Here is a 55,046-nt window from a genome sequence, read left to right as displayed (position 1 = left end):
CAGTTGGCGGAAGGAGACCAGCCGCACCTCGGGCTTGCCCGCGATCGACTTGAGCACGTCCTCGACGGCGTTCATGTAGATGCCGCCGTTCCACTCCTCGAAGTGGTTGCCGATGATGTACGGCGCCCGGTTGCTGTTGTAGGTGCGGTCGAAGCCCATCAGGTAGGAGTCCCGGGCCTGGGCCTGGAAGCCCGGGTAGAGCGCCGGGTCGGCCTTGGTGTTGGGGCCGCACTGGTTGAACATGATGTTGTAGTCCATCGACAGCACCTGGAAGGTGTGCCCGGGGAAGGGGATGGACTGCAGCGGGAGGTCCCAGAGCGCGCCGCCCTGGATCTTCTGCGGCCAGACCTGGGTGCCGTTGCCGCTGCTGTCGTAGCGCCAGCCGCGCTTGACGGCGGTGGGCAGCAGGTTGCGCTGGCCCTCCAGGCAGGGGGTGCGGCTGCCGATCAGCTCCTTGCGGTAGTCGAAGGGCAGGGCCGGCAGGTCGGTGAAGCCGGTGTTGGTGCGCCAGCTCGTCACGAACTCCATCGCCTGCTGGATCTCGCTCTCCCACTCCTCCGGGGACCACGCGCTGACGCCGGTGGGGCCGCAGAAGTGGCCGTTGAAGTGGGTGCCGATCTCGTGGCCCTCCAGCCAGGCGGCGTGCACGTTCTCCAGGGTGTCGTGGATGTGCTGGTCGCTCAGGTAGCCGATCTCGGAGGCGCCGACCTTGTGCTGCGGCGGGCGGTACAGGTCCTTCTTGGACTCCGGCAGCAGGTAGAGCCCGCTGAGGAAGAAGGTCATCGAGGCGTTGTGCTCCTGGGCCAGCCGGCGGAAGCGCGCGAACAGCCCGTTGTCGAGCTCGCCGGCGCCGTCCCAGGAGAAGACCACGAACTGCGGGGGCCGCTGGCCGGGCTGGAGCCGGTCCGGGACGGGCTGGTGGGGCTGGGGGCCGGTGTCCGAGGTGGAACCGTCGCCGAGCAGGACGGCCTGCGGCTTCTGCGGGACCGCGGCGGGGGTGGCGCTCTGCCCCTCGGGCGCCGGGGTGGCCGGGGCCGCGCCGCCGGCCGCGTGCTCCCCGCCCCCGCCGGCCCGGTCGCTGCCGCAGCCCGCCGCCAGGGTGGCGGCGCCGGCCGCTCCGGCGGCCAGCAGGGTTCGGCGGGAGAGCGCGTCCATGGTCACTCCGTTCGTGAGGTGTTCGACGGGCGGGCGGAGTCCGGCAGGCGCTCGCGGGGGGCGTGCGGGGTGCGTGCGGGGCGCGCGGAGGTCCGGTCGGCCCGGAGGGGGTGGAGCCCGTGACCGGGTCAGGATGGCATGTGGGCCGGAACGGTCGTAGAGGCGCAGCGAACGGTCGTGATCGATCGCCCGATTGACGCAACCGAAACGGCGGGCCGAAACGTCGAAGGTGTTCGTACGGGTGGGAGCGCCGCCCCCGGACGCGGAAGCGGAACGTCACGTACCGTGGCCGCCCACCCACTCCGTGCAGGTCCGGAGCCGTCATCCCTGCCGATCGGCGGGTACGGATACGACCGTCGTGGGGACGTGCCTTAGGGTCCGATCCGATTGAATGAGTTCCCAGCAAACTCTCAGGAATGGGATCCGGGCCGGCAGAAGGGAGCACCCGTGGGCGTCCAGCAGAGCAGGAGCCCCTGGCCGGGCACCCTGGCGGCCGGCGCCGCCCTGGTGTTCGGGGCCTGGCTGCTGCACGAGGGCGGCGCGCCCGTGCTGCCGCCGCTGCCGAGCGGACAGGCGCTGTCGGGCTTCGCCCCGGTCTCCGTCGTCCCCCCGCTCGGCCCGTCCGCCCCGACCCGGATCCGCATCCCGGCCGTCCGTCTGGACGCCCCCGTCACCGAGCTGGGACTGGACCCCGACGGCCACCTCCAGGCCCCGCCCGCGGCCGACCGCAACCTCGCGGGCTGGTACCGCGGCGGCGCCGCCCCCGGCCAGCGCGGCACCGCCATCCTGGCGGGCCACGTCGACAACAAGGCCGGACCGGCCGTCTTCTACCACCTGGGAGCACTCCACCGGGGCGACCGGATCGAGATCGCCCGCGCCGACGGCGCCACCGCCGTCTACCAGCTGTACGCCATCGAAGTGCACGACCGAAAGGACTTCCCGGACGACCGGGTCTACCGCCAGGCCGCCGACGCTCAGCTGCGGGTGATCACCTGCGGCGGCGCGTACAGCGAGGAACACGGCTACGAGGGAAACGTCGTCGCCTACGGATTCCTGGCCGACACCACACCGCCGGGCAAAGCCGCATGACCACGCTCACCCTCGCCACCCGCTGGAACCCGATCGACTGGCCGCTCACCCACGGCCCCGTCCCGCAAGCCGTCCTGCTGGCCGGCTGGGCGGCGCTGGCCCTGCTGGCGTTCTCCCGGCACCGGCGGTGGCGCGCCCCGCGCATGCTCGGCGCCCTGGCGCTCGGCGCCGTGCTGACCGTCCTGGTGAAGATCGTCGTCGACGACTGGTGGCACCCGTTCCCCGAGGGCACCCCGGACTTCGTGCTGCGCTGGATAGCCGTCGGCCTGTTCGGCACGGCCCTGCTCTGCTTCCGTGCGTCGCTGTTGACCGTGCGCGGCCGGTGCTTCGCGGTCGGCGGCGTGGTCCTGGTGGTGCTGATGGCCGCGTCGCAGATCAACCGGGGCTTCGACCAGTACCCGACCGCCCGGGCCATGCTGGCCCCGCACACCGACGAACTGGCCACCGGCAAGGTGGCCGCCACCGTGCAGGGCGGGTCCGACCGCCCGCTCGCCGAGGTCTGGCACGCGCCGCCCGGCCTGCCGGCCAAGGGCACCCTCTCCACCGTGACCGTCCCCGGTACCGCGTCGGGCTTCTCCGCACGCCCCGGGTACGTCTACCTACCGCCCGCCTACCGGGCCACCCCCCGGCCGTTGCTGCCCGTGGTCGTCCTGCTGGCCGGCCAGCCCGGCGGGCCCGAGGACTGGGTGAACTCCGGAGCCGTCCGGCAGACCCTGGACGACTTCGCGGCCCGGCACCAGGGCCTCGCGCCGATCGTGCTGGTCGCCGACCAGACCGGCGGCAACTTCGCCAATCCGCTCTGCATGGACTCCCAGATCGCCAAGTCGCAGACCTACCTGGCCGTCGACGTCCCGAACTGGATCCACCACAACCTGCAGACCGCCACCGGCCGCGGCGCCCTCGCCATCGGCGGGCTCTCGCTCGGCGGGACGTGCGCGCTGCAACTGGCCGTCAACGCGCCCGAGGTGTACGGGACCTTCCTGGACATCTCCGGACAGGAGGAGCCGACCTTGGGCACCCACCAGGAGACCGTGGACAAGGCCTTCGACGGCGACGAAGCGGCCTTCGCCGCCGTCGACCCGGTGCACGTGATGGCCCGCAAGAAGTTCCCCGACACCGCCGGCATGATCGTGGTCGGCGCCGACGACCCGTGGTTCCGGCCAGGCCAGGAGAAGATCCACGCGGCCGCGCAGGAGGCCGGGATGAAGGTCGGCTTCCAGACCATCCCCGGCTGGCACAGCTGGGTGGTGTTCCGAAAGGCCCTGGAGCAGAACCTGCCCTGGCTCGCCCAACAGACGGGACTGATCCGGTGACCCGATTGCTCGCGCGGCCGACCGCAGCGCCGTCGGCCACGGCGGCCGAACCGGACGCCCACCTGGCCCCGGTCACCCCGACGCCGGAGGTCGGGCCGCAGCGGATCCGCCGGGCCGTCCGGATGCTCGGCGACCGGCTGCGCTCGGCGCCGCTGACCCTGGCGCTGCTGGCCGGGTTCTGGGCCCTCGGCGCGGCGACCGGCAGCCTGTCCGGCGGTCCGTCCGGGCGGCTGCTCGCCCGGGTCGGCGTCGGCCTGCCCACCCTCGGCGAGGGCCGCTGGTGGACGCCGGTCAGCTCGCTGTCCTTCTCCACGGGCATCGGCTCGTACGTCTTCACCAGCCTGCTGCTGCTCCTGGTCGGCCCGGCCGCCGAGCGCCGGTTCGGCCGGCTGCGCACCCTCGCGCTGCTGGTCGGCGGGCAGGTGGCCGGCACCCTGCTGGGCACCGGGCTGGTCGCGTTCGGCTCCTCGGCCGGGGAGCAGTGGACCGCCTCGGTGGCCGACCAGACCTCGGTCGGGCCCGCCGTCGGCCTGTTCACCTTGGCCGGGGTGCTCGGCTACCGGCTCACCGTGCTCTGGCGCCGCCGGCTGCACCTGCTGGTGCTGCTCGTCCCGCTGGTCATGACCCTGTACGTGGGGCACCTGCAGAGCGTCCAGCGCTGCGCCGGCGCGCTGTTCGGCCTCGGCCTGGGCGCCCTGCTCAGCCGCGGCCGCCCGTACCTGCGCACCCACCGCTCCTCGCACGGCGAGACCCGGGTGCTGGTCGCGCTCTGCCTGGTCGCCGCCGCCTGCGGGCCGCTGATCGCCTCGCTGTACGACAACGCCAGCGGTCCGTTCAACACCTTCTCCGAGCTGTACCTCTCGCACCGGCTCAGCCCCGAGGAGGTGGCCGACTTCTGCGCCGCCTCGGCGCACGACTGCGCTCGGGCGCACGCCGTCGAGCGGATATTCGACACCCCCGCCCGGCTGATGGCCGCGCTCTTCCCGGCCCTGCTGCTGGTGCTCGCCGAGGGGCTGCGCCGGGGCCTGCGGTTCGCCTGGCGGATCAGCGTCGTCACCGAGGTGCTCTGGGCCGCGCTGCTGGCCTGGCTGTACTTCGAGTCCGGGCCGGTCAGCGGGGACGCGGTGCAGTACTTCGTCGAGGCGATGCTGCTGCCGCTGCTGACCACCGTCCTGCTGCTGGCCACCCGGCAGCGGTTCCGGCTGCGGCTGGCCGGCCGGGCGGTGCGCCGGCTGGCCGCCGTGGTCGGCGGGGCCGCGCTGGTGGCGGCGGCCGCGTACGTGGGCCTCGGGCGGCTGGCGGCCGGGCAGTTCGAGCCGGGTGCGGGCGTGCGCGGGCTGGTGAACGGGCTGCCCGCCCAGTTCCTGCCGCCCGCGTACAACGACCTGCTGCCGGACTACCCGATAGCCGTCGGCCCGATGGCGCTGTTCCTGGAGACGTACTGCGGGCTGGCGTTCTGGGTCGTCGCGCTGCTCGCGCTGCTGTCGGCGTTCCGCCGTCCGGTGCTGCGCACCGACACGGCGGCGGCCGCCCGGGCCCGGGCGCTGCTCGCCGAGCACGGCGGCGGGACGCTGTCCTTCATCACCACCTGGGAGGGCAACCACTACTGGTTCGACGAGCAGGGCCGCGCGGCCGTCGCCTACCGGGTGGTCGGCACCGTGGCGCTGACCACCGGCGACCCGTTCGGCGCCCCGGAGGCGCGGGCCCGGGCGGTGGCCGGATTCGCCCGCTACTGCGACGCCCGCGGCTGGACGCCGTGCTTCTACAGCGTCTGCGCCGAGACCAGGGCGGCGGCCGCGCAGCTGGGCTGGCGCTCGGTGCAGGTCGCCGAGGACACCGTGGTGCCGCTGCCCGAACTGGCCTTCACCGGCCGCAAGTGGCAGGACATCCGCACCGCCCTGAACAAGGCCGGGAAGCAGGGCATCACCGCGGAGTGGTGGACCTACCAGGAGGCGCCGCTCGCGCTGCGCGACCAGATCCGGGCCATCTCCGAGGAGTGGGTCTCCGAGAAGGGCCTGCCCGAGATGGGCTTCACGCTCGGCGGGCTGGAGGAGCTGGACGACCCGGACGTGCGGGTGCTGATCGCGGTGGACCAGGACCGGGTGGTGCACGGGCTCACCAGCTGGATGCCGGTGTACGAGGACGGCGTGCCGGTCGGCTGGACGCTCGACTTCATGCGGCGGCGCTCGGACGGCTTCCGCGGCGTGAACGAGTTCCTGATCGCCTCGGCCGCGCTCGGCTTCAAGGGCGAGGGCGCCCGCTTCCTCTCGCTGTCGGGGGCACCGCTGGCCCGCGCCCGGCAGGACGAGGAGCCCGCCGGCCTGCAGCGGATGCTGGACTGGATGGGCCGGGTGCTGGAACCGGTGTACGGCTTCCGCTCGCTGCTGGCGTTCAAGGCGAAGTTCCAGCCGGAGTACCGGCCGATGTACATGGCGTACCCCGACCCGGCCGCGCTGCCCGGCATCACCAGGGCGATCGGCAAGGCCTATCTGCCGCACCTCACGGCGGCGCAGGGGGTCCGGCTGATGCGCAAGCTGTCCGGCTGAACCGGCTGAACCGGCTGAACCGGCTGGACCGGTGCTCGGGCGAGCGGCGCCCCCGGCCCCGACCCCGGGCCCCGACCCCGGGCCCCGGGCCCGGGGGCCGCGCCCCCGTCAGCCGAGCAGCTGGGCGAGGGCGCGGTCGGCGTCCAGGTGCAGGTGCTCCTCGCCCTCCGGGACGAGCAGGCGGCTGCGCCACAGGAACCGGCGCAGGTCCCCGGTGTCGAACCGGAGCAGCGCGGTGCCCTCCGGGGCCCGCAGCTCGACCATGGTGCGCCGGGCGGGGGCGGGGCGGACGTGGACGTCGCCGACCCCGGCCGGCAGCTCCAGGCCGGCCGAGAGCAGCTGGCGGGCGAACACCCAGACGATGTCCTCGTCGGCCCGCTCGTCCGCGGGCCCGTCCAGCGAGAACTCGGCCGGGAAGGCCATCCGGACCGCGTACGGGTCCTCCGGCAGGTACGACAGGACCACGCACAGCCGGGCGGAACGCTGCGGGGAGAGGATCAGGCGGGCCTGGACGGTCTCTTCGACGGCGGAGTACAAGGGGTGGGTCCCTTCGTTCGGTGCGGGCCGCCCGACGGCAGGTGGGGTTGGGGCGGCCTCACCCTGGTGAGAGTCCCGGGGCCGGTGGGGATTACCCGGTTCCGCGGCGGAATCGACGTGACCTGCGTCACAGCGATTTCCGGCCGCCCGGGCCCGGCGCGGAGCCCGGCCTGGAGGCCCGAACGGCGCCGGGCCGGTACGCTGGGCGGGTTGTCCGATCGCCGCCCGACCGCGGGGCGGGGCCGCCAAACCGCCCCTGACCTGCGATGATCCCCCCTCGGAGACCGTGAGTACTGCCGCCGCCTCCTCGATGCCGCTGTTTTCCGACGCACCGGAGCAGCAGGAGCCCGCCCGGGTCGTCGGCCACGCCGCGCCCGCCGCCTCGCACCACCTCTCCCCGGCCTTCCCCGGTCGTGCCCCCTGGGGCACCGCGGGCAAGCTGCGGGCCTGGCAGCAGGGTGCGCTGGACAAGTACATCGAGACCCAGCCGCGGGACTTCCTCGCGGTCGCCACCCCGGGCGCCGGCAAGACCACCTTCGCCCTCACCCTGGCCTCGTACCTGCTGCACAACCACCTGGTGCAGCAGGTGACCGTCGTCGCCCCGACCGAGCACCTCAAGAAGCAGTGGGCCGAGGCCGCCGCACGGATAGGCATCCGGCTGGACCCGGCGTACTCCTCCGGCCCGCTCTCCCGGGACTACCACGGCATCGTGGTCACCTACGCGGGCGTCGGGGTCAACCCGATGCTGCACCGGAACCGGACCGAGGCCCGCAAGACCCTCGTGATCATGGACGAGATCCACCACGCCGGTGACTCCAAGTCCTGGGGCGAGGCCTGCTTCGAGGCCTTCGAGCCGGCCACCCGCCGGCTGGCGCTGACCGGGACGCCGTTCCGCTCGGACACCAACCCGATCCCCTTCGTGGCCTACGACGCGGGCAGCGACGGCATCCGCAAGTCCATCGCCGACTACACCTACGGCTACGGGCACGCGCTCGCCGACCACGTCGTCCGCCCGGTGATCTTCCTCAGCTACAGCGGCAACATGCGCTGGCGCACCAAGTCCGGCGACGAGCTGGAGGCCCGGCTCGGCGAGCCGATGACCAAGGACCTGATCGCCCAGGCCTGGCGCACCGCGCTCTCCCCGCAGGGCGAGTGGATCCCCTCCGTCCTCCAGGCCGCCGACCGCCGGCTCACCGAGGTCCGCAAGGCGATCCCGGACGCCGGCGGACTGGTGATCGCCACCGACCAGAACGTGGCCCGCGCCTACGCCAAGATGCTGCGCGAGATCAGCGGCGAGAAGGTCACCCTGGTGCTCTCCGACGAGACCGAGGCCTCGAAGCGGATCTCCGACTACGCGGAGGGGACCTCGCGCTGGATGGTCGCCGTCCGCATGGTGTCCGAGGGCGTCGACGTGCCCCGGCTGTGCGTCGGGGTGTACGCCACCTCGATCTCCACCCCGCTGTTCTTCGCCCAGGCCGTCGGCCGCTTCGTGCGCGCCCGCAAGCGCGGCGAGACCGCCTCGGTGTTCCTGCCGACCATCCCGATGCTGCTGGGCTTCGCCAACGAGATGGAGCTCCAGCGCGACCACGTGCTGGACCGGCCGAAGAAGGAGGGCGACGGCCTCTTCGACGAGGAGGACCGGCTGCTCGCCGAGGCCGAGCGCGCCAACGACGGGCCGGACGGCGCGGGCGGCGAGGAGTTCTCCTACGAGGCGCTGGGCTCCGAGGCGGTCTTCGACCGGGTGCTGTACAACGCCATGGAGTTCGGCATGCAGGCCCACCCGGGGAGCGAGGAGGAGGAGGACTACCTCGGCATCCCGGGCCTGCTGGAGCCGGACCAGGTGCAGATGCTGCTGCAGAAGCGCCAGCACCGGCAGATCCAGCGCAGCAAGACCAAGCCCGCCGAGGAGGCCGACCTGCTGGAGCTCCCGGCCGAGCAGCGGCCGGTGGTCACCCACCAGGAGCTGCGCGAGCTGCGCAAGGAGCTGAACGCGCTGGTCGCCGCCTGGCACCACCGCACCAACCAGCCGCACGGCACCGTCCACAACGAGCTGCGCCGCCAGTGCGGCGGGCCGCTGACCGCGCAGGCCACCGCCAACCAGTTGACGGCGCGGATCGCCAAGATCCGGGAGTGGGCGAAGTAACGGTCCGGCAGGCGGATCCGGGCCGCCGCGGCCCGGACCGCCTCCCCCCGGGGTGTCCGGACATCGGACCGGGGTCGAACTGACGCCCTGGTCGGGCCGGTGGAACGGCAGGTTTTGTCCGGAATTCCCGGCGGCGGCGATGACGATCACGACCGAATTTTGGACAACCACTTCCGCCGCGGGAATTCCTTCACTACCTTTCCCCCACGCTCTTCCGCCGGGCAACCCCCGCGGGACGGGCTCCGCAGGACCGTGCGGTCGTCAAGGACGACGCCGCACGGCCCGAGCGCGGCCACCCCCACCTGCGCGCGACACCGACCTTTTGGCCCGGCGCCGCACGCCCCGCGAGCGCCGCGGAAAGGACTGCCCGTCGTGACAGCAGAGACCTCCCAGACACTGGACCGCGGCGTCCGCGTCCTCAAGCTCCTCGCCGACTCCGAACGCGGGCTCACCGTCACCGAGCTGGCCGCCCGGCTCGCCGTCAACCGCACCGTGGTCTACCGGCTCCTCGCCACCCTGGAGCAGCACGGCCTGGTCCGCCGCGACATCGGCGGCCGGGCCCGGGTCGGCCTCGGCGTGCTGCGCCTGGCCCACCGGGTGCACCCGCTGCTGCGCGAGGCCGCACTCCCCGCCCTGCGCAGCCTCGCCGAGGACCTCGGCGCCACCGCCCACCTGACCCTGGTGGACGGCAACGAGGCGCTGGCCGTCGCCGTCGTCGAGCCCAGCTGGACCGACTTCCACGTCGCCTACCGCACCGGCCTGCGCCACCCGCTCGGCGAGAGCGCGGCCGGCCGGGCGATCCTGGAGGCCCGCGGCTTCCCCAGCCAGCGCCGGCCCGAACAGGGATTCGTCATCACCCGTGCGGAGGAGCAGTCCGGGGCCAGCGGGGCCGCCGCCGCGCTGCTCGGGCTGAGCGGCATCGAGGGCAGCGTCGGCGTGGTGATGCTCAACGGACTGGTGCCCGAACGGGTCGGCCCCCGGGTGGTGGAGGCGGCCACCGAGGTGGCCGACGCCCTGAGGTAGCGCCCGCCCCCCGGCGCGGGGCGAGCGGGCGAACCACGCAGGAGTGTCGGGTGTGTTTGGATTCCCCTTGTGTCCGACACCAAGCTGCCCAAGGCCCTCCCGTCCCCGCGGACCCGCTCGCTCGCGCTCTGCGGGGTCCTGGTCGCCGCGCTGTTCGGCGTGGCGGCCTTCGTCCCGCTGCCGTACACGATCACCTGGCCGGGCCTGACCGCGGACACCCTCGGCAGCTATCAGGACCGGCCGGTGCTCACCATCACCGGGGCGCCGCTGCGCAGCACCGAGGGCGAGCTGCGGATGGTCACCATCTCGGCCACCAACCCGGGGCAGAAGACCACGTTCTGGCGGGGCCTGCGGGCGTGGTTCGACCCGAAGGAGGCCGTCCGGCCGACCGAGACGGTGTACCCGCAGAGCAACCCGGCCAAGGCGGAGCAGGTGACGGCCCAGCAGATGGCCGAGTCCCAGGACAGCGCCACCGCGGCCGCGCTCGGCTACCTCCACCTCTCGCCGGCCCAGGTGAAGGTCAAGGTCGACCTGGGTGACGTGGGCGGCCCCAGCGCCGGACAGATGCTGGCGCTGGGCATCGTCGACAAGCTGGCCGGCGACGGCAAGGGCGGCGACCTCACCGGCGGGCTCAGGATCGCGGGCACCGGCACCATCGACGACGACGGCACCGTCGGCCCCGTCGGCGGCGTCCCGTTGAAGACCCAGGCGGCGGCCCGGGACGGCGCCACGGTGTTCCTGCTGCCCAAGGACGAGTGCACGGACGCCAAGGTGAACACCCCCAAGACGCTGCGGCTGGTGCCGGTGGGCACGCTCGCCGAGTCGGTGCAGGCGCTCGAGGCGTTGAAGAGCGGCGGCAGCGTTCCCAGCTGCTGAGCCGCCCCGCCCTACTCGGCGGCCGCCTGGTCCACCAGCGGCAGGATCCGGTACGGCACCGGGTTCTCCAGCACGATCGCGGTGGAGGAGCGGACGATCCCGTCGAAGCCCAGCACCCGGTCGATCACCCGCTGGAGGTCCGCGTTGGAGCGGGCCACGATCCGCACCAGCATGTCCCCGATCCCGGTGATCGTGTGCAGCTCCAGCACCTCCGGCACCCGCGCCAGGTGCGCCCGTACGTCCGCGCCCTGGCCCTGGGAGATCTCCAGGGTGGCGAAGGCCGTCACGGGGTAGCCGATCGCGGCCGGGTCCACCTCCGGGCCGAACCCGCTGATCACCCCCTTGGCCTGCAGCCGGTCCAGCCGGGCCTGCACGGTGCCCCGGGCGACCTGGAGCCGGCGCGAGCACTCCAGCACGCCGATCCGGGGCTCCTCGGCGAGCAGCCGGATCAGCCGGCCGTCCAGGGCGTCGATGGTGTCGTTGCCGCCACCGCCACTGGTGCCGGTGCCGGTGCCGGCCGGGGCCGTGGGGGCGCCCTGGGGGGCGGACGGGTCGGGGGAGCCCGGGGCGCTCGGGGAGTGGGCGGGGGGCATCGCGGCTCGGTCCTCCGGTGGGCATTCTGTACAGCGGTGCCGCCGATTCTCCCGCTCCGGGGCGCAGCTTGACCAGGAGGAAACGGAACAGTTGCGCGTCGGTCGGCCCGGCGCCACCCTCCAGCCACGATCCCGTGCTCCGGGCCCCACCCCGGGCGCCGGGTGGTCCGTACGCCTACCGGGAGGGCCGTCATGACCGACACCGCCGCCGAATCCGTCCTGCTCGCCGCGGGCCCGGCCGGGGGACCGGAGGACCCGGGGCCGCTGCCGCCCGGCCGCGCCGACGCGGTGGTGTTCGTGGTCGGCGACGCCGAGCGGGCGGCCCGCCGCTACCTGGCGGCGCTCGGGCTGCGCTGTACCGCGTACGCCGGGCCGGGGACCGGCGACCCGGAGGCGGTCTCCTACGTGCTGGCCGGGCCCGGGACGCGGATCGTGCTCACCTCGCCGGTGCAGGTGATCGGCCCGCGCGGCCGGGAGCTGGCGGCGCACCTGGAGCGCTACGGGGACGGCGTGCTGGACCTCGCGGTCGGCGTGCCGGACGTCCCCTACGCGTACGACTACGCCGTGGACCGGGGTGCGCTGTCGCTGGCCGAACCGTACGAGGTGCGGGACCGGTACGGCTCGGTGGTGCTGGCCACCATCGCGGTGCCGGGCGGCTCCCGGCACACCCTGGTCGACCGGTCGGGGTACGCGGGGCCGTACCTGCCGGGGTACGAGGCCTTCGCGGGGTGGTGACCGGTACGGCGGGTGCGGTGGCGGGGGAGCGGGCGGCGGCGGGTCAGCGGACCGCCGTCTCCACGACCGGCGGGTGGCCGTTCCAGTAGACGAAGACCGAGTTGGCCTGGTTGTCCTTGGTGAAGTCCACCCGCATCCACTGGTCGCCGTTCCAGACCTGCATCTGCCAGCCCGGGTCCGGGGTGGCGGAGACCAGTGAGGCCCGGTCGGCGCGGATGTCCAGGGCGACCCGGCCGCCGGGGACGGGGTAGCTCTTCACCGTCGACGTCGGGGTGGTGGCGGCGGGCACGGGCTTCCTGGTCGGCGGGGCGGCCGCGGTGGTGACCGGGGCGTGCGCGGCGGTGGCGGCCGCGCTCGTGGTCGGGGTCGGGGAGGCCGGCGGGGAGGGTGCGTCGCCGGTCGGCGTCCGGCCGGGGGTGGCGCCCGCTCCGTACGGGGTGCTCCCGATCTTGGGGGAGGGCAGCGGCAGCGCGGTGGGCCGCTCGAACGCGGCTCCGCTGAGCACGGCGTGCACGCCGAGCCAGGACAGCGCCACCGCCGCCCCGGTGGCCGCCGCCCAGGCGCAGAGCTGTACCAGTCCGTTCCGCATCGTCCGCACATCCTGCCGCATTTCCGGGCAGGTCGTGACGGGTACCCCCGGTGTTCGGCAGGGGAGTTGCACCAGGTCCGGAGGCGGTGCGCAGCCACCCCCGAGGTACAGACCACTGCCCGCCGATGGCGTACCGTGCAGGGCCATGGCAACAGTGCTCGTGGTCGAGGACGACCCCTTCGTACGTTCCGCGCTCATCCGCCACCTGACCGACACCGGTCACGCGGTCCGCAGTGTGGGCACGGCCCTGGAGGCGCTGCGGGAGGTCGCCCAGGTCGGCTGCGACCTGGTGATCCTGGACCTGGGCCTGCCGGACCTGGACGGCAGCGAGGCGCTCAAGATGATCCGGGGACTGACCAACGTCCCGGTGATCATCTCGACCGCGCGGGACGACGAGGCCGAGATCGTCCGACTGCTCAACGACGGTGCCGACGACTACCTGGTGAAACCTTTCTCCGGGGAACACCTGAGCGCCCGGATGGCCGCCGTGCTGCGCCGGCTCGGCGGCGGCACCGCGCCCGTCGCCCAGGTGCTGCGGGTCGGCGGACTGGCCATCGACCTCCAGCGGCGCGAGGCCGTCCTGGACGGGCGGCTGCTCGACCTGACCCGGCGCGAGTTCGACCTGCTGGCCTTCCTGGCCGCCCGGCCCGGAGTGGTCGTACCGCGCAAGGAGATCCTCGCCGAGGTCTGGCAGCAGACCTACGGCGGCGACCAGACCATCGACGTCCACCTCTCCTGGCTGCGCCGCAAGCTCGGCGAGACCGCCTCCAACCCCCGCTACCTGCACACCGTCCGGGGCGTCGGGGTCCGGCTGGAGGCCGCCACCGCGGGCCCCGCGACCGGGGGCCCCGCGGAGCACCGGACATGAAGCGGTTCACCCACTCGCTGCGCTGGGCCCTGATCAAGGCCGCCGTGGCCGGGACCACCATGGTCGCGCTGGCCTTCCTCATCCCGCTCGGCCTGATGGTCCAGCAGACCGCCCGGGACCGGGCGTTCACCGCCGCCGAGCGGCAGGCCGCGGCGCTCGGGCCGGCCCTGGCGATCACCACCGACCAGGACGCCGTCAACCGTGCGCTGGCCAGCACCGACGCGGGGGGCCAGGGCCGGATGGCGGTGCACCTGCCGGTGCCCGCGGGGGAGTCCTGGGCCTCGGGCGGGGCCGGGGCGGCCGCGGGGGCCGGTGCGACCCGGGCGCCCGCGGGGTCCGGCGGGCCCGACGGGCCGACCCTCGGGGAGGGGCGCGCCGCCGCGGTGGACGTGGCCACGGCCGGCGACCAGGGCCGGGCCTTCACCGTCGCGGTGCCCGGCGGCTACGCGCTGCTCCAGCCGGTTGCGGTGGACACCGGGCGGACCGCCGTGGTCGAGGTGTTCGTCGCCGAGAGCGACCTCACCCGGGGCGTCGCCACCGCCTGGCTGGTGCTCTCCGCCGTCGCACTCGGCCTGGTCGCCCTCTCGGTGCTGGTCGCCGACCGGATGGGCGGCCGGATCGTGGCCTCCGCCCGCCGGCTGGCCGCCGCCGCCCGCTCGCTGGGCGCCGGGGACCTCGCGGTGCGCGTCCCGGTGACGGGCAAGCAGGTCGACGGCAGCCCCGAGGAACTCCGCGAGGCCGCCAACGCGTTCAACGCCATGGCCGACAGGGTGGTCCAACTCCTCGCGGCAGAGCGCGAGTTGGCCGCCGACCTGTCGCACCGACTGCGTACCCCGCTGACCGTGCTGCGGCTCAACGCCGCCTCCCTCGGCGACGGCGACGCGGCCGACGCCACCCGGCACGCGGTGGCCCAACTGGAGCGCGAGGTCGACCAGATCATCCGCTCCGCCCGCCGCGCCCCCGAGGACGCGCCCGCCGTCGCGGTCGGCTGCGACGCCGCCGAGGTGATCCGCGAACGGGTCGGCTTCTGGTCCGCGCTGGCCGAGGACGAGGGCCGCCGCTGGCAACTGGCCGGCGCCGAACGCGCCGCGCCCGTTCCCGTCCAGCGCGGCGACCTGGCCGCCGCCGTCGACGCCCTGCTCGGCAACGTCTTCCGGCACACCGCCGTCGGCACCGCCTTCTCGGTGGACGTCCTGGCCACCGAGAACGCGGTGATCGTGCTGGTCGGCGACGCCGGGCCCGGCTACAGCGACCCGGCCGCCGCCCTCAAACGCGGCGAGGGCCACGGCGGCGAGGGCTCCACCGGCCTCGGACTGGACATTGTGCGCAAGCTCGCCGAGTCCACCGGCGGCGACCTGGCACTCGGCCGCTCCGCCGTGCTCGGCGGCGCGGAGACCAGGCTGCGGCTGCGCACCCGCCCGACGGAGGCCCCGCCCGCCCGGGCCGGACGGCGGCGGACCCGGGGTGCGCTGTTCCCGAAGTGACGACGGGTCGGGAGGGGGCCTCTTCCTCCGAGGCCTACTCCTCCGGGGCCTCCTCCTCCGGGGCCTCTTCCTTAACTGCGGCCTAAGGGAGCTTCACCCCTCGCTCAGCCCGCGGTTTCCGGCCCCGGGCGCGGCTAGCGTCGGTCGCGCCGGTCACCCGACCGAGCCGGTCCGGCCGCCCGGGACGTCCCCGCGCACCTGTGCGCGGCCCGTCCGGACGGCGGCCGACCGCAGGCACCCGCGAACGGTGCCGACCGCAGGCTCCCGCGGAGGTAACGCGCATGACCACCCGACCCACCCGCCGTTCCGGCCGCCGCAGGCGCAGCCGCAAGGGGACGATCATCGGGGCCTCGGCGGTCGCCGTCGCCCTGGTCGCGGGCGGGACGGTGGTGCTCGCCTCCTCGGCCAGCGCCGCCCCGCTCGGCGCCGTCTACAGCCGCACCAGCAGCTGGGACGCCGGCTACACCGGCCAGTACCTCGTCACCAACCCGGCCGCCGATCCGATCGAGGACTGGACGCTCAGCTTCGACCTGCCGGCCGGCGCGAAGATCGACTCGCTCTGGAACGCCACCTTCACCGTCGCCGGGCAGCACGTCACCGTCAGGCCGGAGGCCTGGAGCAAGCGGTTGGACCCGGGGAAGGGCGTGGTGGTCGGCTTCGTCGCCCAGGGCGCCGGCGCGGCGCAGGCCGAGCCCGGGAACTGCCTGATCAACAACGCCTCCTGCACGGCCGGCGAGGGCCCCGCGCCCACCCCCTCCGGACGCCCGACCACCACCCCCACGGTGGCGCCCACCGGCTCGACCTCGCCCACCGCGACCGCGACGGCCGGTCCGACCGCCACTGCCACGGCCACCGCCACCGGGAAGCCGACCCCGACCCCGACCGCCACCGGGAAGCCGACCGCCACCCCGACCGCCACCCCCACGGCGACCGGTGTGCCCGTCCCCCCGGCCGGCGCCGGGGGCGGCTTCGCCCCGTACGTCGACACCTCGCTCTACCCGCCCTACGACCTGGTCGCCACCGCCAAGGCCACCGGGGTGAAGCGGTTCACCCTCGCCTTCGTGGTCTCCGGCGGCGGCTGCGTACCCAAGTGGGGCGGGGTCAGCGACCTGTCCGCCGACGCGGTGGCCGCCCAGATCGGCGCCCTGCGCGCGATCGGCGGCGACGTCCGGGTCTCCTTCGGCGGCGCCAACGGCAGCGAGCTGGCCCTGGCCTGCGGCTCCACCGCCGACCTGGCCGCCGCGTACCGCACGGTGATCGACGCGTACGGCGTGACCCGGCTCGACTTCGACGTCGAGGGCGGCGCGATCGCCGACACCGCCGCCAACACCCGGCGGGCCCAGGCCGTCGCCCAGCTCCAGCGCGAGGCCGCCGCGAAGGGCAGGCCGCTCGACGTCTCCTTCACCCTGCCCGCGCTGCCCTCCGGCCTGACCCAGGACGGCGTCGACCTGGTCGCCGGTGCCAAGGTCGCCGGTGTTGCGATCGGTGCCGTCAACATCATGGCCATGGACTTCGGCGACGGCGTCGCCCCCAACCCGCAGGGGCGGATGGGCACGTACGCGATCGCCGCGGCCACCGCCACCCAGGCCCAGGTCAAGAGCGTGCTGGGGCTGGACGACGCGGCCGCCTGGCGCAAGGTCGCGGTCACCCCGATGATCGGCGTCAACGACGTCGCCAGCGAGGTCTTCACGGTGGCCGACGCCGAGCAGCTGGCCGACTTCGCGGCCGGCAAGCACCTCGCCTGGCTGGCCATGTGGTCCGGGACCCGGGACAAGGCCTGCGCCGGCGGCGCCAGGGCCACCGCGGACGCCAGTTGCAGCAGCATCGTCCAGCAGCCGCTGGACTTCACCCGGGCCTTCGGCCGCTACACCGGCTGAGGCCCCCGCGCCGGGGTCCGGCCCCTCGGACCGCCCCGGCCGCCCGTGCTCAGCCCGCAGCCGAGCACGGTCGGTCGGGGCACTGTCGTCACTGCGAGTAGTCGATCGCGCCCAGGACGGGACGGGTCGCATCCGGTATCGTCGCTGGTTGGCCGAGCGGTGGACGGAGTGGACAGGTGACAGCGGTACAAGACGAGCGCAGCCCGGTGCGGACCGTATCCGCCCCGTCGCCCGCTCCCCTGTCCGACCGGCTGCGCGTCGCGCTCGGTGCCCCCGTGCGCGCACTGCGTGAGGCCCCCCGCCGCCCGATGCTGATCGCCTCGTCCGTGGCACTGCTGTCGCTGGTCGTGTACGCAGTGGTCCGCCACTTCGTCCACACCTCGATGGTCGACATGATCGTCTACCGGGCCGAGGGCGCCGCCGTCGCCAACGGCACCGACCTCTACGCGCTGCGCGTCACCGAGTGGAACCTCCCCGCGACCTACCCCCCGTTCGCGGCCATGCTGTTCGTCCCGACCACCTGGCTGCCGATCCCCATCCTCCGCGTGGTGATCACTCTCGGCAACCTCGGGCTGCTCGCGCTGATGGCCCACCTGTCCTTCAAGCTGGTCGGCTGGCCGCGCCGCGAACTCCGGCCGATCGGTGTGGTCCTGATCACCGGCCTCGGCGTCTGGCTCGAACCCGTCTTCACCACGCTCCGGTACGGCCAGATCAACCTCGCGCTCGGCTGCCTGATCCTCTGGGACCTCACCCGGTCCGACGCCCACCGCAGCAAGGGCATCGCGATCGGCATCGCCGCCGGCATCAAGCTCACCCCCGGCCTGTTCGCCGTCTACCTGCTGGTCACCGGCCGGGTCCGGGCCGCCTTCACCGCCGGCCTCACCTTCCTCGGCACCTTCCTGATCGGCGCGCTCTTCCTCCCCGACGCCACCTGGGGCTTCTGGACCAAGTACCTCTACGACTCCTCCCGGGTCGGCAAGACCGAGATCGTCGACAACCAGTCGCTGCGCGGCGCCTTCGCCCGCCTGCTGCACAGCGCCGACCCCGGCTTCCTCGCCACCCTCGGGGCGGGCCTGGTCGCGGTGGCCGGCCTCGCCGTCGCCGCCTGGGCCGTCCGCGGCGGCCGCTGGCTGCCCCGGGCCGAGGCCTGGGGCTTCTGCGTCACCGCCGTCACGGCCGTGCTGATCTCGCCGATCAGCTGGACCCACCACTGGGTCTGGTGCGTGCCGGTCCTCGTACTGCTCGCCGCCGAGGCCTCCGTCGAGCGCGCCCGCCCGGCCGGCGTCCGCCGACTGCGCTGGCGGGCCGCGTTCTGGGCCACCCTGCTGGCCTTCCTGTCCTTCGCGATGTGGGCCGCCAAGCCGGTCGGCGCGGCCGTGCTCCACATGTCACCGCTGAACCAGCTGCCGACCTCGATCTACCCGTGGGTCGGCCTCTGCTTCCTGCTCGCCGCCGCCATCCGGATAAGGGCACGCCGGCGCTCCGCCGGTGCCCCGCCGGTCCGGCTGCCCGGACAGCGCGACGGCGACGGCGGCCCGGACGCCGCCCGCGGTCGTCAGCAGGCCCCCGCGGCCCGCTGAGCCGGCGGGGGCTCTCCGTACGCTCCGTAGGCTGCGGCGCACGACCCGCACGCCTACGCGAGCAGCTCGGCGAGCGAGCCGTCCATGTCGAGGGCGGCCAGCTCGCTGCCCGGCGGCACCAGCCGGTGCGCCCGCTCCAGCCAGGCCGCGACGACCGGCAGCGGCGCCTCCAGCAGCGCGTCCCCGGCCGGGGAGCTCAGCGCCATGCACAGCACGCTGCGCCGGCCCGAACGGGTCGGCCAGATCCGCACGTCGCCCTGGCCGCACGGGCGGAAGGTGCCCTCGACCAGCAGCTCGCGGGCGAACACCCAGGTCACCGGGGAGCCGGTGTCCAGGTGGAAGGTGATGTACACGGCGTACGGGTCGTGGCTGCCGTAGGTCAGCCGGGCCGGGACGGGGACGCTGTGCTCCGGGGAGAGCACCAGGTTCAGCTCCAGCTCGTGCTCCACGACGCTGACGGGGCGGTCCATGATCGTCTTCCTCTCTGCCTTCGGTTCGTGCCCGCATCCGGGCCCTGTGACCTTTGAGAGGGCGGTCCGCGCCGGTTCTTACACACGTTTCCGGGATTTCTCCGGGAAGTTTCGGGCGGCGGGGGTGTGGCGGTCCCGCTGTGCGTCGGCCCCTACCCCGGGCGGGCCTCCGCTGTCCGGGGAATCGTCAACTTTCCGTGGGGGCTCCGGTGAGGTACTACCCTTTGTAACTGTCCGGCGACTGTCCGCCTTCGGTGGTGCCCCCACGCGCCCCGAGCGCCCCGTACGCCCCGGGGTGTGTGCGGGCGCGGCGTTGCCCTGTGCTCGGACCGACCCGGTTCCGACCACGTTTCGATCTTTGGATCTGCCGAGGCCCGCCCCTCAACGGCCCTCGTCAAGGCCCGACAGGAGAGAAGACCCCCATGACGGACCGCTCCTTCGCCGCCGACGGCGACCCGGCCGTCGCACCCGAGCCCGGCTACTACGCCGACCCGTCCATCCCCGGGTTCGTCCGCTACTGGGGCGGCTCGGCCTGGGTGCCGGGCACCAGCCGGCCCGCCCCCGTCGAGGGCGAGGTGCTGCAGCCGCCCCGGTACGCCACCCGGCGGCCCGCCCCCGACGTCGCGGCGGCGCGGGTGGTGCCGCCACCGGTGGTGCCGGTGCCGCTGGCGCGGTCGGAGTCGCCGGTGCCGCTGGTCGTGCCGGTGCCTGTGCCGGTGCCTGTTTCTGTGCCGGTGTCCGTGCCTGGTTCTGCGCCGGTGCCGGCGCCGGTGCCGGTGGTCCCCGTGCTGGACGGGCGGGAGGCTCCGGGGGCGGGGGACACCGGGCCGGTGTACCTGGACCAGACCACGGGCGGGGCGTCCTTCGTGGTCGGGCCGCGGGTCGCCGAGGTGATCGGCGGGCCGGTGTTCCGGATTGTCGAGCCCGCGCTGGAGGAGGCCCCCGGGGTGGGCGGGGCCGCCGAGGCAGGTGCCGGTGTCGACGCCGGAGCCTCGGGGTGGCAGGCCGATCCGCGGGCGCAGCGGGGCCTGATGGAGACCGGTGGGGCGCCGCGCTGGGTGTCCTGGGGGGTGCTTCCGGGGGCGCTCGAAGAGGAAGAGGGGCGTGCGGAGGGGGAGCGCGCTGCGGTTGCCGTGGAGGTGGCGGCGGCCGTCGCGCCCGCCATGACGGGCGCGGTCCGCGAGGTGGCGGCGCCGACCGCCGAGGCGGCGGTCGAATCGGCGGCCCAGGTGGTGGCCGAGCCGGTGGCCGAGGTGGCGTCCGGGCCCGGAGCGGCGACCGGGCCCGGGTCGGCGACCGGGCCGGCGCCGGTCCGTACGGTGGAGTCTGCGGTGCCGGTGCCGGTGCCGGTGCCGGTGCGGGTGCCGGAGCGGGGGGCTGCCGCCCCGGTGTCGGGCTCGGCCGTGGTCGCCGCGTTGCCGGTGGTGCGGCCGGCCCGGGAGTCCGCCGTCCGCCGCCGGCCGGCATCCCCGGCGCCCCTGGTGCCCGCCGGGCTGGGGCGGCGGCTGGCGGCCCGGGCGGTGGACACCGCGGTGCTGCTGGTGGTCGCCGTCGCGGCCGGGATCCCGCTCGGCAGCTCGGTCTCCGACCACCTCCAGCAGAAGGTCGACCAGGCCAGGATGGCCAGCTCCCTCGCCCGCCGCCACGTGCAGGTCTGGCTGGTCGACGACGTGGTGCTGGCCAAGGTCGCCGCCCTGCTCGGCATCCTGGTGTTCGTCAGCCTCGTCTACGAGGTGCTGCCGATCGCCCGGACCGGCCAGACCTTCGGCAAACGGCTGGTCCGGATCCGGGTCGTGGACGCCGGTGCCCCCGGCGGACGGACCGCCCGACTGAGCCTCGGCCGCTCGCTGCTGCGGTGGGTCGTCCGGCAGCTCGGCACGGTGCTGCTGCTCGGCCTGGTCTGGCCGGTGTTCGACCGCCCGGCCCGGCGCGGCTGGCAGGACCGGGCGGCCCGGACCAGGGTGGTCCGCAGCTGAGTCGGCCGGTGCGGTCCCGGGTTCCCGGGTGGCGTTCGCCCGGTCGCCGATCGAGCTGCGCGACAGCAAAACGGACAAAATGTCCCAAAAGCTGAGAATCCTCGATGTTCTACTCGGGGGATGAGCACCCACGACCCCTCAGGCTCCCAGCCGGAGGGGGGCGGTCCGCCCTCCTTCGACAAGCAGCCCCCCATCCCGGGCGGCGGCACGCCGGACGGCGAACCGCCACACCCCGCCCCGTCCGGCGCCCCCGGGGAGGGCCCCGGCGCCTACCAGGGCAGCTACGGCGGACCGACCCCCGGTCAGAGCCCCTACGGCCAAACGCCCTACGGCGGGCAGCCCTACGACCAGCCCCCGCCCGGCCACGGCCCCGACTCCGCCCCGTACGGCACCGCCAGCGGCGGACCCGTCCCCGGCATGCCGCCGATCGGCACCTGGCCCAAGCGGATCGTCGCCCGCCTCATCGACTACGTCCTGATGCAGGCCATCGGCGTCCTCGTCATCGGCCCCTTCGTCGACCTCAGCACCCGCGAGGGCACCACCGAGGCCTTCTGGCTCGGCTGCGCCGTCTACCTCGTCTACGAGGCGCTGATGCTCAGCCGGGACGGCCAGACCCTCGGCAAGAAGGCCATGAAGATCCGCGTCGCCATGCTGATCGACGGCAACTCGCCGACCCAGTCCGCCGCGTGGACCCGGGCCGCCGTCTACATCCTCCCGGCCGTGCTCTGCTGCGCCGCCGTGTGGTGGGTCATCGACGGCCTCTTCGGCGTCTTCGACAAGCCCTACCGGCAGTGCCTCCACGACAAGGCCGCGAAGACCGTCGTGGTCACCACCGAGATCTGACCGCGACAGCGCTGATCCGTCGATCCGCTGATCGGCGGATCAGCGCTGCCGGGCGTACTCGCGACCGGCAGCGGCCGCGGAGGCCCCGGAGCGGTCGGCGACCGCCGCCGAGCGGGCGGACACCGCCACCGAGAGCACCGTCACCACGGTGCCGAGCGCCAGCGCGAACCCCACCAGCACCGCGACCTCCAGGACGCCCGAGGCGCCCGAAACGGCCAGCAGCGCCACTGTGGTGGCGACGACGGTGAACGAGCCGAGGCAGAACTGGGCAGCGGACGGACGTGGCATGGCGGGGGGTCCTTCGCACGTCGGGGGAAACGGGCGGGAATGATGCCGGTGCCAGAAGTCCTACCCGGCAAGGGAGTTCGGCACGACCAGGCTAGCCCGCGAGGTCGGGGGCACAGGGGGCGCACGGGCTCACCCCGGGGTCGTCCGCACCCCTCGGTACGGTGGAACCCGTCCGACACCACGCAGACCCGGGGGAACCGACCGTGCCCATCCCCACCGACTGGCCCACCACCGAGGCCCAGGCGCTCGCCGAACAGGAACGACTGCGGCCGCTCGTCCGCGCCCAGGACGACGACACCCCCGGCCGGCTCATCGCCGGAGTCGACGTCGCCTACGACGACGACCACGACCTCGTCGTCGCCGCCGCCGTCCTCCTCGACCGGGACACCCTGGACGTCGTCGAGGAAGCCACCGCCGTCGGCCGGATCGCCTTCCCCTACGTCCCCGGACTGCTCGCCTTCCGCGAACTCCCCGCCGTCCTCGACGCACTGGCCGCCCTCACCCGCACCCCCGACACCGTCGTCTGCGACGGCTACGGCCTCGCCCACCCCCGCCGCCTCGGCCTCGCCAGCCACCTCGGCGTCCTCACCGGACTGCGCACCCTCGGCGTCGCCAAGACCCCTTTCACCTTCGACCACCACGACCCCGAGGCCGCACGCGGCTCCTGGACCCCGCTCACCGACCCCGTCACCGGCGAGGAGGTCGGCCGCGCGGTGCGCACCCAGCCCGGCGTCAAACCCGTCTACGTCTCCGTCGGCCACCGCATCGGCCTCGACACCGCCGTCCGCACCACCCTCGACCTCGCCCGCCGCTACCGCCAACCCGAGACCACCCGGCACGCCGACTCCCTCTGCCGCCGCGCCCTCGCCGAAGCCCTGCAGACCAGGACGCCCTCGAACTGACCGTGCACCGGGCGGGGTTCCGACCCGGTGTGTTAGACATGGGACACCGGGGCCCGGGCCCCGAAGGCCAGGAACGGACGCACGGGGGGCGCCGCAATGGGAACAGGGACCGGCTCGACCGGCGGGGCCAACCAGGGCTACCGGGTCGAGATCGAGCAACTGCGCACGTTCGCCGGGCAGGTACGGCTGCTGCTGAAGGAATTCGAGAAGGACGCCAACGGCAGCACCACCCACGGACGCAGCGGCATCGGCAAGACCGCCTTCGGCACCTTCGCGGAGGCGACGGAGATCCACGGCCGCTACAGCACCATGCGGGACGCCCTGCGGGACGTGCTGAACCAGCTCCAGCAGGCGATCGATCAGGCCCAGAAGAAGGCAGAACTCACCGCGACCAACTACGAGGAGCAGGACCAGCACGTGAGCACGAAGCTCAAGCTGGCCGGCGACGGTTGGTCCGTGTCCGATCCTTCATCGACCAGCCAGGTCGCGTACCAGGCCAACCAGGTCCCGTCCCAGCGCGGCAACGCCACCATCTGACCGATCGCTCGACCGGAGGTGAACCACCCGTGACCTACACCGATTTCACCAAGTACAGCCATGCCGATCTCCGCACGATGGCACAGGCACTCGACCCCGGCGCGGTGATGGCCGCCGGCGACCCCTGGCGCAAGGCGGCGACCACGCTCAAGGAGATCCGCAAGACCCTCACCAACGTGAGCACCGAGGCGGCCACCACCTGGGAGGGCACCACCAGCGACTCCTTCCACACCTCGATGCTGACCCTCGCCACCAACATCAACGAGGCCGCCGCGTACGCCAACGACGCGGCCAACACGCTGCACAACATGTCCGAGGCGATGGCGACGGCCAAGCGCACCATGCCCGAGGAACCGGGCAGCTGGGATCAGTTCAAGGACAAGGTCGGGGACTTCTTCAGCAGCGAGGACGACCACATCCAGCTCACGGACCAGAAGAAGGCCGAAGCGGCAGCCGTCATGCAGACCCTCGCGATGCACTACCGCATCGCGACACCTGCCTTGAAGGCTCCGCCGTTGCCAGATTCCAAGCGGCGGGTGACGGTCGACGATCCTGACTCGGGGGCGCAGAACGACCAGAGTGGGGCGGCAGCCATGGCGGCTGCAGTCGTCTCGGGAACGTCCTTCGGAGCCGGGGGAACGGTGACGCGGTCGGCAACTGCCACTGCACCACAGCGGCCTAGGTCTGCTGCTCCATCGATGGTTTCCAGCTCTGCATCACGGAACGCGGCCGTCCCGACTGACTCTGGGATCAAGGGGGGTACGGCGCAAGCCTCGCCGAGGCCGTCGAACGCCGAGAGTCGCGGTCCCGGTGCGGGTATCTCGGGTGCTCCGGTCTCCTCTCCGAGTGGGAGTGCGCCGAGCCCTGTCACCTCGGGGACCCAGACGTCCGGCCTGAACACGACGATACCCACAGGTCCGGGGAACGGACCGATCGTTGGCGGTGGTGGGCAGGCAACCGCAAGCCCTACAAGGCCGACCACGCCGAGTTCTCCGATTGCCTTCGGTGTCGGCGGCAAGGAATTCCCTGGCGGCGCGACGCCGGTGGAGGGCACGAGCCCACGCTGGGGGCGAGCCGTCGGTACCGGCGGCGGGGATGCAGCCTACCCGGGGGCCGGAGCCGGGGGCCGGGGGGTGTCCGGCGCCAAACAGATCGGTGGATCTCTGGCCCGACCTGGTGGGGCTGTCCGTGAGACAGTGCCTCCGGGATCTGGGACGGGAGGCAAGCAGGCCTTCACAGAGGGCGGGTCCGGGCTGGGGGCTCGGAGCCGGCTAGGCGTCGAACCTGGGTCTCGTGGCCCAGGCGTCATGTCTCCCGGGATGCCGATGAGTGAGGCACAGCACCGGAAGAAGGACCGAGGTAAGGACGGCAAGCGGCCGGACTACCTCGTTGAAGACGAGGAGACCTGGGCGTCGGATAAGCGGGCCAATCCGAACGTGGTGGAATGAGACCGGTCCGCAATCGGACGAGTGATCTGATCGCATCCCGCAGGTCGGTGATCTGCGGGATGCCTCGTTGAGTGGGGTGACCGGATTTGGCGAGCCGCTGGTTGGCGCGCGGTGCAGTGACTCTCGCCGCTGGGGCACTGTTGTCGGGTGTCGCGGTGCCGACGGCATCTGCTGACCAGATCAGGGACCAGCAGTGGGCTCTGAAGACCTTCGAGGCAGAGGCGAAGGTCTGGGCGGTGAGCGAAGGCGACGGGGTTGTCGTCGCGGTGATCGACACTGGGGTGAACCAAGATCACCAGGATCTCGCCGGGCAGGTGCTTCCTGGGGCGGACTTCTCCGGAGGGAACACGGACGGTCGTGTGGACAGCGACGGGCACGGCACCGGGATGGCGAGCCTGATTGCAGGTCATGGTCACGGGGCCCAGGCCGGGGTCATGGGGTTGGCCCCGAAGGCGAAGATCTTGCCGGTGAAAGTGGGGACGGCCGGCGATGGCCCCATTGCTCAGCCGACCCTCGACTCTCAACAGCACGATCTGGCAGATGCAATTCGATTTGCGGCGGACCATGGTGCGAAGGTCGTCAATGTCTCCCTTGCGGGTGACTCCCGCTTCGACTCAAATCTGCGGAACGCTGTCAACTATGCCGTCTCGAAAGACGTTGTGCTGATCGCTGGCACGGGCAACACCGGGGCGCAGAACGATGTCCAGTATCCGGCTGCTTTCCCAGGGGTGGTGGCCGTAGGGGCGGTGGATTCCAGCGGGGGTGTGTGGGAGAAGTCCACAGCCGGCCCAGAGACCACGCTCGTCGCGCCCGGTGTGAAGATCTACCGTGCCACGGCGAAGTCCTCGACGAGTTACGGGGAGGCGAGCGGCACTTCGGACTCCACCGCCTACGTATCCGCCACCGCCGCGCTCATCCGCTCCAAGTACCCCACCCTGTCCGCGGGGCAGGTGATCAACCGGTTGATCAAATCTGCCACCCCGCCTGCCAACGGCACGGTGGTGCCCAACAACCACTACGGCTACGGCCTCCTTGCCCCCGGGAAGGCGCTGGAGCCGAACCCCGCGGTGGACAACGGGCCCAAGGAGAACCCCTTGGTGAAGCGGCCGGAGTCGAAGGGCGCACCGCCGAGCGATGACGACACCGACGCGACCGACCAGCCCTCGGCCGTTCCCGGAGCCACGTCCGGCGGTGGGGGTGGTGATGGCACTGGGCTGGTGATCGCCGCTGGCGCTGCCGGCGTGGTGGTGGTCGGGGTGTCGGTGGCTGCGGTGCTGGCGGGGAGGCGCCGGAGGCGGAGGATGGCTGAGGGGCCGTTTCCGCCCCAGCCGCCCTACGGTGGCGCCGGTCAGTGAGTGCTGAGCCCGCGAACGGACGGGTGATCTGATCGCATCCCGCAGGTCGGTGATCTGCGGGATGCCTCGTTGAGTGGGGTGACCGGGGTTGACGAGCCGCTCGCTGGCACGTGGTACGGCGGTCCTTGCGGCCGGGGCGTTGGTCTGGGCCGTCGCTGCGCCAGCGGCTCTGGCCGATGAGGTCAGGGACAAGCAATGGGCTCTCAGGACCTTCGAGGCCGAGACGAAGGTCTGGCCGGTGAGTCAGGGCGAGGGCGTCGTCGTTGCGGTGATCGACAGCGGGGTGAACTCGGAGCACCAGGACCTGACTGGGCAGGTGCTTCCCGGGGCTGATTTCTCCGGCGCCAAGTCGGACGGGCGTACTGACACGGACGGTCACGGTACCGGGATGGCGAGTCTCATCGCGGGGCACGGGCACGGTACCCAGGCCGGAGTGATGGGGCTGGCTCCCAAGGCGAAGATCCTGCCGGTGAAGGTGAGAACGAGCGACGGCGGTCCTGTGCCGGAGCAGAACGATCTGGCGGCGGCGATTCGTTTCGCGGTGGACCACGGTGCGACGGTCATCAATATGTCCGTCGGGGGACCGTTCCACTTCGACTCTCAGGCCCGGAAAGCGGTGGAGTACGCGGTGTCGAAGGACGCCGTACTGGTCGGGGGAGCCGGCAACAGCGTCGCGGACCTGAGCGTCAACTATCCGGCCGCCTTTCCCGGAGTGGTGGCCGTCGGGGCGGCGGACGCCAAGGGGGTGGTGTGGGGCAGTTCCAAGCCCGGTCCCGAACTCACGCTCCTCGCACCCGGTGTGGAGATCTACCGTGCTTCGGCGAAATCCCTGACGAGCTATGCGATTGGGAACGGTACGTCCGACTCCACTGCCTACGTCTCCGCTACCGCGGCTCTCATTCGGTCCAAGTACCCGAACCTGTCCGCCGGGCAGGTGATCAACAGGATGATCAAGTCGGCCACTCCCCCGCCGGATGGGACAGTCGTGCCCAATGTCCACTACGGCTACGGGGTCGTCGCCCCGGGGAGGGCGCTGGAGCCGAATCCGGCAGTGGACGACGGGCCGAAGGAGAACCCGCTCGTGAACCGGCCCGAGTCGTTGGGCGCGCCACCGAGCGATGACGAGAGCGACGCGACGGGCCAACCCTCGGCCGTACCCGAGGCCACGTCAGGTGGCAGCAGCGGCAGCGGGCTGGTGGTAGGCGCCGGTGCGGTCGGTGTGGTGGTGGCGGTGGCGGTGGTGGCCGCGGTGGTGCTGCGGCGGCGGGGGCGGCGGGGGGTTGAGGGGGCGCCGTACGGTGGGGGCGGTCAGTGAGTGTTGAGCCAGTCGTCGCGTAGGGCGGCCATGTGGAGGACGTCCCAGTAGCGGTCGTCCCAGTGGTGGGCCTGGCGGGCGCGGCCTTCGAGGACGAAGCCGGCCTTGGTGTAGGCGCGGGCGGCGCGTTCGTTGTACTCGAAGACGTCGAGGTGGACGCGGTGGAGGCCGACGGTGGCGAAAACGTGGCGGAGGACCAGGACGGTGGTCTCGGTGCCGATGCCGCGGCCGAGGCTGTCGGGGGTGAGGGCGATCCGGTAGTCGGCGGAGTTGTTGTCCGGGTCGACGTTGGTGAGGGCGGTGTCGCCGAGGAAGCGGCCGGTGGTCGGGTCCTCGACGGCGAGGTCGAGCCGGTCGGGGTGGTCGGCGCGGGTGGCGCACCACTGGGCGATCTGGTCGCGGGTGAAGGCGGTGCGGGTGCCGGTGAGGCGGTTGGTCTCCTGGTCGGTGCAGTGCGCCCACAGCGGGTCGGTGTGCCGGGCCGCCAGGGGGACGAGGCGGATGGTGGGGCCGTGCAGGGTGGGTTTCACCGCGAGGGCTGAGAGGTCCGTGGCCATGGTGCCCAGGATGCCCGGTGGGGCCGGTTCGTGCCGGGATTTTCGGTGCGGGGCCTATGCGGCGACGGCGATCTGCTGCCGGTGGTGGGTGGGGGTGGTGAGTTCGTCGACGATGGCGAGGGCGAGGTCGGCCTGGGCGATCCGGGGGCCGAGGACGTGGGGGCCGCCGATCCGGTAGCGGCCGGTGCCGGGGGCGGTGCGGTCGAGGTCCATGGGCGGGGTGACGACGACCCAGTCGAGGGTGGCGGGGGAGTCGTGGAGCAGGTCGAGGGCGGCGGAGTGGCCGAGGGAGAAGGTGCGGTAGGCGTCGGGGAAGGCGGGGTCGTCGTGGACGGCGACGCCGGGGGCGGTCTGCAGGGTGGTGGCGATGCCGATGCTCAGCAGTCGCGGGACGCCGGCGCGGCCGAGGCCGTCGACGAGGGCGCTGGTGGCTGCGCGGTAGAACTCGGTGGACGGGGTGTCGGGGGTGTAGACGGAGCTGACGGCGGCGGGGTGTCCGGGGGCGGTGGCGGCGACGGCGGCCGGGTCGGTGACGTCGCAGCGCACCAGGGTGACGCCCCCGCCGGCGAGGTCGGCGAGGTCGGCGAGGTCGGCGTGGCGCTCGGGGTCGCGGACGGCGGCGGTGACGGTGAGGCCGCGGCGGCGGGCCTCGGTGATCACGGCGCGGCCGACCTGCCCGCCCGCGCCGTAGACGATGACGTCCGCGCGGTGCTGCTGCCGGGGCGTGGTGGTGGTCATGGGGGCCTCCGTCGGGTCGGTTCGGTCGGTGGCGGGCGGGGTGGCCCGTCGATGCCGTGACGGTAGACCGGGGGGTGCCGGTTACTTCAACGGAACCGGCTCCGACGGCCGGTGCCGGCCTGCCGCGGAGCCGGTCCGGCCGGTACGGTCGGGGCATGACGCAGACCGGGCCGGCGCCGTTGCCGGCGGACTTCTTCCCGGCCGACTGCCCGGTGCAGTCGGTGCCGGTGCTGGGCAGCCGCAAGTGGGCCTGGCGGATCATCCGTTGCCTGGAGGGCGGGCCGCGCCGGTTCTCGGAGCTGCGGGTGCCGTTGGCGGGCATCACGGCGAAGGTGCTGGCGGAGTCGCTGCGTTCGATGGAGCAGGACGGCGCGGTGGTCCGGACCGAGTACGCGGAGAATCCGCCGCGGGTCGAGTACGCGCTGACGCCGTTGGGGCGGACGCTGCTGGGGCCGATGGACGCGGTGTGCGAGTGGAGCCGGGAGAACCTGGGCAGCCTGCTGGCGGCCCGGCTGGAGTACGAGCGGGCCGGGGACTGATCGCGCCGGGGCTGATCGTGCCGTGCGCCGCTCGGACGAGCGTTGCTCGGACGGGCGCCGATCGGACGGGTGCGGGCCTGGCAGCATTTCGGCGGTCGCTGGCGGCCTTGGCGCTGGTGGGGCGCGGTGCGGGGCGGCCATGCTGGGCCCATGAGCACTCCTGACCAGCACCTCGCGAACCCCGTCGACGCCAGCACCTCCGCCCCGGGCACCTCCGCCCCGGGCTCCCCTGCCCCGGGCGCCCCCGCCCCCAGCGCCCCGGACGCGATCGTCCCCGACGCCAAGGACTGGACCTGGGTGCTCGAACGCGCCTGCCCCGACTGCGGGTTGGACACTCCGGCGGTGGCCCCGACGGAGGTCGCCGCGATGGTCCGGGCGAACGCCGAGGCCTGGCTGGCGGTGCTGGCGGGGGACGAGGACGGGCTGCGCCGTCGGCCGGCTCCGGAGGTGTGGTCGGACCTGGAGTACGCCTGCCACGTCCGGGACGTCTTCCGGCTGTTCCTGGTCCGGCTGGACCTGATGCTCGACCAGGAAGGCCCGCTCTTCCCGAACTGGGACCAGGACGAGACCGCGGTCGCCGAGCGCTACCGGGAGCAGCGGCCGCAGGTGGTGGCCGGGGAGCTGGCGGAGGCCGCGGCGGCGTTGGCGGCGGCGTTCGGGGCGGTGTCGGGGGAGCAGTGGGGGCGGACCGGGAGCCGCAGCGACGGGGCGCGCTTCACCGTCGGGTCCTTCGCCCGCTACCTGATCCACGACCCGGTGCACCACCTGTTCGACGTGACGGGCGAGCGGGTCTGACCCCGGTCGCCGCGGTTCACCAGCCGGAGGCCTCGCGGAGCATGGTGCGCCGGAGCCGGCCGGCGACGCTGGCGGTGTCGGTGCCGATGACGTCGGCGATCTCGGGGGCGGCGAGGCCGACGACGTAGTGCAGGATCGCCAGGTCGTCGTCGGCGGGGTGGCGGTCGGGGACGGGGATCTCCTGCGGGGTGTGTTCGGCGACGGTGCCGCGCAGGATCTGCCAGGCGAGCGCGGTCGGGTTGGGGCTGGTGAGCAACTCCCGCCACTGGACGGCGATTTCGGCGAACGCCTGTTGGACGGCGGTGGCCGCGTCGGCGTGCTCGGTCAGCCACACCCGGGCGTAGCTGAGGTACCGGGGGCGGTGGAGTTCGCAGAAGGCCGCGAACTCCAGCGGTACGTCCTCCGGTTCGCCGGGCCCCGGGGGTGGCTCGGCGGCGCTCGTGTGACGGTTGGTCATCTCGTCTTCTCGGAAGGGGAGATGGGTTTCTGGCGGTCGATCATCTGTGCTCACTCTACGGTAGGCCCTCGGTGCGCTGGGTGACCAATCCGATGGAATGCCTGGAACCCGCTGCGGCGCGTCCGGTTCCGGTGACGGGCGGTGCGGCGCGGCGGCGGTACTGCCGGTGGAGGCCGGTGAAGGGCCGATCGAGGGCCGGTGGTGGGTCGACCGGGGCCGCCGGGGCCCGGCCGGGGGAGTGCTGCACAGTGGTGCGGGGGCGCGGGTGCGAGCGTGTCGCAGCTGGTCAGGGGGTGTGGGACGGCAGGGGTCGCACGGCAGTTGAGGTGCCACCGTAGGGCCTGCCGGGTCCGGCGTCCACGCCCAGGGCGCGAAGCCGGGGCCGCACAACCGTCTGCGCAACCGCGCTCACGACGGGGGTTGCGCCGGGCCGGGTGGCGGCGGGTGCGTCGAAAGCGCCCCGGCGGCCTGCGGCGACCGGGGCGCGGATCGGGGCGGGGAGGTGCCGCCCGGTCAGGGGGTCGGCCGGGCCTCCGTGGGGGCGATCAGGTCGTCTGCGGTGTTGCCGCGTTCGACCTGGGCGGGGAAGGACTCGACGGCCCGGCGCCGGGCCAGCTGGGCGGCCGTCGCGGCCGCTGCCGCGGCTGCTGCCGCGGCTCCGGCGGCGGCCTCCTCGCGCTCGCACCGGTGGGTGCCGGGCGCTGCGGTGGCCTGTGCGGCCGAGGGGTGACCGGCTGTGGCGTGTGCGCCCGCCGGAAACCCGTTGGCCGGATGCCCATTGGTCTGGTGTCCGTTGGCCTGGTGTCCGTTCGCCGGGTGGCTGTTGGCGAGGTGGCCGTTCGCCTGGTGTCCGCCTGCCGGATGCCCGTTCGCCGCATGGCCGACGGCGTGCTGCCCGGCGGCGTGCGCCCCTCCGGCGTGCGTCGCGCCCGTGCGCGCCCCCGCCGCGCGTCGTCGGCGCCCGAGTTCGGCCCGTTCGGCGTGTTCCTCGGCCGCCTGTCTAGCGGCCAGGTAGGCCTGGACGGCGGCCATGCCGTAGACCGGCTGGATGAGCTGGTGGCCCTTGAAGAAGGGTCTGGCCGGGGCGAACCCGGCGGCGACCACGAGGTCGCGGATCTCTGCTATCTCGGCCTCGCTCCGGGCGGTGAAGCGGACCTCCCAGCCCTTCTTGTACGTATGGCCCTTCTCGCCGCTGCGGCGGGCCGGATCCGGGCGGCGGACGTACCCGGGCAGACGGCCGAGGCGGAGCTGGGCCGCGCGGAGGCCGGCGGTCTCGTCACGTGACATGACGTAAGCCTAGGCAATTCCGGAAGCGCGTTTGACGCCCCGGGGGTCCCTCGCCGTATGCCCTTGATCACTCTGGGTCAGACGACCAGGTCGGCGATCGTTTTCGATCAAACCCGATAGCCATATGAACGTCATTTACTCCAAATGAGTGAGGGTATGAGGACTTTAGTGCAGGCTGATCCCGGTTTCGCGACGGTTGAGTAACAGTGCGTCAGGCAGTGGCACGGGGGGCGTGGCGGTTGGGGATGGTGGGCGCATGAACGAACGTAGTGAGCGATTCGTCGAGGGGCGCGCATGAGCTACCGGATCCCCTCGCCGCCGCCGTCCCTGGAGGAGCTGGCGAAGCGTCAGCAGAACGTCGTCACCGCGAGCCAGCTGCGCGCCCGGGGCGTGCCGGCCCGGGTCATCACCGAGCACTGCCGCCACGGCGGCCCCTGGCAGCGGCTGCTGCCCAGGGTCTACCTGCTCCAGTCCGGCGAGCCCACCCCGGAGCAGCGGATGTGGGCCGCGCTGCTGTACGCGGCGCAGAACGGCCGGGAGGAGGGCCGCCGGGAGGGTGCGGTGATCACCGGGGCGGCCGCGCTGGCGCTGTACGGCTTCGCCGCCGTGCCCCGGCTGCCCGCGGTGACCGGGGTGGACGTCCTGGTGCCCCGCCAGCGTCGGCTCAAGGACGCCGGCGAAGTGCGGATCCGGCGCACCGAACGGGAGTTGGTGGCCCGCTCGGTGCACGGGCTGGCCTGCGCGCCGGTGGCCCGGGCGGTCGCCGACGCGCTGGCCGAGTGGACGGCGGACGGGCTCCCGGTGGACGCCCCGGTGCCGGTGCGCGAGGTGCTCCGGGAGGCCGTCGCCCGCCCGGAGAACCGCTGCACGGTACGGGAGTTGGCCGCCGAGCTGGTCGAGTCGGGGCTGACCGGGGAGCCCCGGGTGCGGGCCGCGCTGGACGAACTCCTGGCCGCCGAGCGGGACTTCGTACTGGAGCAGGTCGACCGGCTGGTGGACGAATGGCTGCTGCCCGCCCCGCTGGTCGCCCCGGAGCTGCGGATGCGCGGCGGCACCTACATCGGTGTCCCGGACCTCTACTGGCCGGAGCAGGGCGTCGCGGTGGAGGTGGACTCGGACCTGCGCTGCGTCAGCGAGGGCGAGGCCGCCTGGGTGCGCGGCGGCCAGCACCGGATGGAGTACCTGGGGATCCGGGTGGTGTACGTCTCCGGCGCCCGGCTGGCCGCGGACCCGGAGGCGGTCGGCGGCGAGCTGCGCGAGGCCTACCGGGCGGGCGGGACGGACGTGGTGGAGCTGATGGTGGTCTGAGCACCGACCGCACCGACCGGGCGCGGGCCGGGCTCAGCGGGTCGGGTTCAGCGGGTCGGGTTCAGCGGGCCGGGCTCACGCCGGTTCGGGCCGAGGCCACGCCCGGCTCAGGCCGGCCGGACCACCGGCGCGCCGACCAGCTCGACCCCGGCCGCCCGCAGTTCCTCCAGCGCGGCGGCGGTGGTCTCCGGCGCCACCCCGGCGGTGAGGTCGAGCAGCACCCGGGTGGTGAAGCCGGCCCGGGCGGCGTCCAGGGCGGTGGCCCGGACGCAGTGGTCGGTGGCGATGCCGACCACGTCGATCTCGTCGACCTGCCGTTCGCGCAGCCACTCCACCGGGCCGCGGTTGTTCTCGTCCAGCCCCTCGAAGCCGCTGTAGGCCGCCGAGTAGGCGCCCTTGTCGAAGACCGCCTCGACCGCGCCGGAGATCACCGAGGGGGCGAAGTTGGGGTGGAAGCCCACGCCTTCGGTCCCGGCCACGCAGTGCACCGGCCAGCTGGAGTCGTAGTCCGGCTCGGCGGAGAAGTGCCCGCCCGGGTCGATGTGGTGGTCCCGGGTGGCGAGGATGTGCTGGTAGCCGGCGGAGGACTCGGCGATCAGGTCGGTGATGGCGGCGGCCACCTCGGCGCCGCCCGTGACGGCCAGGCTGCCGCCCTCGCAGAAGTCGTTCTGCACGTCGACGACGATCAGTGCCCGGTGCATGGCTCGCATCCTCGGATGTGGGGGGCGGGTGCGCCCCGGTGGCGGGTCCCTCGCGAACGCCGGACGGCCGGGGAGGAACTCCAGGGGAACTCTACGGCTGACTCTAGGGAGTGGCGCGCGGCGGCGGAAGGCTTGGGGCCCGTCTTCGGGCCCGGTGGCCCCCGGCCGGTCCGCGCGGCCGTCCGCGACGCTCCCCAGGAGTCGGCAGGTCTGTCGGCAGGTCGGCCAGCCGGTCAGCTGGCCAGTCGGCCAGTCGGCCAGTCGGCCAGTCGGCCAGTCGGCCGACCGGACCGCCGGTCAGTCGATCAGCTCGGTGGGGATGACCGGGTCCCCCTTGGACAGCTGGGTGGCCGACAGCGGCAGTGCGGCCCGGGCCCGGACGTGCCGGTCGCGGGCGGCGGTCAGCGGCTCGCGGCCGACGGTCTCGCCGGCCAGGACCAGCGGCACCTGGACGAGGTGGGGCCGCAGTTCCTCGGGGATCGGCCCGGTGCCGACCACCTCGGCCTCGGCGACGCCCTCGGCATCGGGTCGGCGGGCGGCCCACTTGCGGCCGCCGACGCTGGTCTTGCCGCCGGCCGCGCGCTTGGCGACCGGGACGAGCGGGCCGTCCGGGGTCTCGGCGCGGGCGACCAGCTTGTAGACCATGGCGCAGGTCGGGTGGCCGCTGCCGGTGACCAGGCTGGTGCCGACGCCGTAGCCGTCCACCGGGGCGGCGGCGAGGGCGGCGATGGCGTACTCGTCCAGGTCCGAGGTGACGATGATCCGGGTCTTCTCGGCGCCGAGTTCGTCGAGCTGACGGCGGACCCGGTGGGCGGCCAGGATGAGGTCGCCGGAGTCGATCCGGACGGCGCCGAGTTCGGGCCCGGCCACCTCGACGGCGGTGCGGACGGCCTCGTGCAGGTCGAAGGTGTCGATCAGCAGGGTGGTGCCCCGGCCCATCGACTCGATCTGGGCCCGGAAGGCGTCCCGTTCGCTGTCGTGCACCAGGGTGAAGGCGTGCGCGGAGGTGCCGGTGGTGGGGATGCCGTACCGGTAGCCGGCCTCCAGGTCGGAGGTGGCGGCGAAGCCGGCCACGTAGGCGGCCCGGGCAGCGGCGACGGCGGCCTGCTCGTGGGCCCGGCGGGCGCCCAGTTCGATCACCGGCCGGCCGCCGGCCGCGGCGGTCATCCGGGAGGCGGCGGCCGCGACGGCGGAGTCGAAGTTGAGGATCGACAGGATCACCGTCTCCAGGATCACCGTCTCGGCGAAGCTGCCCTCGACGGTGAGCACGGGGGAGCCGGGGAAGTAGACCTCGCCCTCGGGGTAGCCGTGGATGTCGCCGCGGAAGCGGTAGTCGGCCAGGAACCGCAGGGTGTCCTCGTCCACCACGCCCTGCTCGGACAGCCAGTCCAGCTGGGCGGTGTCGAAGCGGAAGTTCTCGACGGCGTCCAGCACCCGGCCGGTGCCGGCCATCACGCCGTAGCGGCGGCCGCTGGGGAGGCGTCGGGTGAATGCCTCGAAGACGGAGCGGCGGTGCGCGGCCCCGCTGCGCAGGGCGGCCTGCAGCATGGTGAGCTCGTAGCGGTCGGTGAGCAGCGCGGTCGAACCGGCCGCGCGCACTGATGTGGCGTCCATGAGGATGATGCTACTACCACTTAGCGTCAGAGTGACGATTTCTCTCGACGTGACCCGGGGCGGAATCGCCCGGGTGTCCCCCGGATGGCAGCATGGGGCGTGAGAAGTCACGGACGAGTGTGCAACGAGGAGGCCTGCCGGTGAGTGTCGCGCCCGTGGAGATCGAGCGCCCGGAGGTCGAAGGACAGCCGGTGACGGAGCCGGACACGCCCTGGGTGACCATCGTGCACAACGACCCGGTCAACCTCATGAGCTACGTCCAGTACGTCTTCCAGGCCTACTTCGGCTACCCGAAGGACAAGGCCCGGAAGCTGATGATGGACGTGCACAGCAAGGGTCGGGCGGTGGTCTCCAGCGGCTCCCGCGAGGAGATGGAGCGGGACGTCCAGGCGATGCACGGCTACGGCCTGTGGGCGACGCTGCAGCACGACTGACCCCCCCTCCGGCGCACGACCGACCGGGCGACCGACTGACCGCCCGCCTCCCCGGCGGTGCGGCCGAAGACGACGAAGACGGGCTGACCGATACAGATGGCTGGGTTGTTCGAGAGCACCGGCGATGGTGGCGCGGCGATCGCGCTGGACGAGGTGGAGGCCTCCATCCTGCGCTCGCTGGAAGTGCAGATGCTGGAGCTGATCGGCCCCGGCCCGGGCGGGGAGAGCGACGACCCGCTGGCGGCGCTGTTCGCCGAGGGGCCGAGCGAGGCGCCCGCGGACCCGGCGCTGGCCCGGCTGTTCCCGGACGCCTACGGCGACCCGGCCGCGCCGGCCGACACCGAGGCGCAGGCCGCCTCGGCCGAGTTCCGCCGCTACACCGAGCTCGACCTGCGGGCCCGCAAGCGGGACGACGCGCTCCAGGTGGTCCGGTCGCTGGACGGCCTGGGCGGCGGCGGGGTGCTCAAGCTGCCGGCCCCCGACTGCCTGCGCTGGCTGGGCGCGCTCAACGACCTGCGGCTGACCCTCGGGGCGCGGCTGGAGATCACCGAGGAGGACGAGCAGGGCCTCTACGGGCTGCCGGACGGCGACGAGCGCAAGCCGCTGGTGATGGCCTACCTGTGGCTCGGGGCGCTCCAGGAGTCGCTGCTGGAGGCGATCGCCGACTGACGGTGGAGCGGTTTCCTCCGCTTCGTCCGGCGATCCTGCCCGCTTTCGGGCAAGCCCCGGCCGTTCCGTCCAGCATGTGGACGATCGGCCGGGGTATTTTCGCATAAATCGGGCAAAACCTAGCAGGACATGCTCAAATATCGCTCAGATGAACACCGGTAGCCGGATCGGGCGTGGTACGACTTCTCCCCACAAACGAGACCCATCAGGACGGTGACCATGGCCGAGCAGATCTACGACCAGGTGGTCGACGGGAAACCGGACGAAGAGGGCTACGAGCGGGGGCTCGGCAGCCGCCAGATCCAGATGATCGCGATCGGCGGCGCGATCGGCACCGGCCTCTTCCTCGGCGCCGGCACCGCGATCTCCAAGTCCGGGCCGAGCCTGATCCTCTCCTACGCCGTGGCCGGCCTGGTGATCTTCGCGATCATGCGCGCCCTCGGCGAACTCCTCACCTACCGCCCGGTCTCCGGCAGTTTCGCCGAGTACGCCCGGGAGTTCCTCGGCCCCTTCGCCGGCTACGTCACCGGCTGGACGTACTGGCTGTTCTGGGTCGTCACCGGCATGGCCGAGACCACCGCGGCCGCGGTGTACGTCAAGTTCTGGGCGCCCGGCATCCCGCAGTGGGCCAGCGCGTTGACCTTCCTGGTCATCCTCTACGCGGCCAACCTGATCTCGGTGAAGCTGTTCGGCGAGATCGAGTTCTGGTTCTCCATGGTCAAGGTCACCGCCATCATCGGCATGATCCTGATCGGCATCGGCGTGCTCACCCTCGGGTTCAGCAAGGCCGGTGACACCGCGTCGATCACCCACCTGTGGCAGGACGGCGGCTTCTTCCCCAAGGGCATCGGCGCCACCGTGATGACCCTGCAGATCGTCATGTTCGCCTACCTGGGCGTCGAACTCGTCGGCGTCACCGCGGGCGAGAGCGAGAACCCCGAGAAGACCCTGCCGCGCGCCATCAACACCCTGCCCTGGCGCATCGCGCTGTTCTACATCGGCGCCCTGGTGGTCATCCTCTCGCTGGTGCCGTGGCGGGAGTTCCAGCCCGGCGTCAGCCCGTTCGTCGCCGCCTTCGGCAAGATCGGCATCCCGGCCGCGGCCGGCATCATCAACTTCGTGGTGCTCACCGCGGCGCTCTCCTCCTGCAACTCCGGGATGTACTCCACCGGCCGGATGCTGCGCGACCTCGCCCTGCGCGGCCAGGCCCCCGGGCAGCTCACCAAGCTCAACAGCCGCCGCACCCCGGCCTTCGCGATCACCATCTCCTGTGTGCTGATGGGCGCCGGCGTGGTCCTCAACTACCTCGTCCCGGCACGGGCGTTCGAGTACATCACCTCGGTCGCCACGGTCTGCGGGCTGTGGACCTGGGCGATGATCCTGATCTCCCAGATCCGCTACCGCAAGGCCTGGCAGGCCGGCCACCTGCCGCCGCCCACCTTCAAGGCCCCCGGCGGCGCCTGGGTCAGCTGGGCCGCCCTCGCCTTCCTGGCCATGGTCGTGGTGCTGATCGCCCTGGACGCCGACAACCGGATCTCGCTGTACGTCTTCCCCGGCTGGGCGCTGGTGCTGGTGATCGGCTACCAGGTGCTCAAGCGCCGCAACCCGGAGTCCGTCCACGGCACCGCGCACGACCACCTGCACGCCCGCAACGGCGGCTGACACCCCCGGCGCGGCCGGGCGTCCGCGGGCCCGCGACCGGGTGGCGGACACCCGGCGACCGGGCCTCGGACGCCCCGGCGGACATCCGGTAGGGCGTGGCATCCTGACCGACATGCTGACCATCACCCGAGAGATCCGCGACCGGATCGTGGCCCACGCCCGCGCCGACCACCCGGACGAGGCCTGCGGCGTGGTCGCCGGCCCGGCCGGCAGCGGCCGGCCCGAGCGGTTCATCCCGATGCTCAACGCGGCCCGCTCGCCCACCTTCTACGAGTTCGACTCGGGCGACCTGCTCAAGCTCTACCGCGAGATGGACGACCTGGACGAGGAGCCGGTGATCGTCTACCACTCGCACACCGCCACCGAGGCCTACCCCTCCCGCACCGACGTGAGCTACGCCTCCGAGCCGTTCGCCCACTACGTCCTCGTCTCCACCGCCGAGGGAGCCGCCGAGGACGACCCCTACCAGTTCCGCTCGTTCCGCATCGTGGACGGCGAGATCACGGAGGAAGACGTCCAGGTCGTCGAGGCCCACCCGGCCTGACCGGCGCCCACCCGGACCCGGCCCGCCGACCCGCCCCCCGCGGTCGGCGGGCCCCTGGCGTCCCGGAGGAATCTCAGCATCGGAAACGAAAGCATCCGGATCGCGGGACGGGCATGTCGGAGCGGGCCCGGGAATCTATACGATGAGCCCATGCGTTCCGTCGATGTGAGCAACCAGGCCCCGGGCACCCGCCTCGTGGCGCGCCTGCACATCGACCTGTGCCGGCACGCCGGCGCGATCTGTCCCGGCACGCCCGCGCGCTCGCGCTGAGAGCCGCCCCGCCCCACCCGGGCCCCGCCGCCTCCCCGGCGGCGTCGAGCCCCGGGCACCCTCCGCCCCGCCGCGACCGTTGCGGCCCACCCACCCCACACGACTCGCACAGGAGCGCACCCATGGCCATCGAGGTCCGCATCCCGACCATCCTCCGCACCTACACCGACGGCGCCAAGGCCGTCGAGGGCAACGGCAGCAACCTCGCGGAACTCTTCACCGACCTCGACGCCCGCCACCCGGGCATCGCCGCCCGCCTGGTCGACGGCGGCGAGCTGCGCCGCTTCGTCAACGTCTACCTGAACGACGAGGACGTCCGGTTCCTGGAGGGCATCTCCACCGCCCTCGCCGACGGCGACAGCGTCACCATCCTGCCCGCCGTGGCCGGCGGCGCCCGCTGACCTCCCGGTTCCCCCGGCACCGTCCCCGCCCGTGACGGGGCCGGGGCCGGGGTCGGGGGAACCGCCCCTCTTCACCCTCACCGCCGTGGCCGGAGGCCTCCCTTGCGATACGACAGTCCGCTCGAAGCCGTCGGCAACACCCCCCTGGTCCGCCTGCCCCGGCTGTCCGCCGCCGTCCCCGGCAACGACGACGGCCTGGTGACCCTCTGGGCCAAGCTGGAGGACCGCAACCCCACCGGCTCCATCAAGGACCGCCCGGCGCTGCACATGATCGAGCGCGCCGAGGCCGACGGCCGGCTCACCCCCGGCTGCACGATCCTGGAGCCCACCAGCGGCAACACCGGCATCTCGCTCGCCATGGCCGCCAAGCTCAAGGGCTACCGGATGGTCTGCGTGATGCCCGAGAACACCAGCGAGGAACGGCGCGAACTGCTCCGGATGTGGGGCGCCGAGATCATCCCCTCCCCGGCCGCCGGCGGCTCCAACACCGCCGTCCGGATCGCCAAGGAGATCGCCGCCGAGCACCCCGACTGGGTCATGCTCTACCAGTACGGCAACCCCGACAACGCGGGCGCCCACTACGCCACCACCGGCCCCGAGATCCTCGCCGACCTCCCCACCGTCACCCACTTCGTGGCCGGCCTCGGCACCACCGGCACCCTGATGGGCGTCGGCCGCTACCTGCGCGAGAAGGTCCCCGGCGTACGGATCGTCGCCGCCGAACCGCGCTACGACGACCTGGTGTACGGGCTGCGCAACCTCGACGAGGGCTTCGTCCCCGAGCTGTACGACGCCGAGGTGCTCACCACCCGCTTCTCGGTCGGCTCCGCCGACGCCGTCCGCCGCACCCGCGAACTCCTCCAGCAGGAGGGCATCTTCGCGGGCGTGTCCACCGGCGCCATCCTGCACGCCGCGATCGGCGTCGGCCGCAAGGCGGCGGCCGCCGGGGAGCGCGCGGACGTCGTGTTCGTGGTCGCGGACGGCGGCTGGAAGTACCTCTCCACCGGCATCTACACCGCCGAGTCCACCGAGGCCGCGGTCGAGGCCTTGCAGGGCCAGCTCTGGGCCTGATGCCCTAGCGCCCCTGGTTCGACACCGCCCGCTGGGCCCGGGACCAGACCTGGCGGTCCACGGTGCCGGCCCGGCGGCGGAAGGCCGACAGCGGCACCTCGCGCAGCTCGTCGGTCTCCAGCCAGCTGGCCCGGCCCTGCCGGTCGCCCACCGAACCGGGCGGCAGCGGCAGCACGCCCGGGCGCTCGGCGTGGTGCTTGCTGGTGATCTTCGCGACGGTGGCGGTCCGGCCGTGCACCCGCAGCACCAGGCAGGGGCGGTCCTTGGCGCCCGGGCCGTCCTCGAACGGCACCTCGGCCCACCAGATCTCCTGCGGCTCCGGCCCGGCCCCGGTGCGCGGGCGCGGCCGCGGGCGGGTCGGGGCGGCCGGGCGGGACGCGGGGCGGGTGCGCCTGACCAGCGCCGCCGCGACGGCGGCCAGCACGGCGACGCCCGCCAGCAGGAGAACGATCCAGATGCCAGTCATGCCGCGAACCGTACCGGGCCGCCGGTGAACGCCACCACCGTGGCGGCCGTGACAGTTGAGCATTTGTCCGTAGGTTGCTCCCGGTTCGTCACGGATCCGCCACGACGCCCGTTCTGCGGCCTGCGTCCCGGTGCCGTCCGGAAAGGCTGCCCCACGAACGTCCGCCCCCGTCCCCCCGGAGGTGCCTTCGTGAACAGCGACGCACTGTGGTCGTACGCCGAGATCGCCCGGCACATCAACGTCCAGCCCGAGACCGTCCGCAACTACCGGCGGCACGGACTGCTGCCCGACCCCGACGTGATCGACGGCAGCGGACACCCCCGCTGGTACCCCGCGACCATCCGCACCTGGGCCCGCAACCGCCCCCGGCACCGCTGATCCGGCGCCGCGGCCCCCGCCCCGGCGGTCTGGGTGATTCCAGCCACAGCCCGGCACGGGGACGGGGGCAAAGTGCTGCTCCGCCCTTACCCTCGACACACCAACGCAGTGCTACCGGCCGGTCCACCGGCCCGGCCTGCCGTTTTCCATGCTTGTTTTCCATGCTGTTTCCATGTCGTACGCCAACAGCAGCCAGGACGTGTCGGGGCGGAGGGGCTCGGATGAAACTGACCGTGGTGGGGTGCTCGGGGAGCTTCCCGTCCGCCGACTCGCCGTGCTCCAGCTACCTGGTCGAGGCCGACGGCTACCGCGTGGTGCTGGACCTCGGCAACGGCGCGCTCGGCGCGCTGCAGAAGTACACCGGCCTCTACGAGGTCGACGCCGTCCTGCTCAGCCACCTGCACGCGGACCACTGCGTCGACCTGTGCGCCTACTGGGTCGCCCGCAACTACCGCGCCGAGGGCTGCCCCGACCTGCTCCCGGTGTACGGCCCGGCCGGCACCGCCGAGCGGCTCGCCCGGGCGTACGACATGCCGGAGAACCCCGGGATGAAGGAGGTGTTCGAGTTCCGCACGCTCACTCCGGGCAGCTTCGGGCTCGGCCCGTTCCGGGTCTCCGTCGCGCAGGTCAACCACCCGGTGGACGCCTTCGCCTTCCGGCTGGAGCACGACGGCCGCTCGCTGGTCTACTCCGGTGACACCGGCGAGAGCCCCGAGCTGGTCGAACTCGCCCGGGACGCCGACCTGTTCCTCTGCGAGGCCGCCTACCTGGACGGCCGCGACACCTACCGGGCCGTCCACCTCAACGGCCGGGAGGCCGGTGAGCACGCGGCCGCCGCCGGGGCGCACCGGCTCGTGCTCACCCACATCCCGCCGTGGACCGACGCCGAGCGCAACCGCCGCGACGCCGCCGCCGCGTACGCCGGCCCGGTGGAGCTGGCCCGGGCCGGCGCGGTGTACGAGATCTGATCCCTGCTCCGGACCCGATCCTCTGTTCTTGGTCCGAGCCCCTGTTCTAGCGTCGGCCGGGTACCGGCAGGCCGAGGTGGTCGCGCAGGGTCGGGCCGGTGTAGTTGGTGCGGAACACCCCGCGTTCCTGGAGCAGCGGGACGACCCGGTCGACGAACTCGTCCAGGCCGCCCGGGGTGAGGTGCGGGACGAGGATGTAGCCGTCGGCCGCGTCGTTCTGCACGAAGTGGTCGATCTGCCCGGCGACGGTGTCGGGGGAGCCGATGAAGGACTGCCGGCCGGTCACCTCGATGACCAGTTCACGGCTGGTCAGGTTCTTCTCCGCGGCCAGTGCCCGCCAGCGTGCGGCGGTGCCCACCGGGTCCGGGATCCGGACCCGGCCCTGGACCAGCGCGCTGTCCGGGTCGGGGTCGACGTCCGGCAGTGGCCCGTCCGGGTCGTGGTCGGACAGGTCGACGCCCCAGACCTGCTCCAGGTAGTTGATCGTGGTCTGCGGCCCGACCTGGGCCCGGCGGACCTCGGCGGCCCGCTCGGCCGCGTCGGCGTCGGTGTCGCCGAGGACGAAGGTGGCCGCGGGCAGGATCTTCAACTCGTCCGGCTTGCGGCCGTAGGCGGCCAGTCGCCGCTTGACGTCGCGGTGGAAGGCCTGGCCGTCGGTGAGGGTGGAGTGGCGGCTGAAGATGACGTCGGCGGCGGACGCGGCGAACTCGCGGCCCTCGTCGGAGTCCCCGGCCTGGATGACCACCGGGTGGCCCTGCGGCGGGCGGGGCAGGGAGAGTCGGCCCTCGACCTCGAACTGCGGCCCGGAGTGCTGCACCCCGGCGGCCCCGGCGTCCCAGAACTCCCGTGCCAGTTGGACGGATTCGGCGGCCCGGGCGTAGCGGTCGGCCCGGTCCAGGTAGCCGCCGCGGCGGAAGTTCTCCCCGGTGAAGGCGTCCGAGGAGGTGACCACGTTCCAGGCTGCCCGGCCGCCGGAGAGGTGGTCCAGCGAGGCGAAGCGGCGGGCGAGTTCGTACGGCTCGTTGAAGGTGGCGTTCACCGTGGCCGCCAGGCCGATCCGTTCGGTGACGGCGGCCAGGGCGTTCAGCACGGTGATCGACTCGGGGCGGCCGACCACGTCCAGGTCGTGGATGCGGCCGTTGGTCTCGCGCAGCCGCAGGCCCTCGGCGAGGAAGAAGAAGTCGAACCTGCCGCGTTCGGCGGTCTGCGCGAGGTGGCGGAAGGAGTCGAACTCGATGTGGCTGCCGGAGGCCGGGTCGCTCCACACCGTGGTGTTGTTGACGCCGGGGAAGTGGGCGGCGAGGTGGATCTGCTTGAGCGGACGGTCCGTCATCGGGTCACCTCGGCGAGGGCGGGGGAGTCGGTGGTGGCGGGGTTGGTGGTGGGGGCGCTCGCCGCGGCCGCGGCGGCGGCGGCGTAGCGGCTGGCCGGGCGGGGCAGGCCGAGGTGGTCGCGCAGGGTGCGGCCGGAGTGGCCGGCGCGCAGCAGTCCGGTGGCGCGCAGGGCCGGGGCGGTCCGCTCGGCGAGGGCGGCCAGGTCGCGCGCGGGCTCGGCGGGGACGAGGTGGAAGCCGTCCACGCCGGTGCCGGTGGCGCTGAGTTCGGCGAGCAGCCGCTGCTCGGCGGCCCGGTCGGGCAGGGCGGCGTCGAGCCGGGCGAGGATGCGCAGCTGTTCGCCGGAGCGCAGCCGCAGTTCGGTGGCGGCGGTCAGCCGGGCGGCCCGGTCGGGGGCGTCCAGGACGACGACGTCGGCGTACCGGATCGCGGTGGCGACCCGGGCCCGCCCGCCGGGGGTGGCGTCCGGGACGAGGTCGGCGGCGGACACCGGCACCACGACCACCGGGCGGCCCTGCGGCGGGCGCGGGGTGATGGAGGGGCCGCGGACCGAGAAGTGGCGGCCCTCGAAGTCGATGTAGTGCAGCTTGTCGCGGTCGACGAACCGGCCGGTGGCGGTGTCGCGGATCTCCGCGTCGTCCTCCCAGCTGTCCCAGAGCCGGGCGGCGACCTCGGCGGCGTCGGCCGCCTCGGCCCACAGCTCGTCCTCGGGGGCGACCGGGCGGCGGCCGAAGGCCCTGGTCTCGGCCTCGGTGCCGGAGACGCCGACCAGCCAGCCGGCCCGGCCCGCGCTCACCCAGTCCAGGGTGTTGAGCGAGATGGAGGTGTGGAAGGGCTCGGTGTGGGTGGTGGTGACGGTCGGGACCAGGCCGATCCGCGAGGTCAGCGGGGCGATCCGGGCGAGGGTGGCGAGCGCGTCGGGGCGGCGCGGCTCGGGGGCGAAGGAGTCGTCGAGGGTGACGAAGTCCAGGCCGGCGCGCTCGGCGAGGAGGGCGAGGCCGGCGTAGTGGGCGGCGTCGAAGTGGTCGGGACTGTCGATGGCGGCGGAGAGGTGCAACTGGCGGGGCATGGCGAGCCTGGCTTTCCTCGTGCGGAGGTGCGCGGAGGTGCGCGGACGTGCGTGGACAGCGGCCCCGTACGGGTGCGGGGGCGCGGTCGCGCGCGGCGCGGGTGCGCGGTGACGGCCCGTGGGCAGGCGGAGGCCCGCGACGGGCGGGGGAGGAGGGCGGCCGGCGCCGGGCGGGGACTCAGCCGGGCGGCGGCGGGGCGAAGGATCGGCTCAGCCGCGACACGCCGCCGACCACACGCGACCGAAGTCGATGTGGCTGCGGGTCACCAGCGGGCACGAGGCGTTCACCGGTTCAGTTGACCAGGGCTTCCGGCGGTTCGTCAACCGCCGTTTCCGCACGGTGGAACCTCCCGGGAACGCCGAAGGCCCCGCCCGGCCGCCGGGGGAGCGGCGGTGGGGCGGGGCCTTCGGAACGGGCGGGACCGGCGTCAGGCCTTGGTCACGTCCTCGATCTCGCTGTCGTCCTCGCGACCGGGGGTCTTGAGGTTGAACTTGGTGATCGCGAAGCGGAACAGGAAGTAGTACAGGGCGGCGAAGACCAGGCCGATCGGGATGATCATCCAGGGCTTGGTGGCCAGGTTCCAGTTGAGCAGGTAGTCGATCAGACCGGCCGAGAAGCCGAAGCCGTCGTGCACGCCCAGGCCCCAGGTGACGGCCATCGAGAGGCCGGTGAGCAGGGCGTGGATCAGGTAGAGCACCGGGGCGATGAACATGAACGAGAACTCGATCGGCTCGGTGACACCGGTCACGAAGCTGGTCAGCGCGACGGAGATCATCATGCCCATGACGGCCTTGCGGCGCTCGGGGCGGGCGGTGTGGGCGATCGCCAGCGCGGCGGCCGGGAGGCCGAACATCATGATCGGGAAGAAGCCGGACATGAACTGGCCGGCGGTCGGGTCACCGTGGAAGAAGCGCGGGATGTCGCCGGTCCAGGTGTGGCCGGAGGCGTCGGTGAAGCTGCCGACCTGCTGCTGGAAGAAGGTGTTGAGGAACTGGTGCATGCCGACCGGGATCAGACCGCGGTTGGCGACACCGTAGATGCCGGCACCGCCGGCGCCGAGGCCGGTCAGCCAGTCGCTGGCGTGGGTCAGGCCGGTGCCGATCGGGCCCCAGGCCAGACCCATGACGACGCCGAGCAGGGTGCCGACGAAGGCCATGATGATCGGCACGAGGCGGCGGCCGTTGAAGAAGCCGAGCCAGTCGATGAGCTTCTTGCGGTGGTACTTCTGCCAGATCACGGCACTCAGCAGACCGACGATGATGCCGCCGAGGACACCCGGGTCCTGCGGCTTCCCGGCGGGCAGTGCCGCGGTGATGGTGCCGTCGATCGGGAAGACGGTCAGCACGTTCTTGAAGACCAGGTAGCCGACCAGGGCCGCCAGCGCGGTGGAACCGTCGGCCTTCTTGGCGAAGCCGATCGCGACACCGACGCAGAACAGCAGGGCGAGGTTCTTGAAGACGGCGTCACCGGCGGTGGCGAAGACCTCGGCGACCTTCCCCCAGCCGAGCCCGTCCTTGCCGAAGACATCGGGCTGGCCGAGTCGGACCAGGATGCCCGCGGCCGGGAGGACGGCGACCGGCAGCTGGAGGCTGCGGCCGATCTTCTGCAGACCCTGGAGGAGGTTCTGACCGAACTGCTTGGCGGGGCTGGGCGAGGCCGGAGCCGTGGCGGGCGCCGGTGCCTGCGCAGACTGACTCATGGGGGTGGGTTCCTAACGGCATGGCGGTCGGTCGGGGGGAAGGTACGGGGGCCGAACCGCGAACTGGTCTACACCACACGTGGTGTAGACCAGTTTTGTAGCACGGGTGGAGAAGTCGGGGAAGCCCGGATAGCGGGGTTGTCGAGAAGCGCTATGAAATCGAAACCTGGATCCGGAGCGTTGATCATGATTTCAGTCGCGATTGTGATTTTGGCTATTTGCGCAACAAAAAGCGCCTAGCCCGTGCGGCGCCCGGGTCGTGGCGGGTCCGGCGGCCGCCGACGGGGCCGCTCCCGGGCGATCCGGCCGCTCCCGGGCGTGCGCGACGGCTGCCGAGAGTGACCGGAGGGTCGCGGACGTGCCCGGTGGGGCGCCCTCCGGCTGTGGTCGGCACCCGTCCCGACCGCCGTCGGCACCCGTTGCGACCACCGTGGGCACCCGTCCCGACGGCCGTCCGGCCGGCCGGATCGCGACCGAATTACCCTTTCGGTGACTCCCGGGTAGGGAATTCCGTCCTTCGGCGAAATGCCGAAGGCCCCCGGACCGGTGGGTCCGAGGGCCTTTACCGGAGGGTTCTCCGGGAATTCGTTCCGTACGGCCGGGGAATCAGGCCTTGGTGACGTCCTCGACCTCGTCCTCGTCCTCACGCCCCGGTGTTTTCAGATCGAATCTGACGATGATGAACCGGAAGAGCGCGTAGTACACCGCGGCGAAGCAGAGCCCGATGACGATGATCAGCCACGGTTTGGTGGCGAGCCCCCAGTTGATCACGTAGTCGATCAGGCCGGCCGAGAAGCTGAAGCCGTCGTGCACCCCCAGTCCCCAGGTGACCGCCATCGAGGCGCCGGTCAGCAGCGCGTGCAGGCCGTACAGGGCCGGGGCGATGTAGGCGAAGGAGTACTCGATCGGCTCGGTGACGCCGGTGACGAAGGAGGTCAGGCCGACCGAGAGCATCAGGCCGTAGATCTCCTTGCGGCGGTGCGGCTTGGCCGAGTGCGCGATCGCGAGTGCCGCGGCGGGCAGCGCGAACATCATGATCGGGAAGAATCCGGACTGGAACTGCCCCGCCGTCGGGTCCCCCGCGAGGAAACGCGGGATGTCGCCGTGCACGATGCTGCCGTCGGCCTTCGTGAACTCGCCGAACTGGAACCAGACGAAGGTGTTCAGCAGCTGGTGCATACCGATCAGCAGCAGCGCGCGGTTGAACAGGCCGAAGATGCCCGCGCCGCCCGCGCCGAGATCGGCGAGGTTCTGCGAGAAGTCGTTGAGGCCGCGGCCGATCGGCGGCCAGACCCACACGGCGACGCAGGCGGTGGCCAGGCCGACGACGGCGGTGATCATCGGGACGAGTCGGCGGCCGTTGAAGAAGCCCAGCCAGTCGACCAGTCTGACGCGGTGGAACCGGACCCACAGCCAGGCCGACATCAGGCCGATCAGGATGCCGCCCAGTACCCCCGGGTTCTGGTACGTCGCGGCCGCCACCTTGGCCGAGCCGTAGTCGACGCACTGGGCGGTCCACGCGTCGGGGATCTGGACCGTCCCGGCCTTGCAGTGCTCCGGGAACGCGTGCAGCACCTTGTAGTAGACGAGGAAGCCGACCACGGCCGCCAGCGCCGTCGAACCGTCCGCCTTCTTGGCCATGCCGATCGCCACGCCGATGCAGAACAGCAGCGGCAGGCCGAGCGAGGAGTCGAGCAGTGCGCCGCCGGCCGCCGCGAAGACCTTGGCGACGTTGTTCCAGCCCAGGCCGTCCTTGCCGAACACGTCCGGCTGGCCGAGCCGGTTGAGGATGCCCGCCGCGGGCAGCACCGCGACCGGGAGCTGGAGGGAGCGGCCCATCTTCTGGAGGCCGCCGTAGAAGGTGTGCCACCACAGGTTCTGCGGGGCCGTGGCGCCTGCCGAACTCATCCTTCGCCCTCCGAGCGCGGTTGCCGACCGGTGGGCCCCTGCGGGACCCTCGGGCGGGGGTCAGGAACACCCGGGGTCCTTCCTGCGTTCATCGGAGTACACATATATTGGTGTAGACCACTTTGGGACGCAGGCCGGACGCCGGGACGCGAGCCCCGCTGATCGTCATCCTCGGGTGGCGGCCCGGAGCCTGCGCGCCGGAATGGGCCAAAAGTGGACTAACGTGGCAGACCGGACCTGCTCGGGTCATGCTGGTCGCGCTGCCCGGCAGCGCGACCCCAGCTGAACCCGCGTCAGCCACCGGCACGGACCTCACCACCCGACGGTCGAGGACCGAACCCCAGCACAGCGCAGGACGGCACCCGGCAGAGCCGCCGAAGGCCGAGACAGAGGGAGAAAACCACATGGCCAGCAAGGCTGAGAAGATCGTCGCCGGTCTCGGCGGCATCGACAACATCGAAGAGGTCGAAGGCTGCATCACCCGCCTGCGCACCGAGGTCAAGGACGCCTCCCTCGTCGACGAGGCCGCCCTCAAGGCCGCCGGCGCCCACGGCGTCGTCAAGATGGGCACCGCGATCCAGGTCGTCATCGGCACCGACGCCGACCCGATCGCCGCCGACATCGAAGACATGATGTGAGCTGAGCCACCCGGGCTCGCACACCACCGCTCCACCACCCACGGCCCGCCGACCCGCTCAGGGGGACGGCGGGCCGAGGCACATCCGGAACCGGCGATCGGAACGGCTACGCTCAGTGGCTATGTCACGTATCGACGGCCGCACCCCCGACCAGCTCCGCCCCATCACCATCGAACGGGGCTGGAGCAAGCACGCCGAAGGCTCCGTCCTCGTCTCCTACGGCGACACCAAGGTGCTGTGCACCGCCAGCGTCACCGAAGGCGTCCCGCGCTGGCGCAAGGGCAGCGGCGAAGGCTGGGTCACCGCCGAGTACTCCATGCTCCCGCGCGCCACCAACACCCGCGGCGACCGCGAATCCGTCAAGGGCCGCATCGGCGGCCGCACCCACGAGATCAGCCGGCTCATCGGCCGCTCGCTGCGCGCCGTCATCGACCACCGCGCCCTCGCCGAGAACACCATCGTCCTCGACTGCGACGTCCTCCAGGCCGACGGCGGCACCCGCACCGCCGCCATCACCGGCGCCTACGTCGCCCTCGTCGACGCCGTCTCCTGGGCCCGCGACCGCAAGCTCCTGCGCGCCAAGGGACAGCCCATCACCGGCGGCGTCAGCGCCGTCAGCGTCGGCATCATCGACGGCGTCCCCATGCTCGACCTCCAGTACGAGGAGGACGTCCGCGCCGAGACCGACATGAACATCGTCTGCACCTCCGACGGCCGCTTCGTCGAGGTCCAGGGCACCGCCGAAGGCGCCCCCTTCGACCGCGCCCTGCTCGACCGGCTGCTCGACCTCGGCACCCTCGGCTGCGCCGAACTCGACCAGATCCAGCGCAAGGCGCTCGAAGGCTGAACCGCCCCCCGGGGGCAGAACCCTTCGGGCTGAACCGGGCCCGGCCCGCTGTACACGCGCGGCCCGCAGCCCGTACGGTTCCCGCAGCACCCCGCTGCGGGAACCGCGCCCCGTCCGCGCGCGTCCTCCCCACGGAACCCGCGCCCCAGGAGGACCGGATGGCCTCGTCGAGCATCGCCCGCCCCGCCGCCCTCGCCGTGGCCGCACTGATCGCGATCCTCCCGCTCAGCATGGTGAGTTGCTCCGCCGCCCAGAAGGCCATCGACTGCGGCAACACCGCCGTCAAGGTCACCGGCGACCTCGCCGACCTCACCAAGGCCTACGACAACTCCAGCAACGACTCCGCCGCCGCCGGCAAGGCGCTCCAGAAGCTCAAGGGCGACCTCGACCAGATCGGCAAGAACTCCAAGAACACCGACGTCGCCAAGGCCGTCACCGACCTCAAGACGCAGGCCGACAAGGTCCAGCAGGCCGTCGACAAGAAGCAGGCCCCCGACCTCAAGCCGCTCGGCGACGCGGCCGGCAACCTCACCTCGGTCTGCACCGGCTGACCGTCCGCCGGATCTCGATAGGGTGGGCGATATGTCCACCCGCCTGATCCTCGCCACCCGCAACCAGCACAAGGTCGCCGAGCTGCGCGCCATCCTCGCCGACGCCGGCCTGGACGTCGAACTCGTCGGCGCCGACGCCTACCCCGAGATCCCGGACGTCCCCGAGACCGGCGTCACCTTCGCCGAGAACGCCCTCCTCAAGGCCCACGCCCTCGCCCGCGCCACCGGACTGCCCGCCGTCGCCGACGACTCCGGCCTCTGCGTAGACGTCCTCAACGGCGCGCCCGGCATCTTCTCCGCCCGCTGGGCCGGCAAGCACGGCGACGACCTCGCCAACCTGAACCTGCTGCTCGCCCAGCTCTCCGACATCGCCGAACCCCACCGCGGCGCCCACTTCTTCTGCGCCGCCGCCCTCGCCCTGCCCGACGGCACCGAGCGCGTCGTCGAGGGCCGCCTCCTCGGCACCCTGCGCACCACCCCGGCGGGCGACGGCGGCTTCGGCTACGACCCGATCCTCCAGCCCCTCGGCGAGACCCGCACCTGCGCGGAACTGACGGCGGACGAGAAGAACGCCATCAGCCACCGCGGGAAGGCCTTCCGCGGCCTCGCCCCGGTGGTCAAGGACCTCATCGGCTGACGCGCCGGGAAAACAGCGATGGCCCTCCTGCCTTCGATTCGAAGGCAGGAGGGCCATTTCGTCAGGTACGCCCGGTGGGATTCGAACCCACGACCCTGCGGACCTAAACCGCAGCCCTCTCGCCAGCTGGGGTACGGGCGCCAGACAGCACCAGCCTACCGGCTGGTGCTGTCTGGCGGAGCCACGTTTCCGACTGGGCGGCGGCATCCCCGGACCGCACCGCGCGGTTGATGTTCCGGCCACAGTAGGTGGGCGTGATGGAGTGGCAGTTGGGGCAGAGCAGGCGGAGGTTCTCGCGCCGGTTGTCGAGCCAGTCGCCGTTGACGTGGTCGACCTCCAGGGTCATCGGCTGTCCGAGCCAAGTCGGCGGGGTGCCGCACAGCTCGCAGACATCGGGATGCCCGATGTGCAGGAGCATGGTTCGGAGCCGCTCGCCGGGGACGCGATGACTCCCCGGCGGGCGCCGGACCAACAACTCCTCCGCGGGGCGTCGCGGGCCGGTCCTGCGCCCTTTGTTGTGTGCCCGGCCGGTGAAGTGGCTGCTGTCGAGTCCGTGGAGGTCGATGGCTTCGCGGATCAGCGTCCGGGAGTTGCCGCAGTCCGTCATGCCGAGCGCGAGGATGACGCCGCGGATGCTGCGTTGCTCGGCCACGGCTTGATCCAGCGACTCCTTCGGGATGCCTTCGACCCTGCTGCGGCCGTCGCCCCGGAACGTGAAGTGCGAGGTGTCGATGCCGAGGTCGGCCAGGCGCTTCTTCAAGTAGGAGTAGAGGCTGTCGTACGGCGTGACGCCCAGGTGGATCATCATCCCGTTGATGCTGGTGCTGTTCGCCGCTGCCTCGACCAGCAGCTCCCGGGGGTATCGGCGGCGTCCGTAATCGGGGCGGCCACGGTTGAAATGCGAGGTGTCGACGCCGAGTTGCTTGAGTCGCTTGCTCAGGTAGCTGTGCGTACCGCCCGCCATGGGTACGCCGAGTTTGCGCATCATCTCGTTGACGCTGGTGGACTCCGCCGCGAGGGCCGTGAGCAGCTCGCGGGTGTACTTGACCGGCATGGCGGTTTCCTCGGGGTGGTTGTCGTACCCCTTCCTCGGAGTGGGAACGAGCGGAGGGCGGTCAGGTTGCGGGGAGGGCGGGTTTCGGCCAGGGGTGACCGGTTTGTCGAGGGGTTCCGACCTGTGATGTTTGGTTGTTGATTACCAATTGGTACAGACCTATTGACCTATGTGGTTCAGACCACATAGCTTCTGCGCCAATTGGAATCCCCCACGTGCGTGCTCCCCCACAGGTACGCGCCGACACTCTCTCCTGGAGGACCGAGTGTTGATCCGTAGTACGGCGGAGCGGCGTCCCACCGCTGTGATCCGCCGCAAGAGTGCCCGAGCGGGCGTTGCGTCGTTGGCGGCGGTGTCGCTGGCGGGGCTGTTGATGGCGACGCTGGGTGCGGCGCCCTCGCAGGCGTCGGCGGCCGTCGACAACGCGGCCTGTCGACCGGACGGGCTGTACCAGACGCCCGGGGTGGACGTCCCGTACTGCTCGGTCTACGACACCAGCGGGCGCGAGAAGATGGGCGCGGACCACCAGCGCCGCATCATCGGGTATTTCACCGGCTGGCGCACCGGCAAGAACGGCGACCAGCCCTACCTGGTGAGCGACGTCCCCTGGGACAAGGTCACCCACCTCAACTACGCCTTCGGGCACGTCGGCGGCGACAACAAGCTGTCGGTCGGCACGGACGGCCCGACCAACGAGGCCACCGGGATCTCCTTCCCGGGGGTGCCGGGGGCGGAGCTGGACCCGACGCTGCCGTACAAGGGCCACTTCAACCTGCTAACGAAGTTCAAGAAGCAGTACCCGAACGTCAAGACCCTGATCTCGGTGGGCGGTTGGACCGAGACCGGCGGCTACTTCGGGGACGACGGCAAGCGGGTGAACTCCGGCGGCTTCTACTCGATGACGGTCAACCCGGACGGCAGCGTCAACCAGGCCGGGATCGACACCTTCGCCGCCTCGTCCGTCGACTTCATCCGCAAGTACGGCTTCAACGGCGTCGACATCGACTACGAGTACCCGACCTCGATGAAGGACGCCGGCAACCCGCTGGACTGGCAGCTCGCCAACGCCAAGCGCGGTTCGCTGGCCAAGGGCTACGCGGCGCTGATGAAGTCCCTGCGGGAGAACCTGGACAAGGCGGGTGCCGCCGACGGCAAGCACTACCTGCTGTCGGTCGCGGCGCCGTCCTCCGGGTACCTGCTGCGCGGCATGGAGACCTTCCAGGTCGCCCAGTACCTGGACTACGTCAACATCATGTCGTACGACCTGCACGGCGCCTGGAACAAGTACGTCGGCCCGAACGCCTCGCTCTACGACGACGGCAAGGACGGCGAGTTGGCCGCCGCCAACGTGTACGGCACCGGCCAGTACGGCGGCATCGGCTACCTGAACGCGGACTGGTCGTACCACTACTTCCGCGGCGCGATGCCGGCCGGCCGGATCAACGTCGGCCTGCCGTACTACACCCGCGGCTTCAAGAACGTCCAGGGCGGCACCAACGGCCTCTGGGGCACCGCCTCCGCGACCAGTTGCCCGGCCGGTTCGGGCCTGACCTCCTGCGGTGACGGCGCGGTCGGCATCGACAACATCTGGAACGACAAGGACGACGCGGGCAAGGAGTCCCCGGCCGGGTCGAACCCGATGTGGCACGCGAAGAACCTGGAGAAGGGCATCCTGCCCGACTACCTGGCCAAGTACGGCGTGACCGACACCGCCCTCCAGGGCAGCTACACCCGCAACTACAGCTCCTCGCTGGTGGCGCCGTGGCTGTGGAACGACACCAAGAAGGTGTTCCTGTCCACCGAGGACGAGCAGTCGGTGGGCGCCAAGGCGGACTACATCGTCAACCAGGGCGCCGGCGGCACGATGATCTGGGAGCTCGCGGGCGACTACCGCTGGGACGCCACCGCCAACGGCGGCAAGGGCGAGTACGTGCCCGGTTCGACGCTGACCTCGCTGATGTACGACAAGTTCAAGGCGGCGAGCCCGTACGGTGCGCTCCGCTCGACGGTGGCGCTGCCGCAGCAGACCCTGCCGATCGACGTGTCGTTCACCAACTTCGCGCTGGGCGACTCCAACTACCCGATCAACCCGAAGCTGCACATCGTCAACAACTCGACGGTGACCCTGCCGGGCGGCACCGAGTTCCAGTTCGACTACAGCAACTCGGCGCCGGGCAACGCCAAGGACCAGTCCGGCTTCGGGCTCCAGGTGATCAGGCAGGACAACCCGGGCCCGGGCAACGTCGGCGGGTTGAAGGGCACCTACAACCGGGTGTCGGTCAAGCTGCCGGGCTGGCAGTCGCTGGCGCCGGGCGCCTCGGTGGACATCGACTTCGTCTACTACCTGCCGGTGTCCACGCCGTCGAACTGGACGGTCAACGTGGGCGGCACGCTGTACGGGATCAAGGGCGACCTGACCCGGGGCGCGGTGGACGGCGGCACGCCGACCCCGACTCCGACCCCGACGCCGACCGGGACTCCGACCCCGACCGGGACGGCCACGCCGACTCCCACGCCGACCCCGACCGGGACTCCGACGGGCACGCCCACCGGTACGCCGACCCCGACCGCGACCCCGACCTCCGGCGCCTGCACGGCCGCCCCGGGCTGGGACGCGGGCACCACCTACGCGACGCCGACCAAGGTGTCCTGGAAGGGCCACTACTACCAGAACAAGTGGTGGACCAAGGGCGACGACCCCTCCGCCAGCGGCGCCTGGGGCGTCTGGAACGACCTCGGGGCCTGCTGAGCCCGACGGCTCACGGCTGACGGTGACGCTTGACGGCAGTCACCCGAGGTGAGGAACGGCGGTGGCGGCACACCCGGTCGGGGGGGGGGGCGCCCCCCCGTCGTTGTAGTGGGGGGGGGGCAGGCCCACACCAATATGTGGCGCACCAGCGTGGCGAC

At 72.6% G+C, this 55,046-nt stretch carries 52 protein-coding genes and 1 tRNA gene (1 of these 53 only partly in view); 35 read left to right on the top strand and 18 right to left on the bottom strand.

What is annotated here, in order from left to right; genetic code table 11:
• Window positions 1-1,155, bottom strand: partial view of a hypothetical protein gene (locus ACFV8H_RS22815; protein ID WP_380402854.1) — the 5' portion only. It extends 159 nt beyond the left edge of the window; only the first 1,155 of its 1,314 coding nucleotides appear in the window; its start codon is at window positions 1,153-1,155; the stop codon falls past the left edge of the window.
• 447 nt (window positions 1,156-1,602) lie between these two features.
• On the opposite strand from ACFV8H_RS22815, the gene ACFV8H_RS22810 reads away from it, so the two are divergent.
• From ACFV8H_RS22810 to ACFV8H_RS22800, 3 genes are read left to right on the top strand one after another with little or no spacing between them, the layout of a single operon-like run.
• Window positions 1,603-2,244 (top strand): class F sortase, encoded by a 642-nt coding sequence (locus ACFV8H_RS22810; RefSeq protein ID WP_380402852.1) that lies wholly within the window; start codon window positions 1,603-1,605, stop codon window positions 2,242-2,244.
• Window positions 2,241-3,557 carry an alpha/beta hydrolase gene (locus ACFV8H_RS22805; RefSeq protein ID WP_380402850.1) on the top strand — a complete coding sequence of 439 codons (1,317 nt, stop codon included), beginning with the start codon at window positions 2,241-2,243 and terminating at the stop codon, window positions 3,555-3,557. The genes ACFV8H_RS22810 and ACFV8H_RS22805 overlap by 4 nt, the downstream gene beginning before the upstream one ends.
• A complete protein-coding gene (locus ACFV8H_RS22800; RefSeq protein ID WP_380402847.1) occupies window positions 3,554-6,103 on the top strand; it encodes a phosphatidylglycerol lysyltransferase domain-containing protein in 2,550 nt (849 codons plus the stop codon). Before ACFV8H_RS22805 ends, ACFV8H_RS22800 begins: the two co-directional genes overlap by 4 nt.
• A 108-nt stretch (window positions 6,104-6,211) precedes the next feature.
• Here ACFV8H_RS22800 and ACFV8H_RS22795 read toward each other — a convergent pair whose 3' ends face one another.
• Entirely contained in the window at window positions 6,212-6,640 is a 429-nt protein-coding gene (locus ACFV8H_RS22795; RefSeq protein WP_380402844.1) for an SsgA family sporulation/cell division regulator, read from the bottom strand.
• 310 nt (window positions 6,641-6,950) lie between these two features.
• On the opposite strand from ACFV8H_RS22795, the gene ACFV8H_RS22790 reads away from it, so the two are divergent.
• The 3 genes from ACFV8H_RS22790 to ACFV8H_RS22780 all read left to right on the top strand — a co-directional run bounded on the left by ACFV8H_RS22790 (window position 6,951) and on the right by ACFV8H_RS22780 (window position 10,682).
• Window positions 6,951-8,783: a DEAD/DEAH box helicase gene (locus ACFV8H_RS22790; protein WP_380402888.1), complete on the top strand. Its 1,833-nt coding sequence runs from the start codon at window positions 6,951-6,953 to the stop codon at window positions 8,781-8,783.
• A 372-nt stretch (window positions 8,784-9,155) separates the two neighbouring features.
• On the top strand, window positions 9,156-9,806 hold the full coding sequence (locus ACFV8H_RS22785) for a helix-turn-helix domain-containing protein (RefSeq protein WP_350564128.1): 651 nt from the start codon (window positions 9,156-9,158) through the stop codon (window positions 9,804-9,806).
• Between the two features lie 69 nt (window positions 9,807-9,875).
• Window positions 9,876-10,682: a S16 family serine protease gene (locus ACFV8H_RS22780; protein WP_380402841.1), complete on the top strand. Its 807-nt coding sequence runs from the start codon at window positions 9,876-9,878 to the stop codon at window positions 10,680-10,682.
• An 11-nt stretch (window positions 10,683-10,693) separates the two neighbouring features.
• Here ACFV8H_RS22780 and ACFV8H_RS22775 read toward each other — a convergent pair whose 3' ends face one another.
• Window positions 10,694-11,275 carry an Lrp/AsnC family transcriptional regulator gene (locus tag ACFV8H_RS22775; RefSeq protein WP_380402838.1) on the bottom strand — a complete coding sequence of 194 codons (582 nt, stop codon included), beginning with the start codon at window positions 11,273-11,275 and terminating at the stop codon, window positions 10,694-10,696.
• Between the two features lie 192 nt (window positions 11,276-11,467).
• Between ACFV8H_RS22775 and ACFV8H_RS22770 the strand changes: the two genes are divergently transcribed.
• Window positions 11,468-12,010 carry a VOC family protein gene (locus ACFV8H_RS22770; RefSeq protein WP_380402835.1) on the top strand — a complete coding sequence of 181 codons (543 nt, stop codon included), beginning with the start codon at window positions 11,468-11,470 and terminating at the stop codon, window positions 12,008-12,010.
• Between the two features lie 43 nt (window positions 12,011-12,053).
• Here the strand turns inward: ACFV8H_RS22770 and ACFV8H_RS22765 are convergent, their stop codons facing one another.
• Window positions 12,054-12,599, bottom strand: coding sequence for a hypothetical protein (locus ACFV8H_RS22765; RefSeq protein WP_380402833.1), 546 nt, complete (start codon window positions 12,597-12,599; stop codon window positions 12,054-12,056).
• Window positions 12,600-12,744: 145 nt separating this feature from the next.
• On the opposite strand from ACFV8H_RS22765, the gene ACFV8H_RS22760 reads away from it, so the two are divergent.
• The 4 genes from ACFV8H_RS22760 (at window position 12,745) to ACFV8H_RS22745 (ending at window position 18,408) form a co-directional block, all read left to right on the top strand.
• Window positions 12,745-13,467, top strand: a complete 723-nt coding sequence (locus ACFV8H_RS22760; RefSeq protein ID WP_375883033.1) for a response regulator transcription factor — start codon at window positions 12,745-12,747, stop codon at window positions 13,465-13,467.
• A complete protein-coding gene (locus tag ACFV8H_RS22755) occupies window positions 13,464-14,951 on the top strand; it encodes a sensor histidine kinase (protein WP_380402830.1) in 1,488 nt (495 codons plus the stop codon). Before ACFV8H_RS22760 ends, ACFV8H_RS22755 begins: the two co-directional genes overlap by 4 nt.
• A gap of 281 nt (window positions 14,952-15,232) precedes the next feature.
• The gene (locus ACFV8H_RS22750; protein WP_380402827.1) at window positions 15,233-16,828 is read left to right on the top strand and encodes a cellulose binding domain-containing protein; all 1,596 of its coding nucleotides are present in this window, start codon (window positions 15,233-15,235) and stop codon (window positions 16,826-16,828) included.
• A gap of 176 nt (window positions 16,829-17,004) precedes the next feature.
• Window positions 17,005-18,408: a glycosyltransferase 87 family protein gene (locus ACFV8H_RS22745; protein ID WP_380402824.1), complete on the top strand. Its 1,404-nt coding sequence runs from the start codon at window positions 17,005-17,007 to the stop codon at window positions 18,406-18,408.
• A 53-nt stretch (window positions 18,409-18,461) separates the two neighbouring features.
• On the opposite strand, the gene ACFV8H_RS22740 is transcribed toward ACFV8H_RS22745, so the two are convergent.
• Complete coding sequence (locus ACFV8H_RS22740) at window positions 18,462-18,878, bottom strand: SsgA family sporulation/cell division regulator (protein WP_188307044.1); 417 nt, start codon at window positions 18,876-18,878, stop codon at window positions 18,462-18,464.
• Between the two features lie 422 nt (window positions 18,879-19,300).
• Here ACFV8H_RS22740 and ACFV8H_RS22735 point away from each other — a divergent pair, with 422 nt between their 5' ends.
• Both ACFV8H_RS22735 and ACFV8H_RS22730 read left to right on the top strand, forming a co-directional pair.
• Window positions 19,301-20,854 carry an RDD family protein gene (locus ACFV8H_RS22735; protein WP_380402821.1) on the top strand — a complete coding sequence of 518 codons (1,554 nt, stop codon included), beginning with the start codon at window positions 19,301-19,303 and terminating at the stop codon, window positions 20,852-20,854.
• Window positions 20,855-20,974: 120 nt separating this feature from the next.
• Entirely contained in the window at window positions 20,975-21,697 is a 723-nt protein-coding gene (locus ACFV8H_RS22730) for an RDD family protein (protein WP_380402818.1), read from the top strand.
• A gap of 39 nt (window positions 21,698-21,736) precedes the next feature.
• Here ACFV8H_RS22730 and ACFV8H_RS22725 read toward each other — a convergent pair whose 3' ends face one another.
• On the bottom strand, window positions 21,737-21,985 hold the full coding sequence (locus ACFV8H_RS22725) for a hypothetical protein (protein ID WP_380402815.1): 249 nt from the start codon (window positions 21,983-21,985) through the stop codon (window positions 21,737-21,739).
• Window positions 21,986-22,188: 203 nt separating this feature from the next.
• Here ACFV8H_RS22725 and ACFV8H_RS22720 point away from each other — a divergent pair, with 203 nt between their 5' ends.
• From ACFV8H_RS22720 to mycP (ACFV8H_RS22700), 5 genes are all read left to right on the top strand, one after another.
• Entirely contained in the window at window positions 22,189-22,887 is a 699-nt protein-coding gene (locus ACFV8H_RS22720) for an endonuclease V (RefSeq protein WP_380402812.1), read from the top strand.
• Window positions 22,888-22,983: 96 nt separating this feature from the next.
• Window positions 22,984-23,424: a hypothetical protein gene (locus ACFV8H_RS22715; protein ID WP_380402809.1), complete on the top strand. Its 441-nt coding sequence runs from the start codon at window positions 22,984-22,986 to the stop codon at window positions 23,422-23,424.
• 29 nt (window positions 23,425-23,453) lie between these two features.
• On the top strand, window positions 23,454-24,872 hold the full coding sequence (locus tag ACFV8H_RS22710; RefSeq protein ID WP_380402807.1) for a WXG100 family type VII secretion target: 1,419 nt from the start codon (window positions 23,454-23,456) through the stop codon (window positions 24,870-24,872).
• 86 nt (window positions 24,873-24,958) lie between these two features.
• Window positions 24,959-26,227 (top strand): type VII secretion-associated serine protease mycosin, encoded by a 1,269-nt coding sequence (gene mycP / locus ACFV8H_RS22705; protein ID WP_380402804.1) that lies wholly within the window; start codon window positions 24,959-24,961, stop codon window positions 26,225-26,227.
• Window positions 26,228-26,315: 88 nt separating this feature from the next.
• A complete protein-coding gene (gene mycP / locus ACFV8H_RS22700) occupies window positions 26,316-27,542 on the top strand; it encodes a type VII secretion-associated serine protease mycosin (protein WP_380402801.1) in 1,227 nt (408 codons plus the stop codon).
• Here the strand turns inward: mycP (ACFV8H_RS22700) and ACFV8H_RS22695 are convergent.
• Window positions 27,536-28,099: a GNAT family N-acetyltransferase gene (locus tag ACFV8H_RS22695; protein WP_380402798.1), complete on the bottom strand. Its 564-nt coding sequence runs from the start codon at window positions 28,097-28,099 to the stop codon at window positions 27,536-27,538. The two genes, mycP (ACFV8H_RS22700) and ACFV8H_RS22695, sit on opposite strands and share 7 nt — an antisense overlap.
• A gap of 54 nt (window positions 28,100-28,153) precedes the next feature.
• Window positions 28,154-28,837 (bottom strand): NAD(P)-dependent oxidoreductase, encoded by a 684-nt coding sequence (locus ACFV8H_RS22690; RefSeq protein WP_380402795.1) that lies wholly within the window; start codon window positions 28,835-28,837, stop codon window positions 28,154-28,156.
• A 155-nt stretch (window positions 28,838-28,992) separates the two neighbouring features.
• Between ACFV8H_RS22690 and ACFV8H_RS22685 the strand changes: the two genes are divergently transcribed.
• On the top strand, window positions 28,993-29,376 hold the full coding sequence (locus tag ACFV8H_RS22685) for a winged helix-turn-helix transcriptional regulator (protein WP_380402792.1): 384 nt from the start codon (window positions 28,993-28,995) through the stop codon (window positions 29,374-29,376).
• A 150-nt stretch (window positions 29,377-29,526) separates the two neighbouring features.
• Entirely contained in the window at window positions 29,527-30,171 is a 645-nt protein-coding gene (locus tag ACFV8H_RS22680; RefSeq protein WP_380402789.1) for a DinB family protein, read from the top strand.
• Between the two features lie 16 nt (window positions 30,172-30,187).
• Here the strand turns inward: ACFV8H_RS22680 and ACFV8H_RS22675 are convergent, their stop codons facing one another.
• Together ACFV8H_RS22675 and ACFV8H_RS22670 are read right to left on the bottom strand one after the other, a co-directional pair.
• Window positions 30,188-30,628 (bottom strand): hypothetical protein, encoded by a 441-nt coding sequence (locus ACFV8H_RS22675; protein ID WP_380402786.1) that lies wholly within the window; start codon window positions 30,626-30,628, stop codon window positions 30,188-30,190.
• Between the two features lie 513 nt (window positions 30,629-31,141).
• Entirely contained in the window at window positions 31,142-31,915 is a 774-nt protein-coding gene (locus ACFV8H_RS22670) for a hypothetical protein (protein WP_380402784.1), read from the bottom strand.
• A gap of 294 nt (window positions 31,916-32,209) precedes the next feature.
• Between ACFV8H_RS22670 and ACFV8H_RS22665 the strand changes: the two genes are divergently transcribed.
• On the top strand, window positions 32,210-33,223 hold the full coding sequence (locus ACFV8H_RS22665; RefSeq protein WP_380402781.1) for a hypothetical protein: 1,014 nt from the start codon (window positions 32,210-32,212) through the stop codon (window positions 33,221-33,223).
• 107 nt (window positions 33,224-33,330) lie between these two features.
• Here the strand turns inward: ACFV8H_RS22665 and ACFV8H_RS22660 are convergent, their stop codons facing one another.
• Window positions 33,331-33,924 (bottom strand): isochorismatase family protein, encoded by a 594-nt coding sequence (locus ACFV8H_RS22660; RefSeq protein ID WP_380402779.1) that lies wholly within the window; start codon window positions 33,922-33,924, stop codon window positions 33,331-33,333.
• Window positions 33,925-34,221: 297 nt separating this feature from the next.
• Window positions 34,222-35,538 (bottom strand): nicotinate phosphoribosyltransferase, encoded by a 1,317-nt coding sequence (locus ACFV8H_RS22655; RefSeq protein WP_380402776.1) that lies wholly within the window; start codon window positions 35,536-35,538, stop codon window positions 34,222-34,224.
• Window positions 35,539-35,678: 140 nt separating this feature from the next.
• Between ACFV8H_RS22655 and clpS the strand changes: the two genes are divergently transcribed.
• From clpS to ACFV8H_RS22620, 7 genes are all read left to right on the top strand, one after another.
• The gene (clpS, locus tag ACFV8H_RS22650; RefSeq protein ID WP_375883078.1) at window positions 35,679-35,972 is read left to right on the top strand and encodes an ATP-dependent Clp protease adapter ClpS; all 294 of its coding nucleotides are present in this window, start codon (window positions 35,679-35,681) and stop codon (window positions 35,970-35,972) included.
• Between the two features lie 96 nt (window positions 35,973-36,068).
• Window positions 36,069-36,641 carry a DUF2017 domain-containing protein gene (locus tag ACFV8H_RS22645; protein WP_375883081.1) on the top strand — a complete coding sequence of 191 codons (573 nt, stop codon included), beginning with the start codon at window positions 36,069-36,071 and terminating at the stop codon, window positions 36,639-36,641.
• Between the two features lie 219 nt (window positions 36,642-36,860).
• Window positions 36,861-38,303, top strand: a complete 1,443-nt coding sequence (locus ACFV8H_RS22640) for an amino acid permease (RefSeq protein WP_380402772.1) — start codon at window positions 36,861-36,863, stop codon at window positions 38,301-38,303.
• Window positions 38,304-38,415: 112 nt separating this feature from the next.
• Window positions 38,416-38,847: a Mov34/MPN/PAD-1 family protein gene (locus ACFV8H_RS22635; RefSeq protein WP_380402769.1), complete on the top strand. Its 432-nt coding sequence runs from the start codon at window positions 38,416-38,418 to the stop codon at window positions 38,845-38,847.
• A 150-nt stretch (window positions 38,848-38,997) separates the two neighbouring features.
• On the top strand, window positions 38,998-39,117 hold the full coding sequence (locus ACFV8H_RS22630) for a putative leader peptide (protein WP_317621128.1): 120 nt from the start codon (window positions 38,998-39,000) through the stop codon (window positions 39,115-39,117).
• A gap of 122 nt (window positions 39,118-39,239) precedes the next feature.
• Window positions 39,240-39,518: a MoaD/ThiS family protein gene (locus ACFV8H_RS22625; RefSeq protein ID WP_097237732.1), complete on the top strand. Its 279-nt coding sequence runs from the start codon at window positions 39,240-39,242 to the stop codon at window positions 39,516-39,518.
• Between the two features lie 102 nt (window positions 39,519-39,620).
• The gene (locus tag ACFV8H_RS22620) at window positions 39,621-40,589 is read left to right on the top strand and encodes a PLP-dependent cysteine synthase family protein (protein ID WP_375883090.1); all 969 of its coding nucleotides are present in this window, start codon (window positions 39,621-39,623) and stop codon (window positions 40,587-40,589) included.
• Window positions 40,590-40,593: 4 nt separating this feature from the next.
• Here the strand turns inward: ACFV8H_RS22620 and ACFV8H_RS22615 are convergent, their stop codons facing one another.
• Window positions 40,594-41,055: a type II toxin-antitoxin system PemK/MazF family toxin gene (locus tag ACFV8H_RS22615; protein WP_375883093.1), complete on the bottom strand. Its 462-nt coding sequence runs from the start codon at window positions 41,053-41,055 to the stop codon at window positions 40,594-40,596.
• Between the two features lie 189 nt (window positions 41,056-41,244).
• Between ACFV8H_RS22615 and ACFV8H_RS22610 the strand changes: the two genes are divergently transcribed.
• Both ACFV8H_RS22610 and ACFV8H_RS22605 read left to right on the top strand, forming a co-directional pair.
• Window positions 41,245-41,433 (top strand): MerR family transcriptional regulator, encoded by a 189-nt coding sequence (locus ACFV8H_RS22610; RefSeq protein ID WP_375883096.1) that lies wholly within the window; start codon window positions 41,245-41,247, stop codon window positions 41,431-41,433.
• 221 nt (window positions 41,434-41,654) lie between these two features.
• Complete coding sequence (locus ACFV8H_RS22605; protein ID WP_380402763.1) at window positions 41,655-42,401, top strand: MBL fold metallo-hydrolase; 747 nt, start codon at window positions 41,655-41,657, stop codon at window positions 42,399-42,401.
• A gap of 46 nt (window positions 42,402-42,447) precedes the next feature.
• On the opposite strand, the gene ACFV8H_RS22600 is transcribed toward ACFV8H_RS22605, so the two are convergent.
• The 4 genes from ACFV8H_RS22600 to ACFV8H_RS22585 form a co-directional block, all read right to left on the bottom strand.
• Window positions 42,448-43,734, bottom strand: coding sequence for an LLM class flavin-dependent oxidoreductase (locus tag ACFV8H_RS22600; protein ID WP_380402761.1), 1,287 nt, complete (start codon window positions 43,732-43,734; stop codon window positions 42,448-42,450).
• A complete protein-coding gene (locus tag ACFV8H_RS22595) occupies window positions 43,731-44,804 on the bottom strand; it encodes an LLM class flavin-dependent oxidoreductase (RefSeq protein ID WP_380402758.1) in 1,074 nt (357 codons plus the stop codon). Before ACFV8H_RS22595 ends, ACFV8H_RS22600 begins: the two co-directional genes overlap by 4 nt.
• A gap of 428 nt (window positions 44,805-45,232) precedes the next feature.
• Window positions 45,233-46,504 carry a PTS transporter subunit EIIC gene (locus tag ACFV8H_RS22590; RefSeq protein ID WP_375883106.1) on the bottom strand — a complete coding sequence of 424 codons (1,272 nt, stop codon included), beginning with the start codon at window positions 46,502-46,504 and terminating at the stop codon, window positions 45,233-45,235.
• A gap of 606 nt (window positions 46,505-47,110) precedes the next feature.
• Complete coding sequence (locus ACFV8H_RS22585; protein WP_380402755.1) at window positions 47,111-48,412, bottom strand: PTS transporter subunit EIIC; 1,302 nt, start codon at window positions 48,410-48,412, stop codon at window positions 47,111-47,113.
• Window positions 48,413-48,660: 248 nt separating this feature from the next.
• Between ACFV8H_RS22585 and ACFV8H_RS22580 the strand changes: the two genes are divergently transcribed.
• The 4 genes from ACFV8H_RS22580 to rdgB all read left to right on the top strand — a co-directional run bounded on the left by ACFV8H_RS22580 (window position 48,661) and on the right by rdgB (window position 51,085).
• Window positions 48,661-49,050, top strand: coding sequence for a glucose PTS transporter subunit EIIB (locus ACFV8H_RS22580; protein ID WP_380402752.1), 390 nt, complete (start codon window positions 48,661-48,663; stop codon window positions 49,048-49,050).
• A gap of 121 nt (window positions 49,051-49,171) precedes the next feature.
• Window positions 49,172-49,897 carry a ribonuclease PH gene (gene rph, locus ACFV8H_RS22575; protein WP_375883110.1) on the top strand — a complete coding sequence of 242 codons (726 nt, stop codon included), beginning with the start codon at window positions 49,172-49,174 and terminating at the stop codon, window positions 49,895-49,897.
• Window positions 49,898-50,055: 158 nt separating this feature from the next.
• Entirely contained in the window at window positions 50,056-50,448 is a 393-nt protein-coding gene (locus ACFV8H_RS22570; protein ID WP_380402749.1) for a hypothetical protein, read from the top strand.
• A gap of 31 nt (window positions 50,449-50,479) precedes the next feature.
• Window positions 50,480-51,085 carry an RdgB/HAM1 family non-canonical purine NTP pyrophosphatase gene (gene rdgB, locus ACFV8H_RS22565; RefSeq protein ID WP_380402746.1) on the top strand — a complete coding sequence of 202 codons (606 nt, stop codon included), beginning with the start codon at window positions 50,480-50,482 and terminating at the stop codon, window positions 51,083-51,085.
• Between the two features lie 66 nt (window positions 51,086-51,151).
• Here the strand turns inward: rdgB and ACFV8H_RS22560 are convergent.
• A tRNA-Leu gene (locus ACFV8H_RS22560) sits at window positions 51,152-51,226 on the bottom strand.
• A gap of 1,286 nt (window positions 51,227-52,512) precedes the next feature.
• Here ACFV8H_RS22560 and ACFV8H_RS22555 point away from each other — a divergent pair.
• Window positions 52,513-54,888 carry a chitinase C-terminal domain-containing protein gene (locus ACFV8H_RS22555; RefSeq protein ID WP_380402886.1) on the top strand — a complete coding sequence of 792 codons (2,376 nt, stop codon included), beginning with the start codon at window positions 52,513-52,515 and terminating at the stop codon, window positions 54,886-54,888.
• Window positions 54,889-55,046 lie beyond the last annotated feature (158 nt).

It is taken from the genome of Kitasatospora sp. NPDC059827 (assembly GCF_042731675.1).
Classification (GTDB): Bacteria; Actinomycetota; Actinomycetes; order Streptomycetales; family Streptomycetaceae; genus Kitasatospora.
The sequence above is the reverse complement of the archived record's forward strand: the minus strand, read 5'-3'. Positions and strand labels throughout refer to the sequence as shown.

Excerpts from the sequence above, each read along its gene's own strand:
- ACFV8H_RS22755 (WP_380402830.1), top strand. The coding sequence starts at position 13,464 with ATGAAGCGGTTCACCCACTCGCTGCGCTGGGCCCTGATCAAGGCCGCC.
- ACFV8H_RS22675 (WP_380402786.1), bottom strand. The coding sequence starts at position 30,628 with ATGACCAACCGTCACACGAGCGCCGCCGAGCCACCCCCGGGGCCCGGC.
- ACFV8H_RS22715 (WP_380402809.1), top strand. The coding sequence starts at position 22,984 with ATGGGAACAGGGACCGGCTCGACCGGCGGGGCCAACCAGGGCTACCGG.
- ACFV8H_RS22625 (WP_097237732.1), top strand. The coding sequence starts at position 39,240 with ATGGCCATCGAGGTCCGCATCCCGACCATCCTCCGCACCTACACCGAC.
- ACFV8H_RS22635 (WP_380402769.1), top strand. The coding sequence starts at position 38,416 with ATGCTGACCATCACCCGAGAGATCCGCGACCGGATCGTGGCCCACGCC.
- ACFV8H_RS22730 (WP_380402818.1), top strand. The coding sequence starts at position 20,975 with ATGAGCACCCACGACCCCTCAGGCTCCCAGCCGGAGGGGGGCGGTCCG.
- ACFV8H_RS22590 (WP_375883106.1), bottom strand. The coding sequence starts at position 46,504 with ATGAGTCAGTCTGCGCAGGCACCGGCGCCCGCCACGGCTCCGGCCTCG.
- ACFV8H_RS22600 (WP_380402761.1), bottom strand. The coding sequence starts at position 43,734 with ATGACGGACCGTCCGCTCAAGCAGATCCACCTCGCCGCCCACTTCCCC.
- ACFV8H_RS22640 (WP_380402772.1), top strand. The coding sequence starts at position 36,861 with ATGGCCGAGCAGATCTACGACCAGGTGGTCGACGGGAAACCGGACGAA.
- ACFV8H_RS22770 (WP_380402835.1), top strand. The coding sequence starts at position 11,468 with ATGACCGACACCGCCGCCGAATCCGTCCTGCTCGCCGCGGGCCCGGCC.
- ACFV8H_RS22760 (WP_375883033.1), top strand. The coding sequence starts at position 12,745 with ATGGCAACAGTGCTCGTGGTCGAGGACGACCCCTTCGTACGTTCCGCG.
- ACFV8H_RS22555 (WP_380402886.1), top strand. The coding sequence starts at position 52,513 with ATGGCGACGCTGGGTGCGGCGCCCTCGCAGGCGTCGGCGGCCGTCGAC.
- ACFV8H_RS22605 (WP_380402763.1), top strand. The coding sequence starts at position 41,655 with ATGAAACTGACCGTGGTGGGGTGCTCGGGGAGCTTCCCGTCCGCCGAC.
- ACFV8H_RS22750 (WP_380402827.1), top strand. The coding sequence starts at position 15,233 with ATGACCACCCGACCCACCCGCCGTTCCGGCCGCCGCAGGCGCAGCCGC.
- ACFV8H_RS22615 (WP_375883093.1), bottom strand. The coding sequence starts at position 41,055 with ATGACTGGCATCTGGATCGTTCTCCTGCTGGCGGGCGTCGCCGTGCTG.
- ACFV8H_RS22665 (WP_380402781.1), top strand. The coding sequence starts at position 32,210 with ATGAGCTACCGGATCCCCTCGCCGCCGCCGTCCCTGGAGGAGCTGGCG.
- ACFV8H_RS22775 (WP_380402838.1), bottom strand. The coding sequence starts at position 11,275 with ATGCCCCCCGCCCACTCCCCGAGCGCCCCGGGCTCCCCCGACCCGTCC.
- rdgB (WP_380402746.1), top strand. The coding sequence starts at position 50,480 with ATGTCCACCCGCCTGATCCTCGCCACCCGCAACCAGCACAAGGTCGCC.
- ACFV8H_RS22660 (WP_380402779.1), bottom strand. The coding sequence starts at position 33,924 with ATGCACCGGGCACTGATCGTCGTCGACGTGCAGAACGACTTCTGCGAG.
- ACFV8H_RS22670 (WP_380402784.1), bottom strand. The coding sequence starts at position 31,915 with ATGTCACGTGACGAGACCGCCGGCCTCCGCGCGGCCCAGCTCCGCCTC.
- ACFV8H_RS22685 (WP_380402792.1), top strand. The coding sequence starts at position 28,993 with ATGACGCAGACCGGGCCGGCGCCGTTGCCGGCGGACTTCTTCCCGGCC.
- ACFV8H_RS22695 (WP_380402798.1), bottom strand. The coding sequence starts at position 28,099 with ATGGCCACGGACCTCTCAGCCCTCGCGGTGAAACCCACCCTGCACGGC.
- ACFV8H_RS22585 (WP_380402755.1), bottom strand. The coding sequence starts at position 48,412 with ATGAGTTCGGCAGGCGCCACGGCCCCGCAGAACCTGTGGTGGCACACC.
- ACFV8H_RS22570 (WP_380402749.1), top strand. The coding sequence starts at position 50,056 with ATGGCCTCGTCGAGCATCGCCCGCCCCGCCGCCCTCGCCGTGGCCGCA.
- ACFV8H_RS22725 (WP_380402815.1), bottom strand. The coding sequence starts at position 21,985 with ATGCCACGTCCGTCCGCTGCCCAGTTCTGCCTCGGCTCGTTCACCGTC.
- ACFV8H_RS22655 (WP_380402776.1), bottom strand. The coding sequence starts at position 35,538 with ATGGACGCCACATCAGTGCGCGCGGCCGGTTCGACCGCGCTGCTCACC.
- ACFV8H_RS22740 (WP_188307044.1), bottom strand. The coding sequence starts at position 18,878 with ATGGACCGCCCCGTCAGCGTCGTGGAGCACGAGCTGGAGCTGAACCTG.
- ACFV8H_RS22735 (WP_380402821.1), top strand. The coding sequence starts at position 19,301 with ATGACGGACCGCTCCTTCGCCGCCGACGGCGACCCGGCCGTCGCACCC.
- rph (WP_375883110.1), top strand. The coding sequence starts at position 49,172 with ATGTCACGTATCGACGGCCGCACCCCCGACCAGCTCCGCCCCATCACC.
- ACFV8H_RS22580 (WP_380402752.1), top strand. The coding sequence starts at position 48,661 with ATGCTGGTCGCGCTGCCCGGCAGCGCGACCCCAGCTGAACCCGCGTCA.
- ACFV8H_RS22765 (WP_380402833.1), bottom strand. The coding sequence starts at position 12,599 with ATGCGGAACGGACTGGTACAGCTCTGCGCCTGGGCGGCGGCCACCGGG.
- ACFV8H_RS22805 (WP_380402850.1), top strand. The coding sequence starts at position 2,241 with ATGACCACGCTCACCCTCGCCACCCGCTGGAACCCGATCGACTGGCCG.
- ACFV8H_RS22645 (WP_375883081.1), top strand. The coding sequence starts at position 36,069 with ATGGCTGGGTTGTTCGAGAGCACCGGCGATGGTGGCGCGGCGATCGCG.
- ACFV8H_RS22595 (WP_380402758.1), bottom strand. The coding sequence starts at position 44,804 with ATGCCCCGCCAGTTGCACCTCTCCGCCGCCATCGACAGTCCCGACCAC.
- ACFV8H_RS22690 (WP_380402795.1), bottom strand. The coding sequence starts at position 28,837 with ATGACCACCACCACGCCCCGGCAGCAGCACCGCGCGGACGTCATCGTC.
- ACFV8H_RS22630 (WP_317621128.1), top strand. The coding sequence starts at position 38,998 with ATGCGTTCCGTCGATGTGAGCAACCAGGCCCCGGGCACCCGCCTCGTG.
- ACFV8H_RS22790 (WP_380402888.1), top strand. The coding sequence starts at position 6,951 with ATGCCGCTGTTTTCCGACGCACCGGAGCAGCAGGAGCCCGCCCGGGTC.
- ACFV8H_RS22680 (WP_380402789.1), top strand. The coding sequence starts at position 29,527 with ATGAGCACTCCTGACCAGCACCTCGCGAACCCCGTCGACGCCAGCACC.